This is a genomic window from Stenotrophomonas sp. YJH_SMC_14-1 (assembly GCF_059372275.1).
This window is the reverse complement of record NZ_JCAFVK010000009.1, coordinates 111,358-155,000: the sequence shown is the minus strand read 5'-3', so window position 1 is coordinate 155,000 and position 43,643 is coordinate 111,358. Positions and strand designations below refer to the sequence as shown.

At 67.4% G+C, this 43,643-nt stretch carries 38 protein-coding genes and 1 pseudogene (1 of these 39 running past the window's edge); 25 read left to right on the top strand and 14 right to left on the bottom strand.

All coding sequences use genetic code 11. The features are described 5' to 3' along the window. Positions 1–124: pseudogene (locus tag AC5P9P_RS17710) on the top strand (IS110 family transposase); the annotation flags it as partial. A 225-nt stretch (positions 125–349) separates the two neighbouring features. Here AC5P9P_RS17710 and AC5P9P_RS17705 read toward each other — a convergent pair. Both AC5P9P_RS17705 and AC5P9P_RS17700 read right to left on the bottom strand, forming a co-directional pair. Continuing rightward, entirely contained in the window at positions 350–829 is a 480-nt protein-coding gene (locus AC5P9P_RS17705) for a tRNA (cytidine(34)-2'-O)-methyltransferase (RefSeq protein WP_495232986.1), read from the bottom strand. A 69-nt stretch (positions 830–898) separates the two neighbouring features. Continuing rightward, positions 899–1,375 carry an XAC0231 family protein gene (locus tag AC5P9P_RS17700; RefSeq protein WP_049402662.1) on the bottom strand — a complete coding sequence of 159 codons (477 nt, stop codon included), beginning with the start codon at positions 1,373–1,375 and terminating at the stop codon, positions 899–901. Between the two features lie 415 nt (positions 1,376–1,790). On the opposite strand from AC5P9P_RS17700, the gene AC5P9P_RS17695 reads away from it, so the two are divergent. The 4 genes from AC5P9P_RS17695 (at position 1,791) to AC5P9P_RS17680 (ending at position 7,241) form a co-directional block, all read left to right on the top strand. After that, complete coding sequence (locus tag AC5P9P_RS17695) at positions 1,791–4,640, top strand: M16 family metallopeptidase (protein WP_495232985.1); 2,850 nt, start codon at positions 1,791–1,793, stop codon at positions 4,638–4,640. A gap of 178 nt (positions 4,641–4,818) precedes the next feature. After that, the gene (locus AC5P9P_RS17690) at positions 4,819–5,136 is read left to right on the top strand and encodes a DUF4156 domain-containing protein (RefSeq protein WP_005407628.1); all 318 of its coding nucleotides are present in this window, start codon (positions 4,819–4,821) and stop codon (positions 5,134–5,136) included. A 103-nt stretch (positions 5,137–5,239) separates the two neighbouring features. Beyond that, entirely contained in the window at positions 5,240–6,256 is a 1,017-nt protein-coding gene (locus tag AC5P9P_RS17685) for a 3-oxoacyl-ACP synthase III (RefSeq protein WP_004135358.1), read from the top strand. 94 nt (positions 6,257–6,350) lie between these two features. Then, positions 6,351–7,241: an alpha/beta fold hydrolase gene (locus tag AC5P9P_RS17680; RefSeq protein WP_033835519.1), complete on the top strand. Its 891-nt coding sequence runs from the start codon at positions 6,351–6,353 to the stop codon at positions 7,239–7,241. 114 nt (positions 7,242–7,355) lie between these two features. On the opposite strand, the gene AC5P9P_RS17675 is transcribed toward AC5P9P_RS17680, so the two are convergent. Continuing rightward, positions 7,356–7,787 carry a YkgJ family cysteine cluster protein gene (locus AC5P9P_RS17675; protein ID WP_005407630.1) on the bottom strand — a complete coding sequence of 144 codons (432 nt, stop codon included), beginning with the start codon at positions 7,785–7,787 and terminating at the stop codon, positions 7,356–7,358. Positions 7,788–7,891: 104 nt separating this feature from the next. Between AC5P9P_RS17675 and oleC the strand changes: the two genes are divergently transcribed. The 3 genes from oleC to AC5P9P_RS17660 all read left to right on the top strand — a co-directional run bounded on the left by oleC (position 7,892) and on the right by AC5P9P_RS17660 (position 10,776). Continuing rightward, positions 7,892–9,550 (top strand): olefin beta-lactone synthetase, encoded by a 1,659-nt coding sequence (gene oleC / locus AC5P9P_RS17670; RefSeq protein WP_005420778.1) that lies wholly within the window; start codon positions 7,892–7,894, stop codon positions 9,548–9,550. Beyond that, a complete protein-coding gene (gene oleD / locus AC5P9P_RS17665) occupies positions 9,547–10,539 on the top strand; it encodes a 2-alkyl-3-oxoalkanoate reductase (RefSeq protein WP_164133544.1) in 993 nt (330 codons plus the stop codon). The genes oleC and oleD overlap by 4 nt, the downstream gene beginning before the upstream one ends. 81 nt (positions 10,540–10,620) lie before the next feature. Next, positions 10,621–10,776, top strand: coding sequence for a DUF1328 domain-containing protein (locus AC5P9P_RS17660; RefSeq protein ID WP_005407633.1), 156 nt, complete (start codon positions 10,621–10,623; stop codon positions 10,774–10,776). 76 nt (positions 10,777–10,852) lie between these two features. Here AC5P9P_RS17660 and ddlA read toward each other — a convergent pair whose 3' ends face one another. Further along, a complete protein-coding gene (ddlA, locus tag AC5P9P_RS17655) occupies positions 10,853–11,947 on the bottom strand; it encodes a D-alanine--D-alanine ligase (protein WP_049402665.1) in 1,095 nt (364 codons plus the stop codon). 377 nt (positions 11,948–12,324) lie between these two features. On the opposite strand from ddlA, the gene AC5P9P_RS17650 reads away from it, so the two are divergent. From AC5P9P_RS17650 to AC5P9P_RS17635, 4 genes are all read left to right on the top strand, one after another. Beyond that, complete coding sequence (locus tag AC5P9P_RS17650) at positions 12,325–12,960, top strand: ubiquinone biosynthesis accessory factor UbiJ (RefSeq protein WP_495232984.1); 636 nt, start codon at positions 12,325–12,327, stop codon at positions 12,958–12,960. Further along, positions 12,957–14,612, top strand: coding sequence for a ubiquinone biosynthesis regulatory protein kinase UbiB (gene ubiB / locus AC5P9P_RS17645; RefSeq protein WP_049404805.1), 1,656 nt, complete (start codon positions 12,957–12,959; stop codon positions 14,610–14,612). Before AC5P9P_RS17650 ends, ubiB begins: the two co-directional genes overlap by 4 nt. Positions 14,613–14,617: 5 nt before the next feature. Then, positions 14,618–15,196 carry an O-methyltransferase gene (locus tag AC5P9P_RS17640; RefSeq protein ID WP_033835524.1) on the top strand — a complete coding sequence of 193 codons (579 nt, stop codon included), beginning with the start codon at positions 14,618–14,620 and terminating at the stop codon, positions 15,194–15,196. 154 nt (positions 15,197–15,350) lie between these two features. Continuing rightward, positions 15,351–16,091, top strand: a complete 741-nt coding sequence (locus AC5P9P_RS17635) for a pseudouridine synthase (protein WP_012478780.1) — start codon at positions 15,351–15,353, stop codon at positions 16,089–16,091. Between the two features lie 76 nt (positions 16,092–16,167). Here AC5P9P_RS17635 and AC5P9P_RS17630 read toward each other — a convergent pair whose 3' ends face one another. After that, positions 16,168–16,695, bottom strand: coding sequence for a DUF2059 domain-containing protein (locus AC5P9P_RS17630; RefSeq protein WP_005407643.1), 528 nt, complete (start codon positions 16,693–16,695; stop codon positions 16,168–16,170). Between the two features lie 133 nt (positions 16,696–16,828). Here AC5P9P_RS17630 and arfB point away from each other — a divergent pair, with 133 nt between their 5' ends. The 3 genes from arfB to dcp all read left to right on the top strand — a co-directional run bounded on the left by arfB (position 16,829) and on the right by dcp (position 20,135). Further along, the gene (arfB, locus tag AC5P9P_RS17625) at positions 16,829–17,260 is read left to right on the top strand and encodes an alternative ribosome rescue aminoacyl-tRNA hydrolase ArfB (RefSeq protein ID WP_005407644.1); all 432 of its coding nucleotides are present in this window, start codon (positions 16,829–16,831) and stop codon (positions 17,258–17,260) included. Positions 17,261–17,264: 4 nt separating this feature from the next. Further along, positions 17,265–17,867: a lysophospholipid acyltransferase family protein gene (locus tag AC5P9P_RS17620; RefSeq protein ID WP_033835525.1), complete on the top strand. Its 603-nt coding sequence runs from the start codon at positions 17,265–17,267 to the stop codon at positions 17,865–17,867. Between the two features lie 111 nt (positions 17,868–17,978). Next, on the top strand, positions 17,979–20,135 hold the full coding sequence (gene dcp / locus AC5P9P_RS17615) for a peptidyl-dipeptidase Dcp (RefSeq protein ID WP_033835526.1): 2,157 nt from the start codon (positions 17,979–17,981) through the stop codon (positions 20,133–20,135). 381 nt (positions 20,136–20,516) lie between these two features. Here dcp and AC5P9P_RS17610 read toward each other — a convergent pair whose 3' ends face one another. Together AC5P9P_RS17610 and AC5P9P_RS17605 are read right to left on the bottom strand one after the other, a co-directional pair. Continuing rightward, on the bottom strand, positions 20,517–20,963 hold the full coding sequence (locus AC5P9P_RS17610) for a 3-dehydroquinate dehydratase (protein WP_004153636.1): 447 nt from the start codon (positions 20,961–20,963) through the stop codon (positions 20,517–20,519). A gap of 3 nt (positions 20,964–20,966) precedes the next feature. Next, positions 20,967–21,368 carry a hypothetical protein gene (locus AC5P9P_RS17605; protein ID WP_033835527.1) on the bottom strand — a complete coding sequence of 134 codons (402 nt, stop codon included), beginning with the start codon at positions 21,366–21,368 and terminating at the stop codon, positions 20,967–20,969. Positions 21,369–21,543: 175 nt separating this feature from the next. Here AC5P9P_RS17605 and lepB point away from each other — a divergent pair, with 175 nt between their 5' ends. After that, the gene (gene lepB, locus AC5P9P_RS17600; protein WP_005407648.1) at positions 21,544–22,170 is read left to right on the top strand and encodes a signal peptidase I; all 627 of its coding nucleotides are present in this window, start codon (positions 21,544–21,546) and stop codon (positions 22,168–22,170) included. A 124-nt stretch (positions 22,171–22,294) separates the two neighbouring features. Then, positions 22,295–23,551, top strand: coding sequence for an MFS transporter (locus tag AC5P9P_RS17595; RefSeq protein ID WP_049404807.1), 1,257 nt, complete (start codon positions 22,295–22,297; stop codon positions 23,549–23,551). A 129-nt stretch (positions 23,552–23,680) separates the two neighbouring features. Here the strand turns inward: AC5P9P_RS17595 and AC5P9P_RS17590 are convergent, their stop codons facing one another. Together AC5P9P_RS17590 and AC5P9P_RS17585 are read right to left on the bottom strand one after the other, a co-directional pair. Next, complete coding sequence (locus AC5P9P_RS17590) at positions 23,681–24,598, bottom strand: LysR family transcriptional regulator (RefSeq protein ID WP_005407650.1); 918 nt, start codon at positions 24,596–24,598, stop codon at positions 23,681–23,683. 332 nt (positions 24,599–24,930) lie between these two features. Next, positions 24,931–25,899 carry a LysR family transcriptional regulator gene (locus tag AC5P9P_RS17585; RefSeq protein WP_005407651.1) on the bottom strand — a complete coding sequence of 323 codons (969 nt, stop codon included), beginning with the start codon at positions 25,897–25,899 and terminating at the stop codon, positions 24,931–24,933. A gap of 110 nt (positions 25,900–26,009) precedes the next feature. Here AC5P9P_RS17585 and aceB point away from each other — a divergent pair, with 110 nt between their 5' ends. From aceB to AC5P9P_RS17565, 4 genes are all read left to right on the top strand, one after another. Beyond that, positions 26,010–27,632: a malate synthase A gene (gene aceB / locus AC5P9P_RS17580; RefSeq protein ID WP_033833256.1), complete on the top strand. Its 1,623-nt coding sequence runs from the start codon at positions 26,010–26,012 to the stop codon at positions 27,630–27,632. Between the two features lie 64 nt (positions 27,633–27,696). Continuing rightward, positions 27,697–28,998 (top strand): isocitrate lyase, encoded by a 1,302-nt coding sequence (gene aceA / locus AC5P9P_RS17575; RefSeq protein WP_005407653.1) that lies wholly within the window; start codon positions 27,697–27,699, stop codon positions 28,996–28,998. A 417-nt stretch (positions 28,999–29,415) separates the two neighbouring features. After that, positions 29,416–30,456 carry a GGDEF domain-containing protein gene (locus tag AC5P9P_RS17570; RefSeq protein ID WP_024956231.1) on the top strand — a complete coding sequence of 347 codons (1,041 nt, stop codon included), beginning with the start codon at positions 29,416–29,418 and terminating at the stop codon, positions 30,454–30,456. A gap of 17 nt (positions 30,457–30,473) precedes the next feature. Continuing rightward, on the top strand, positions 30,474–33,011 hold the full coding sequence (locus AC5P9P_RS17565; RefSeq protein ID WP_033833257.1) for a putative peptide modification system cyclase: 2,538 nt from the start codon (positions 30,474–30,476) through the stop codon (positions 33,009–33,011). On the opposite strand, the gene AC5P9P_RS17560 is transcribed toward AC5P9P_RS17565, so the two are convergent. Next, positions 32,984–33,289 (bottom strand): NHLP-related RiPP peptide, encoded by a 306-nt coding sequence (locus tag AC5P9P_RS17560; protein ID WP_033833258.1) that lies wholly within the window; start codon positions 33,287–33,289, stop codon positions 32,984–32,986. The genes AC5P9P_RS17565 and AC5P9P_RS17560 overlap by 28 nt on opposite strands. A 143-nt stretch (positions 33,290–33,432) precedes the next feature. Between AC5P9P_RS17560 and AC5P9P_RS17555 the strand changes: the two genes are divergently transcribed. Continuing rightward, positions 33,433–34,602, top strand: coding sequence for a putative peptide maturation dehydrogenase (locus AC5P9P_RS17555; protein WP_495232983.1), 1,170 nt, complete (start codon positions 33,433–33,435; stop codon positions 34,600–34,602). Positions 34,603–34,623: 21 nt separating this feature from the next. On the opposite strand, the gene AC5P9P_RS17550 is transcribed toward AC5P9P_RS17555, so the two are convergent. From AC5P9P_RS17550 to AC5P9P_RS17540, 3 genes are read right to left on the bottom strand one after another with little or no spacing between them, the layout of a single operon-like run. Continuing rightward, positions 34,624–36,639: an acetyl-CoA carboxylase biotin carboxylase subunit gene (locus AC5P9P_RS17550; protein ID WP_414486770.1), complete on the bottom strand. Its 2,016-nt coding sequence runs from the start codon at positions 36,637–36,639 to the stop codon at positions 34,624–34,626. An 8-nt stretch (positions 36,640–36,647) separates the two neighbouring features. Then, positions 36,648–38,258 carry a carboxyl transferase domain-containing protein gene (locus tag AC5P9P_RS17545; RefSeq protein ID WP_322534891.1) on the bottom strand — a complete coding sequence of 537 codons (1,611 nt, stop codon included), beginning with the start codon at positions 38,256–38,258 and terminating at the stop codon, positions 36,648–36,650. 10 nt (positions 38,259–38,268) lie between these two features. Then, a complete protein-coding gene (locus tag AC5P9P_RS17540) occupies positions 38,269–39,432 on the bottom strand; it encodes an isovaleryl-CoA dehydrogenase (protein ID WP_005407660.1) in 1,164 nt (387 codons plus the stop codon). A gap of 160 nt (positions 39,433–39,592) precedes the next feature. On the opposite strand from AC5P9P_RS17540, the gene AC5P9P_RS17535 reads away from it, so the two are divergent. The 3 genes from AC5P9P_RS17535 to AC5P9P_RS17525 all read left to right on the top strand — a co-directional run bounded on the left by AC5P9P_RS17535 (position 39,593) and on the right by AC5P9P_RS17525 (position 42,690). Beyond that, entirely contained in the window at positions 39,593–40,201 is a 609-nt protein-coding gene (locus AC5P9P_RS17535; RefSeq protein WP_005407661.1) for a TetR/AcrR family transcriptional regulator, read from the top strand. A gap of 205 nt (positions 40,202–40,406) precedes the next feature. After that, positions 40,407–40,925 (top strand): c-type cytochrome, encoded by a 519-nt coding sequence (locus tag AC5P9P_RS17530; RefSeq protein WP_005407662.1) that lies wholly within the window; start codon positions 40,407–40,409, stop codon positions 40,923–40,925. A 319-nt stretch (positions 40,926–41,244) separates the two neighbouring features. Beyond that, on the top strand, positions 41,245–42,690 hold the full coding sequence (locus AC5P9P_RS17525) for an ExeM/NucH family extracellular endonuclease (RefSeq protein WP_049404814.1): 1,446 nt from the start codon (positions 41,245–41,247) through the stop codon (positions 42,688–42,690). 301 nt (positions 42,691–42,991) lie between these two features. On the opposite strand, the gene AC5P9P_RS17520 is transcribed toward AC5P9P_RS17525, so the two are convergent. Further along, positions 42,992–43,643, bottom strand: the 3' portion of a protein-coding gene (locus tag AC5P9P_RS17520) for an EamA family transporter (protein ID WP_049403806.1). It continues 206 nt past the right edge of the window; 652 of the gene's 858 nt are visible here — the last part of the coding sequence; its start codon lies off the right edge, out of view — the gene reads right to left on this strand; it ends in the stop codon at positions 42,992–42,994.

Here is a 43,643-nt window from a genome sequence, read left to right as displayed (position 1 = left end):
TTACGCTGGCCTGAAGGCCAAGGGCAAAGCGAGCAAGGTGGCGCTCGTGGCGGTCATGCGCAAAATGCTGGTGATCCTCAACGCCCGTAAGCGAGACGCCGAGGTGGCCCTCGGCTGCCCCTGACAAGACAGTTGCTACTGCGCGGCTGTTGGGTCCGCCTTGAAGCGAGCCGAGCACCGCAGGTCCGGCGGGGGCGAAGAGGCGCGGGTGTCTGAGCGCAGCGAGTTCCGCGCCGTCCCCCGGTGGACCGAGGAGCGCAGGGTACCGGTGCACAGCACCGGCTCGCGGGCGGCGGCGCGTTTCTTTGGTTACTTTCTTTGCGCGAGCAAAGAAAGTGACACACGTGAGCTACGCCCCACCGGCAAACCCGTGCTGCCGCCACGCCTCGTACATCACCACGGCAACGGTGTTGGAAAGATTGAGGCTGCGGTTGTCCGGCCGCATCGGCAGGCGCAGGCGGCGGCCATCCGGCAGTGCATCGAGCACGTCCTGCGGCAGGCCACGGCTTTCCGGGCCGGACAGGAAGGCATCGCCCTCTTCAAAGGCCACGCTGTCGTAGCGCACGCTGGCGCGGGTACTGAGTGCGAACAACCGATTCGGTGCGATCCGCGCCAGCGCGGTGTTCAGGTCGGGGTGCACCTGCAGGCGCGAGTACTCGTGGTAGTCCAGGCCGGCGCGCTTGAGCTGCTTGTCTTCCAGTGCGAAGCCGAGCGGCTCGACCAGGTGCAGCTGCGCGCCGGTGTTGGCACAGAGCCGGATCACATTGCCCGTGTTGGGCGGGATTTCCGGTTGGAACAGGATCACGTGGAACGGGGGCGCGGCATTCATCGGCGCAGTGTACCTGCGACGGCGGCCGGCTTTACGGCGCGCGCCCTGCGCTGGGCAGGGCGGCACCGCTTACGGGCGCAGCAGGACCTGGGCGGTTTCGGTGGCCAGTGCCTGCAGGTCGGCAGCGCTCGGGCGCACCTGCAGGGCCGGCAGGTTGACGATGACCGAGTTGGCGACGTTGGTGGCGGCGGCGGCCAGGGTGGCGGCGTAGCGCTGGGCTTCCAGTTCGGCGGCCAGGGCGACGCGCTGTTCCAGGCTCGGGCGCACTTCCACCGAGGCCAGGGTGGTGATGGGCATCGCGGCGGCGACCGGGGCGGCGACGTAGCCGCTGCGCTCGGCCAGCTGGTCGGCGCTTGGGCGCACTTCCACGGTGGCCAGGGTCGGGATGCCGCTGGCCTGTTCCCAGGCCTGCTGGGCCAGCTGGTCGGCGGCCGGACGAACCTGCACGGTGGACAGGGTCTTGATGGATTCGGAGGCCTGCACCGACGAAACAACCGCGGTGCCGGCGATCAGGGCGATGGCGATGGCAATGGTCTTGGCGTTCATGACGGGGCCTGTTTAGTGTTGGTGATCAGTGGTGTGGTAGTAAGGTAGTACACCAATTCTGGGCTTGCAAGGAAAATTTTCGATTTCCTGCGTTTGTTCATCCTTCAGTCAGCTTTTGTCTGAAGCCCTTCCTGGTGCAGAAACTACCAAGCAATCCCCGTGCCAACTTTTAATTATTGATTTGCAAGGGTTTTATGGTCATCGAAAAGTGTCCGGCGGGCGGACACCTGTCCATTCGATGTGCTGCGGACACTGTCCGGACGTCGCCGGCGGGTGCTTGTGACGGCCCGGACAGGGCAGATCGGCTCCGCGGATGGCGCACAGGGGCAAACACCCCCAGTGACTGGCGACCGATTCCTGCCGTTGCGCGCGCACGCTAGGATCGGGGTTCACCTATGTGACCAAGGATCCGGATATGTCTCTCGCCCTTCGCCCGCGCACTGCGCTGCTGGCCGTTGCCCTCAGCACCGCCCTGGGCACGCTTGTGCCTTCCCATGCGTTGGCGGCAAAGCCGGCCGCACCGGCCAAGGTCGATATCCCGTATGAGCAGTTCACCCTGCCCAACGGCCTGCGCGTGATCGTGCACACCGATCGCAAGGCGCCGATCGTCGCGGTTAACGTCTGGTATCACGTCGGCAGCAAGGACGAACCGGCCGGCCGCACCGGCTTCGCGCACCTGTTCGAACACCTGATGTTCCAGGGCAGCGAAAACCACGATGGCGAGTTCTTCGAGCCGTTCAAGCAGGTGGGTGCCACCAACCAGAACGGCACCACCAATACCGACCGCACCAACTACTTCGAGAACGTGCCCACCACTGCGCTGGACATGGCGCTGTGGATGGAATCGGACCGCATGGGCCATCTCGTCGGTGCGATCGACCAGGCGGCGCTGGACGAGCAGCGTGGCGTGGTGCAGAACGAGAAGCGCCAGGGCGAGAACCAGCCCTACGGCCAGGCCTGGGACCAGCTCAACAAGGCGCTGTATCCAGTTGGCCACCCGTACCACCACGGCGTGATCGGTTCGATGAACGATCTGAACGCGGCGTCGCTGGATGACGTGAAGACCTGGTTCCGCACCTGGTACGGCCCGAACAACGCCGTGCTGGTGCTGGCTGGCGACATCGACCTGGCCACCGCCAAGGAAAAGGTTGGCAAGTACTTCGGCAGCATCCCGGCCGGCCCGACCATGGCGCAGCCGGCGGTGAACGTGGCCAAGCGCAGCGCCGACACGCGCGAGACGATGACCGACAAGGTGCCGCAGGCGCGTATCTACCGCGCCTGGAACGTGCCGCAGGTCGGTACCACCGAGGTCGATCAGCTGCAGCTGTTCGCGCAGGTACTGGGCGGTGCCAAGTCCTCGCGGCTGAGCCAGCGCCTGCAGCACCAGGACAAGCTGGTGGACAGCATCGCGGCAGGCCTGTCGACGTCGCAGCTGGGTTCGAACTTCGTGATCATGGCGACGGTCAAGCAGGGCCAGGACCCTGCCAAGGTCGAGAAGATCATCGACGAGGAACTGGACCGGCTGATCAAGCAGGGCCCGACCGCGGCCGAGCTGGAACGCGCCAAGACCGGTGCCCGCGCCGGTTTCATCCGCGGCATCGAACGCATCGGCGGCTTCGGCGGCAAGGCCGACGCACTGGCCGAGTGCGCGGTGTTCACCGGCGACCCGGGCTGCTTCCGCACCTCGCTGGCCAACATCGAGAAGGCCAGTGCTGCTGATCTGAGCCGTCTGGGCGCGCAGTGGCTGGACAAGGGCAGCCACACCCTGGTGATTGCACCGGGTGAGCGCGTGGCGCTGAAGGAAGACCCGAGCCAAGCGCCGAAGCCCTTCAACGTGCCGGCGGTGGACCCGAAGTACAGCACCCTGCCCGAGCAGGTCGACCGCAAGGCCGGCGTGCCGCAGACCCGCGAGTTCCCGCAGCTGAAGTTCCCGGCGCTGCAGCGCGCCACGCTGAAGAACGGCACCCAGGTGATCCTGGCCGAGCGCCACGAGATTCCGGTGGTGCAGTTCAGCTACCAGTTCCCGGGTGGCTTCAGCGCCGACCAGGGCCGCAAGCCGGGCACCGCCAACTTCACCATGAGCCTGATGACCGAAGGCGCCGGCAAGCTCGGCTCGCTGGCCTTCGCCGATGCCGCAGACGCACTGGGCGCCAGCCTGGATGCCTCGGCCGGCCTGGACTCCATGAGCGTGGACCTGTCGGCGCTGAAGGAAAACCTGGCACCGTCGCTGGCGCTGTATCGGGACCTGCTGCGCGAACCGCGCTTCGAGCAGGGCGAGATCGACCGGGTCAAGGCGAGCTGGATTGCCGGCATCCAGCAGGAGAAGGTCAACCCGGGTGCGGTGGCGATGCGCGTGCTGCCGCCGCTGCTGTACGGCAAGGGCCACCCGTATGCCATTCCGTTCACCGGCAGCGGTGACGAAGCAGCGATCAACGGCCTGACCCGCGAAGACCTGGTCGACTTCCACCGCGACTGGCTGCGCCCGCAGAACGGCACCCTGATCGTGGTCGGTGACACCACCCTGGCCGAGATCGTGCCGCTGCTGGACAAGCAGCTGGGCGACTGGAAGGCGACCGGCGAGGCGCCGCAGGTGAAGGCGGCTACCGATGTCGCGCTGCCCAAGGGCCCGCGCGTGTTCCTGATCGACCAGCCGGGTGCGGTGCAGGCCAACCTGTTCGCGGGGCAGGTGGTGGCGCCGTCCAGCGCCACCAGCTCGACCCGCTTCGATATTGCCAACGGCGTGATCGGCGGCGACTTCACCTCGCGCCTGAACATGAACCTGCGTGAGGACAAGCACTGGTCGTACGGTGCGCGCAGCAGCGCGATCAACTCGGTGGGCCAGCGCCCGTGGATGGCCAGCGCGCCGGTGCAGATCGACAAGACCGGCCCGGCGATGGCGGAAATGCGCAAGGAAATCGCCGCGTTCGCCGATGGCAGCAAGCCGGCCACCGCCGCCGAGGTCAACCGCATCCGCAACATCCAGACCCTGAGCCTGCCCGGTGCCTACGAGACCGCCAGCGCGGTCGCCTCGACCATCGGTTCGATCGTGCAGTTCAAGCGTCCGGACGACTACGTGCTGCGTCGCAAGGCCGAGATCGAGGCGATGACCCCGGCGCAGGTGCAGCAGGCCGCCGCCGAGATCAAGCCACAGGCGCTGACCTGGGTGGTGGTGGGTGATCTCAAGCAGACCGAAGCGGCCGTGCGTGCGCTGAACCTGGGCGAGGTGACGGTGATCGACGCCGAAGGCAACCCGGTCAAGAAATAAGGGATGCGCCTGCCCGCCCCCGCGGGCAGGCCTCCCCAGGTAGTGCCGGCCGCTGGCCGGCAACGCCGTGACCCGAAGGCGGGGTCAGAGCCCGCTGCGGGGGATCCGTCCCCCCACCGGCTACCCCCGATTCAGGCGGTTCAGGCAGAATCCCTCCATACCCTTCCAGGATCTGCCCATGCGCGTTCTGCTGCTTTCCTCCCTGCTGCTCACCGTCACCGCCTGTACCTGGGTGCCGATCGAACCGGCCGGCAAGGCGACCCGCGTGCTGCCGGCAGGCCCGGTTCCCGCTGGCTGCATTGCCAAGGGCGAGGTGGTGGTGACCGTGAAGAGCAAGGTCGGCTTCTACAACCGCAACCCGCTGCGCGTGCAGGAAGAGCTGGAAACCCTGGCCCGCAACGAGGCCCCGAGCGCCGGCGCCAATGCCGTGCAGGCCGCCGCGGCCCCGGCCGATGGCAGCCAGCGCTTCGCCGCATTCCAGTGCCCGCCGCGCTGAACGCTTCACCATACGGCCAAGGCTGAATTCGTAAAGATGCGGTGAAGGCCCCGGGGGTTATAGAATAGCGCCCCCTTTTGCCTGAGCCTTGGCGCTAACCTCGATGCTCTTCAAGAATGTCTCGATCGCCGGCCTGGCACACGTCGACGCGCCGCATACGCTGACCACCAAGGAAATCAACGAACGCCTGCAGCCGACGTTGGATCGCCTGGGTATCCGCACCGACGTGCTCGGCGACATCGCCGGCATCCACGCGCGCCGCCTGTGGGACAACGGCGTGCTGGCGTCCGACGCTGCCACCATGGCAGGCCGCAAGGCACTGGAAGACGCAGGCATCAATGCGACGCAGGTTGGCCTGCTGGTCAACACCTCGGTCAGCCGCGACTACCTGGAGCCGTCCACGGCCTCCATCGTCTCGGGCAACCTCGGCGTCAGCGACGAGTGCATGACCTTCGACGTCGCCAATGCCTGCCTGGCCTTCATCAACGGCATGGACATCGCCGCGCGCATGATCGAGCGCGGTGACATCGACTACGCGCTGGTGGTGGACGGCGAGACCGCCAACCTGGTGTACGAGAAGACCCTGGAGCGCATGACCGCCCCGGACGTCACCGCCGACGATTTCCGCAACGAGCTGGCCGCCCTGACCACCGGTTCGGGTGCCGCGGCGATGGTGATGGCGCGCTCGGAGCTGGTGCCGGACGCGCCGCGCTACAAGGGCGGCGTGACGCGCTCGGCCACCGAGTGGAACCAGCTGTGCCTGGGCAACCTGGACCGCATGGTCACCGACACCCGCCTGCTGCTGATCGAAGGCATCAAGCTGGCACAGAAGACCTTCACCGCTGCCAAGATCGCCTTGGGCTGGGCCGTGGAAGAGCTGGACCAGTTCGTGATCCACCAGGTCAGCCAGCCGCACACCGCGGCGTTCATCAAGAACTTCGGCATCGACCCGAAGAAGGTGATGACCATCTTCGGCGAGCACGGCAACATCGGCCCGGCCTCGGTGCCGATCGTGCTGAGCAAGCTCAAGCAGCTGGGCAAGCTGAAGAAGGGCGATCGCATCGCGCTTCTGGGTATCGGCTCGGGCCTGAACTGCTCGATGGCTGAAGTGGTCTGGTAAAAGAGTCACCGCTGACCTGCTGCACGACGGGCAGCGATGATTTTTCCAAGTGTTCAAGGGCCGGTTTACCGGCCCTTTCTACAGGTGCGATCCGATGTCCCAGCTTCCCGGTTACCCCGCCCACCCGCAGCGCTTCGAGGTACGCCCCGGCCTGTCGATGAACTATCTCGACGAAGGCCCGCGCGACGGCGAGGTGGTGGTGATGGTGCATGGCAACCCGTCGTGGAGCTATTACTGGCGCACGCTGGTCGCCGGCCTGTCGGACACGTACCGCTGCATCGTGCCGGACCACATCGGCATGGGCCTGTCGGACAAGCCCGATGACAGCCGCTACGAGTACACGCTGCAGTCGCGCGTTGACGACCTCGATGCGCTGCTCAAGCACCTGGGCATCACCGGTCCGGTGACCCTGGCGGTGCACGACTGGGGCGGCATGATCGGTTTCGGCTGGGCGCTGTCGCATCACGACCAGGTGAAGCGCCTGGTGGTGCTCAACACCGCCGCGTTCCCGATGCCGGCGGCGAAGAAGATGCCGTGGCAGATCGCGCTGGGCCGCCACTGGAAGATCGGCGAGTGGATCATCCGCACCTTCAACGCGTTCTCGTCAGGTGCCTCGTGGCTGGGCGTGGAGCGGAAGATGCCGGCCGACGTGCGCCGCGCCTACGTGTCGCCGTACAACAGCTACGCCAACCGCATCAGCACCATCCGCTTCATGCAGGACATCCCGCTGTCGCCGGCCGACAAGGCGTGGTCGCTGCTGGAACGTGCCGGCAAGGCGCTGCCGTCGTTCGCCGACCGGCCGGCCTTCCTCGGCTGGGGCCTGCGCGACTTCGTGTTCGACCACCACTTCCTGAAGGGCTTCCAGGCCGCGCTGCCGCAGGCCCAGGTACATGCGTTCGAGGACGCCGGCCACTACGTGCTGGAAGACAAGCACGAAGTGCTGGTGCCGGAGATCCGCGCCTTTCTGGACAAGAACCCGATCTGATCGGTGTGCCGACCAACGGTCGGCATCCACCCCTTCCTCTTCCGGTGGGTGCCGACCGTTGGTCGGCACACCCGAAGGGTTGATGAGGTTGCCGGCCAGCGGCCGGCACTACCATTACGCGGCGACCGGCGCCTGCGGCGGCGAGGACGGGCTGTTGCCGTTGTCGTCCGGGTGATCGTCGTCATTGTCGGCGTCATCGCGCCAGCGCCAGTCGGCCGGCGTCAGCGGATCCAGGCCATAGGCAATGCGCGCCTTGTCGCACTGCGGGCTGGCCTTGCCGTATTCCCACGATGCATCCACCTCACGGCACACGCTGGGCCGGTTGGGGTGGATCGTGCAGCGTGAATACACGCCGATCTGCGCATCCAGCGCGACGCAGCGCACCGGCTTGGAATGGGTGCCGCGCATGCACAGGCGGTGCGGATCCAGCACCTCAGTGAGCTGATGCGGCACGCCGCCGGGGGTGACCTCGTCCGATTCCATCCAGTGGAAGGCCACGCGGTACTGGGTGCAGCAGGCGCCGCAGGTCATGCAGGGATGTTGCATGGGCAAGCCGCCTCGGGCGGCAGTCGGAATCGGGAACGAGGGTGCGGATTTTCCACGAAGTGGGCCGCCGCGCAAGAAATTCCGTAAGCGGCGACAATGAACGGATGAACCGACCCTGCAACATTGCGGCCCGTTTGCCTGAACTGGCGCGTGAACGCCCCGACCAGATCGCCATCCGCTGCCCGGGCCGCCGCGGCGCCGGCAACGGCATGGCCGCCTACGATGTCACCCTCGATTACCGTCAGCTGGACGCCCGCAGTGATGCCATGGCCGCCGGCCTGGCCGGCTACGGGATCGGCCGTGGCGTGCGCACGGTGGTGATGGTGCGGCCCTCTCCGGAGTTCTTCCTGCTGATGTTCGCGCTGTTCAAGCTGGGCGCAGTGCCGGTGCTGGTCGATCCGGGCATCGACCGGCGCGCGCTTAAGCAGTGCCTGGACGAGGCGCAGCCGCAGGCCTTCATCGGCATTCCGCTGGCGCATGTGGCGCGGCTGGTGCTGCGCTGGGCGCCGTCGGCCACCCGGCTGGTGACGGTCGGCCGCCGCCTCGGCTGGGGCGGTACCAGCCTGGCCGCGCTGGAACGTGCCGGTGCCAAGGGGGGGGCCATGCTGGCCGATACCGATGGCGAGGACATGGCGGCGATCCTGTTCACCAGCGGCTCCACCGGCGTGCCCAAGGGCGTGGTCTACCGCCACCGCCACTTCGTCGGCCAGATCCAGCTGCTGGGCAGTGCCTTCGGCATGGAAGCGGGTGGGGTGGACCTGCCGACCTTCCCACCGTTCGCGCTGTTCGACCCGGCGTTGGGCCTGACTTCGGTGATCCCGGACATGGACCCGACGCGGCCGGCGCAGGCCGACCCGGGACGCCTGCACGATGCCATCCAGCGCTTCGGCGTAACCCAGCTGTTCGGCTCGCCAGCGCTGATGCGGGTGCTGGCTCGGCACGGGCGGCCACTGCCGACGGTGACCCGGGTGACCTCGGCCGGGGCACCGGTGCCGCCGGACGTGGTCGCCACCATCCGCAGCCTGCTGCCGGCCGATGCGCAGTTCTGGACTCCCTATGGCGCCACTGAGTGCCTGCCGGTGGCGGTGGTCGAAGGCCGCGAACTGGAGCGCACCCGCGCGGCGACCGAGGCCGGTGCCGGCACCTGCGTGGGCAACGTGGTGGCCCCCAACGAGGTGCGCATCATCGCCATCGACGACGCACCGTTGGCTGACTGGTCGCAGGCACGTGTGCTGGCCACCGGCGAGGTGGGCGAGATCACCGTGGCCGGGCCGACCGCCACCGACAGCTACTTCAACCGCCCGCAGGCCACTGCGGCGGCGAAGATCCGCGAGACGCTGGCCGATGGCAGCACCCGCGTGGTGCATCGCATGGGCGACGTTGGTTATTTCGATGTGCAGGGCCGCCTGTGGTTCTGCGGGCGCAAGACGCAGCGCGTGGAAACCGCGCGCGGGCCGCTGTACACCGAGCAGGTCGAGCCGATGTTCAACACCGTGGCCGGCGTGGCGCGCACTGCGCTGGTTGGCGTGGGGGCCGCCGGTGCGCAGGTGCCGGTGCTGTGCGTGGAGCTGCAGCGTGGCCGGTCCGACAGCCCGGCACTGCAGGAAGCGCTGCGTGCCAAGGCCGCCGCATGCCTGGCCGGAGCCGGGCTGGAGCACTTCCTGGTACACCCTTCGTTCCCCGTCGATATCCGTCATAACGCCAAGATCGGCCGCGAGAAGCTCGCCGTCTGGGCCAGCGCCGAACTGGAGAAGCGCGCATGAAGATCCTGGTCACCGGTGGCGGTGGTTTCCTTGGGCAGGCGCTGTGCCGCGGGCTGGTCGAGCGTGGCCACCAGGTGCTGGCGTTCAACCGCAGTCATTACCCGGAACTGCAGGCGATGGGCGTGGGCCAGATCCGCGGTGATCTGGCCGATGCGCAGGCGGTCCTGCATGCGGTGGCCGGCGTCGATGCGGTGTTCCACAACGGCGCCAAGGCCGGCGCATGGGGCAGCTATGACAGCTACCACCAGGCCAACGTGGTCGGCACCGACAACGTCCTCGCGGCCTGCCGCGCGCATGGCATCAACCGGCTGGTCTACACCTCCACGCCCAGCGTGACGCACCGGGCCACGCACCCCGTAGAAGGCCTCGGCGCCGACGAAGTGCCGTACGGCGAAGATTTCCAGGCGCCCTATGCGGCCACCAAGGCGATTGCCGAACAGCGCGTGCTGGCAGCCAATGACGCCTCGCTGGCGACGGTGGCGCTGCGTCCGCGCCTGATCTGGGGCCCTGGCGACCAGCAGCTGGTACCGCGCCTGGCCGAACGTGCACGACAGGGCCGCCTGCGCCTGGTGGGCGATGGCAGCAACAAGGTCGATACCACCTACATCGACAACGCCGCGCTTGCCCACTTCCTCGCCTTCGAGGCACTGGCGCCCGGTGCCGCATGTGCAGGCAAGGCCTACTTCATTTCCAACGGCGAACCGCTGCCGATGCGCGAGCTGGTCAACAAGCTGCTGCAGGCGGCGGGTGCACCGACCGTGGACAAGGCGATCAGCTTCAAGACCGCGTACCGTGTCGGCGCCATCTGCGAGCGGCTGTGGCCGCTGCTGCGCCTGCGTGGCGAGCCGCCGCTGACCCGCTTCCTGGCCGAGCAGTTGTGCACGCCGCACTGGTACAGCATGGAACCGGCGCGCCGTGACTTCGGCTACGTGCCGCAGGTCAGCATCGAAGAAGGGCTGCGCAGGCTGAAGGCTTCATCTGCTGCATAGATCGCCATCACTGGTTGCACACCGCAGGATCGGGAGGATGGACCCACGCCATCCAAGGCTCGACCACCCGCGAGGAGCGCCATGCTGCACTACGCCATCATTTTCTTTGTCATCGCCATCATCGCCGCCGTTCTGGGTTTCTCCGGTATCGCCGGCGCCGCAACGAACATCGCCTGGATCCTGTTCGTGGTGTTCCTGATCCTTGCGGTGATCTCGATGTTCCGCAAGCGCGGCTAGCCGGTAGTGCCGGCCGCTGGCCGGCATCGCTTTCCGCAGAGTCGAGCCATGCTCGACTCTGCGGGCGATCACCACGTTACACAGCGCTCTGCAGCCCGCGATCAGCTTCGTGGCGTTCCAGCGCCAGCTCGATCAGGCGCGTGATCAGAGCGGTGTAGTCGACACCGCTGGCGCCCCACAACTTCGGGTACATGCTGATGCGGGTGAAGCCCGGCAGCGTGTTGACCTCGTTGATGACGATCTCGCCGTCTGCGGTGAGGAACACATCCACGCGCGCCATGCCCGCACACTCCAGCGCCAGGTAGGCCTGCCGCGCGATCTGCTGGATGCGCGCCTGGGTGGCGGCGTCGATGTCGGCCGGCACCACCACTTCAGCGCCATAGTCATTGATGTACTTGGTGTCGTAGGCGTAGAACTCGTCGTGCACCACCACCTCGCCGCATACGCTGGCCTGCGGGTGCTCGTTGCCCAGCACTGCGCATTCGATCTCGCGGCCGACCACCGCCGATTCCACCAGCACCTTGTGGTCGTAGCGCAGCGCCAATGCCAGTGCCTCGGCGAAGCCCGCCGCATCCTTGACCTTGCTCACACCCACCGACGAACCCTGGTTGGCCGGCTTCACGAACAGCGGCAGGCCGAGCTGGGCGATCACCGCGTCGGCATCGACCTCCGCGGCCTGATGGCGACGGATGCACAGCCACGGCGCCACCTGCAGCCCCGCGTCGCGCAGCAGGCGCTTGGTCACGTCCTTGTCCATCGCCACCGCCGAGCCCAGTACCGGCGAACCGACGAAGGGCAGATTGGCCATGCGCAGCAGCCCCTGCAGCGCACCGTCTTCGCCGAGTGGCCCATGCAGGATCGGCAACACCACATCGATCTGGCCCAGCGCGCTGGCCGCATCGCACGGCTGCAGCTGCGCCTGCTCGGCGCCCGGGCGCACCGCCAGCGACTGGCCCGAGCGATGCAGCGCGATGCGCGACGGATCATCGGCATTGATCAGGAACGTATCCGGCTGGCTCAGATGCCACTGGCCCTGCTTGTCGATGCCGACCAGCACCGGCTCGAAGCGCTCGCGATCAAGCGCATCGAGGATGTTCTTCGCCGACTGCAGCGAAACTTCGTGCTCGGAGGACTTGCCCCCGAAAATGATGCCGACCCGGGTCCGTGCCATGGGGAGTGCGATGTCCTGTGCGTTGCGTGGCCCCATAGCATGAACCTTCATCGGCCATCCGCGTGAGGCACAGGTGAACCAGAAATCCATCCACGCATGGCGTGGATCTACCGTGTCGACCAAGGTCGACACCCACCAAGAGCAGCAGGAACCTGTCGAAGGCGGGGTGGGCCGGTTGCGGGGGTGTCCGCGGCATGGATGCCGCGGCCAAGCCCCCACGGACGGGTTTACGGCGTCCCCCGCAACCGGCCCCGTCCCGCCAACCCACGGAATGCCCGCTGTTGCTGTTGCTTCGGCTATTGCCGTTGCCGTTGCATCTGCGGGTGCCGGGCGGCAGCCCGGCCCAAGCCCCCCACCCACGCAGGTAGAATGCGCACATGGCTCTCTCCCTGCTCAAGTCCCTCAAGCCGGTCGCTGGCCGCGCCCTGCAGATCGCCCTGAACCGCGCGCTGGCGCTGGATCCGGATACCCGCCATGCATTGGCCAGCCTCGACGGCCGGCATATCGACCTGACCCTGGAAGCGCCGTCGCTGGCCATGCGCATCCGCGTCGACGGCGACCAGCTGCGGGTCGGCCCGGTGGATGCGCAGGAAGCCGACCTGGCCGTGCGCAGCAGCCTGGCCGGCGTGCTGGCGCAGCTGCCGCTGCTGGCCAACGCGCGGCGCGGCGACAACAACGGCAAGGGCCGTGTGCGCGTGGCCGGCGATGCCGAGCTGGCGCGCCGCCTGCAGCAGCTGGCCAAGGGCTTCGATCCGGACTGGCAGCAGCCTTTCGTCAGCGTATTCGGCGAAGTACTGGGCGTGCAGGTCGCCAACACCCTGCGCAGCGCCCTGCAGCACGCGCGCCAGGGGGCGATCGACCTGGCCCACAGCGCCGCTGAGTTCATCACCGAGGAGTCGCGCGATGTGGTGCCGCGCGCCGAGCTGGATGCCTTCCACGACGACGTGGATGTGCTGCGCGATGACGTGGAGCGCCTTGGTGCACGCGTGCAGCGCCTGCGGGGTGCCGCATGAAGGCCGTGCTGCGGGCCAGCCGCATTGGCCGGGTGATCCTGCGTTACCGCCTCGACGACCTGCTGCAGGGCACGCCGGCCGAGCGCTGGCTGCGCCTGGCCAAGCCGTTCGTGCCGCGCGCCTCGGCCAGCATCGCCTCGCAGTCGCGCGGTGCGCGCCTGCGCCTGGCGCTGCAGGACCTCGGCCCGATCTTCGTCAAGTTTGGCCAGATCCTGTCCACCCGCCGCGACCTGGTGCCGCCGGACGTGGCCAACGAGCTGACCCTGCTGCAGGACCGGGTCAAGCCGTTCGATGGCGAGACCGCGCGCCGCATCGTCGAGGACGCGCTCGGCCTGCCGGTCAGCGAGGCCTTCGCCAGCTTCGACACCGAACCGCTGGCTTCGGCCTCGATCGCGCAGGTGCACGCGGCCACGCTGGCTGATGGTCGCCAGGTGGTGGTCAAGGTACTTCGACCGGGCATCGAGAAGCAGATCGACGCCGACATCGCCCTGCTCAATTCGCTGGCCGCCCTGGTCGAGCGCACCCACCCGCGCGCCGACAAGATCCGGCCGCGCGAAGTGGTGGCCGAGGTCGAGAACACCCTGGCCGCCGAGCTGGACCTGCAGCGCGAAGGCGCCAATGCCAGCGTGCTGCGCCGCTTCTGGGAAAACTCCGACGACCTGTACGTGCCGGAAGTGATCTGGAGCCACACCGCCGAGCGCGCGCTGACCCTGGAGCGGGTGTGGGGCATTCCGTCCGATGACATCGCTGCACTGGACAAGGCCGGCATCGACCGCAAGGCGCTGGCCGCCAAGGGCGTGCGGGTGTTCTATACCCAGGTATTCCGCGACAATTTCTTCCACGCCGATGCGCACGCCGGCAACATCTGGGTCGACACCGATCTGGCGCGCCGTGCCAATCCGCGCTTCATCGCGCTGGACTTCGGCATCATGGGCCAGCTCTCGCAGGAAGATCAGTACTACCTGGCCGAGAACTTCATGGCCATCTTCAACCGCGATTACCGTCGCATCGCCGAACTGCATGTACAGGCACGCTGGATGCCCGACCACGTACGCATCGACGATCTGGAAGCAGCCGTGCGTTCAGTGTGCGAGCCGTACTTCACCCGTCCGCTGTCGCAGATCTCGCTGGCCGAAGTGCTGATGAAGCTGTTCCGGGTGGCGCAGCGCTATCAGCTGACGCTGCAGCCGCAGCTGATCCTGCTGCAGAAGACCCTGCTGAACATCGAGGGCGTCGGCCGCCAGCTGGACCCGCAGATCGACATCTGGGCGGTGGCCAAGCCGGTGCTGGCGAAGATCCTGCGCGAGCGCTACAGCCCGCGCCGGGTGGTGCGCGAGCTGGGCAAGCGCCTGCCGGAAATCATGACCCATGCGCCGGACATGCCGCGGCTGGTGCACGCCTGGCTGACCCAGCAGGTGGAAGGCCGCCACGAACTGGCGATGCGTTCGCGCGATCTGGTCGCGCTCGACGCCAGCCTGCAGCGCCTGCAGAAGCGCGCCGTGGGCGCGATCACCGGCGTCGGCCTGCTCGCCATCGCTGCACTGATGTATGTGCTGCAGCCGCCGGGCTGGTACTGGGGCGACGTGCCGGCGTGGAGCTGGCTGTCCGGTGCGGTCGGTGCAGTGGCGCTGCTGCGCGCGTGGTGGAAGTAGGCCCCATGCTGCAGGCACTCAAGGACGAACTGGCCCGCTTCGGCGCCGACAACGACGCCCGCGAAAGCGCGCGTGGCCGCCGCATGCTCAACATCACGCCAGATACGGGCGAATTCCTCGCGGTGCTGGTCCGCTTCGGCACTGCGCGCCGCGTACTGGAGATCGGTACCTCCAACGGCTATTCGACGCTGTGGCTGGCCGAGGCTGCCGCCGCCATCGACGGCCACGTGACCACGCTGGAATACGCCGAGGACAAGGCGGCGATGGCGCGTGACACCTTCGCGCGCAGTGGCCTGGCCGATCGCATCACGCTGGTCCACGACGATGCCGGGCCGTGGCTGGCAGAGGCCGCCGATGCCAGCATTGACCTGCTGTTCCTCGATTCGGACCGCGGGCAATACGCCGGCTGGTGGCCGCAGCTGCGCCGCGTGCTGCGCCCGGGCGGCCTGCTGGTGGTGGACAACGCCACCTCGCATGCGGGAGAGATGGAACCGTTGCGCGTGCTGCTGGACGCTGATCCGGACTTCAGCACCAGCCTGGTGCCGGTGGGCAACGGCGAGCTGCTGGCCGTACGCAACGCCTGACCGCCGCGCTGCCCGCGCTGATCTGGTAGTGCCGGCCGCGCCTGATCTGGTAGTGCCGGCCGCTGGCCGGCAAGCCCAGCAGCCAGACGATCCGCAGGCAGCCGGCCAGCGGCCGGCTCTACCGCATTCAGTGCCCAGCCTCGATAATCCCGCCGTGAGCACCGAACCTGACACCCTCGCCGCGGTCGAGACTGAAACCGCGCCCCTGCAGCTGCTGCACCTGGATGAGCGCCTGGCCGTGGTCAACAAGCCTGCCGGGCTGATGGTCCACGACAGCAAGCTGGCCCGTGGCGAAGACGACTTCCTGGCCGACCGCCTGCGCGAGCAGCTGGGCCGCCCGATCTTCCTCGTGCATCGCCTGGACCGGGCCACCAGTGGCTGCCTGCTGCTGGCCTTTGACCGCGAGACCGCCAGTGCGCTGGGCAAGGCGCTGATGGGTGGCGAGGTGCTGAAGGACTACCTGACCGTCTGCCGGGGCTGGCCGGCCGAACTCGCTTGGCAGGTCGATCATGATCTGGACGGCGGCCCGGGCAAACCGGTGAAAAAGCCGGCGGTCACCGACTTCCAGCGCCTGGCCACCGGCGAGCTGTCGGTGCCGGTCGGCGAGTTCACCCGCTCGCGCTATGCGTTGCTGCGCTGCCAGCCACAGACCGGGCGCTTCCGGCAGATCCGCCGGCACCTCAAGCACCTGTCGCATCACATGATCGGCGACACCAGCCATGGTGATGGCCGCCACAACCGCATCTTCCGCATGCAGGGTGTGCACCGCATGCTGCTGCACGCCGAGCGCCTGCGCTTCCCGCATCCTGAGGGCGGCAACGTGGATGTCAGTGCGCCGCTGGATCGTGAGTTCCAGAAGGCGCTGGACCTGTTCGGCTGGCAGGTGGACCTATAGACGGTAGTGCCGGCCGCTGGCCGGCATCTGCCTGATCCCAACCGTACGAGGTTGCCGGCCAGCGGCCGGCACGACCTCACTTCTTTTCCGGCTCGTTGACGATCGCTTCCAGGTCCTTCTGCAGGTCCGCGAACAGCGGCTGCATGCGCGCCTGGATCGCCACCATCACGTTCTGCATCAGGGCCGGGGTCTTGTCCAGCAGGCTCTGGCCGGCCGCGCTCTCGTAGAACTCGGCCATCGCCAGCACGTCTTCCTTGCTGAAAGTCTTCTTGTACAGGTCCACGTACATCGGCCGCAGCTGCTGCCAGGACAGTGCCTGCCGCAGGGTCTGGCTGGTCCGCGCCTGGATCCGCTTCAGCTGCTCCTGCTGCTGGGCATTGAGCTGGCGCTGTGCGGCCACCTGCTGGAACTGCTGCTGCTGCATCGCCTCGATCTGCGGCAGCATGGTGTCGATCATGCTCTGCGCACGTGACGCGGACAGCAGACGGTTGATGTCGCCATCGGTCGGCGGCGCGGCCAGGGCGGGGACACTGGCCACGGCCAGCGCCAGCAGCAGGGCGGCGCGGCGCAGCAGGGAGGGCAGGGCGGGTGCGGAGCGGGTCATGCGAAGCTTCCTGCGGTACATGGGACGGCCAGCATACCCGCAGCCAAGGCGAAGGCGGCGTGTTCGGTACCTGATCGGCGGCATACGGCGCGCGATGCGCACTCCGACACGTGGCTGCCGCTACAATGCGCGGATGGGCAGTGGACCGGTCACCATCAACGCGCAGCTTGAAATCCCCGACGGCGAGATCGTCGAGCGGTTCGTGCGTGCCAGCGGTGCCGGTGGCCAGAACGTCAACAAGGTCTCCACTGCGGTGGAACTGCGTTTCGACGTGGCCAACTCGCCCTCGTTGCCCGAACCGTTGCGCACGCGCCTGCTGGCGCGGCGTGACCGGCGCATGACCGGCGAAGGCGTGCTGGTCATCGACGCGCAACGTTTCCGCACCCAGGATCGCAATCGCGAGGATGCGCGCGAGCGGCTGGCGGCCTTCATCCAGGCCGGGCTGAGCGTGCCCAAACCGCGCAAGGCCACCAAGCCGACCCTCGGGTCGAAACTGCGTCGTCTGGACGCCAAACGCGGGCGCGCGCAGATCAAGCGCGGGCGCTCATCACGTGACTGGGAGTGATTGCTTGAACAACCCGACTCCGCTGCTGCCGGCCGTGCCGCCGCAGATGCCACAGGTCAAACCCAACGCCTTCCTGCGCTGGCTGGCGCGCTGCACCCTGCGCATGGGCGGCTGGAAGGTGACCGGCACCCTGCCTGACATCCCGCGCCTGGTATTCATCATCGCGCCGCATTCGTCCAACTGGGACGGCCTGTGGGGCATGGCGGCCAAGATCGCGCTGGGCATGAAGGTGAAGGTGCTGGGCAAGGCCTCGCTGTTCTGGTGGCCGCTGGGGCCGCTGCTGCACAAGCTGGGCGTGATCCCGCTGGACCGCAGCTCGCCGCAGGGCACGGTGGGCCAGGCGGTGGACCTGCTGCGCAACAACGAGAAGATGTGGTTCGCCATCACGCCCGAGGGCACCCGCAAGGCGGTGAAGGAGTGGAAGGCCGGCTTCCTGAAGATCGCCCGGATGGCAGACGTGCCGATCCTGACCGCCTATTTCCACTATCCGGAAAAGACCATCGGCATCGGTCCGCTGTTCACCCCGAGTGGCGACGATGTGGCCGACATGGCTGCCATCCGCGAGTTCTACCGGCCGTGGATCGGCAAGACCCGCGGCACGGTCTGAGCCGGCCGCAGGCCGTCGCATAGACGCCACGTCCGGCACATGCCGGGCGAGCGCGACAGGAGTAGGGTGGAGGGCTGGTATTCCATACCGTCTGCCCAAGGAGCGTTTTACATGTCGCGTACCGTAGTCCTGGCCGCCGCCATCAGCCTGGCGCTGGCGGCCTGTTCCGGCAAGGAGTCCACCCCCGTGTCCGATGCCCAGAAAGCCCCGGCCCAGCAGCCGGCCGAAGCCTCCACCAATCCGCTGCTGAGCGCCAGCACGCTGCCGTTCCAGGCGCCGCAGTTCGACAAGATCAAGGACAGCGACTACCTGCCGGCCTTCGAAGAAGGCATGCGCCAGCACCTGGCCGACGTTCGCAAGATCGCCGACAGCAGCGAGCCGGCCACCTTCGACAACACCATCGTGGCGATGGAGCGCAGCGGCGAGACCCTGACCCGCGTGTCGCGCATCTTCTTCGGCCTGGTCCAGGCCGATACCAACGATGCGCGCCAGAAGATCCAGGAAGAAGTGGCGCCGAAGCTGGCCGCGCACCAGGACGAGATCAACCTCGACCCGAAGCTGTTCGCGCGCGTGAAGTCGATCTATGACCAGCGCGACACGCTTGAACTGGATCCGGTGCAGAAGCGCCTGGTCGAGCACTACTACGATGGCCTGGTGCGCGCCGGTGCACAGCTGTCCGACGCCGACAAGGCATCGCTGCGCAAGCTCAACGTGGAAGAGACCACGCTCTCCACCCAGTTCCATACCCGCCTGGTGGCTGCCACCGCCGCTGCGGCCGTTGTCGTTGACGACAAGGCCAAGCTGGCCGGCCTGGACGAGGATGCGATCAACAACGCCGCCAACGCAGCGAAGGAGCGCAAGCTGGATGGCAAGTTCCTGCTGCCGCTGCAGAACACCACCCAGCAGCCGGTGCTCGGTTCGCTGAGTGATCGTGACCAGCGTGCCGCCGTGCTGAAGGCTTCGGAAACCCGTGCCGAGCGTGGCGATGCCAACGACACCCGGCAGACCGTGCAGCGTCTGGCCCAGCTGCGCGCGCAGAAGGCCAAGCTGCTCGGCTTCGATACCTTCGCCGACTACCAGCTGGGCGACCAGATGGCCAAGACCCCGGCCGCCGCGCTCAAGCTGCTGACCGACACCGTGCCGGCCGCCACCGCCAAGGCCCGCGCAGAAGCCGGCGAGATCCAGAAGGTGATCGACGCGCAGAAGGGCGGTTTCCAGGTCGCCGCCTCGGACTGGGATTTCTACGCCGAGCAGGTGCGCAAGGCCAAGTACGATCTGGACGAGTCGCAGATCAAGCCGTACTTCGAACTGGACAACGTGCTGCAGAACGGCGTCTTCTACGCCGCCACCCAGCTGTACGGCATCACCTTCAAGCCGCGTACCGACATTCCGACCTACAACCCGGACATGAAGGTGTACGAAGTCTTCGACAAGGACGGCACCTCGCTGGCCCTGTTCTACACCGACTACTTCAAGCGTGACAGCAAGTCCGGCGGCGCCTGGATGGACGTGTTCGTCGAGCAGGACGGCCTGACCGGCGCCAAGCCGGTGGTCTACAACGTCTGCAACTTCACCAAGCCGGCCGCCGGCCAGCCTGCGCTGATCAGCTTCGACGACGTCACCACCATGTTCCATGAGTTCGGCCATGCACTGCATGGCATGTTCTCGAACGTGAAGTATCCGTCGATTGCCGGCACCGCCACCTCGCGCGACTTCGTCGAGTTCCCGTCGCAGTTCAACGAGCACTGGGCGCTGGACCCGAAGGTGTTCGCCAACTACGCCAAGCACTACAAGACCGGCGAGGCGATGCCGCAGGAGCTGGTCGACAAGATCCTCAAGGCACGCAGCTTCAACCAGGGCTATGCGACTACCGAGTACCTGTCGGCCGCACTGCTGGACCTGGCCTGGCACACGCAGAAGGCCGACGCGCCGCTGCAGGACGTCGGCGCCTTTGAAGCGAGCGCGCTGAAGAAGTTCAAGGTCGACCTGCTGCAGGTGCCGCCGCGTTACCGCACCACCTACTTCGACCACATCTGGGGTGGCGGTTACTCGGCCGGCTACTACGCCTACTTCTGGGCCGAAGTGCTGGATCATGACGCCTACCAGTGGTTCACCGAACACGGTGGCCTGACCGCCGCCAATGGCCAGGAATTCCGCGACAAGATCCTCTCGCGCGGCAACAGCGTGGAGCTGTCGACCCTGTACCGCGATTTCCGCGGCAAGGACCCGTCGGTGGAACCGCTGCTGAAGTTCCGCGGGCTGAAGTAAGCGCGACCTGAAGTACGAAAGAAATAACGGCGGGGGAAACCCCGCCGTTTTTCGTTGAATCGATGCCATCGACAGATTCCGCAGTGTGCCGCTCATCCACGCATGGCGTGGATCCATGTATCGACCAAGGTCGACACCCACCAGAAGCAGGCCATGCTGTTCCGACAGTTCGCGGAGATCTGTCGAAGGCGGGGTGGGTCCGGTTGCGGGGGTGTCCGCGGCATGGATGCCGCGGCCAAGCTTACAGGGACGTACTTGCAGCGTCCCCCGCAACCGGACCCACCCCGCCATCCCCCAGGAAACCGGCTTTGGCTGTTGCTGTTGCTGATGAGGTTGCCGGCCAGCGGCCGGCACTACCGGGTGCCGGGCACAGCCCGGCCATCACGTCCCCACGTGTACCCGGTTGGCTTGTTCGGCCAGCCCCAGGTGATCCAGCGCGATGTCCAGCGCCAGCACATAGCTCTGCGCACCGTAGCCGGCGGCGATGCCCAGGCGCTGGCCGACACCGGCCGGCAGGCACGGCTCGGCCACCGCGCCGTCGTCATGTACTTCCACGTAGGCGTTGTGCAGGTAGGGCAGCAGGCGCTGAAGACGCAGGCTGTTGGCACACGCACCCGGGTCCAGCAGCGTCACCTCGCCACGGCTGTGGTCGGCCACGCGCAGGGCGTCCAGCAGTTCCTGTTCCGAGCCGCAGGCGCGTATCGCCACGCTGGTGCCGGCGTCGATCGCCCGGTGCACCAGCGACTTCAGTACCGGTGCCGGCAGCGGCATGGCGGTACGGATCAGCGCACCGGCGGCTTCCGGGCCACGGATGATGAAGATCGACATGGCTCAGCCCTCCTGCGCCAGGCGGCGGCCGACGATGGCCAGCGACAACGGATAACCGGCCTGCTGGCTGCGCTGGTCGATGACCACCGCCGCGGGGCCATGCTGCAGTCGCAGGCGCGACTCCAGGCCGGGCTCGCTGGGTGCCTGCAACTCGATGTACTGCGCCGGCAGCCGTTCCAGCGCCGCCTGCAGCGCACCGCCCTCGGCCTGCCATTGCGCCTCGTCGGCCACGCCGACATCCAGCAGCACCCAGTCGGCCGAACGCGCCTGCGGCTGGCACAGGCACTGGCGCACTTCGGACAGGCTGGCGCAGTCGCTGCACAGTACGCGATGGCCGCTCAGCTGCGCCGGCAATTGCGGGCGCGGCGCGGACGAAGATGCGTGGCGGATCACCAGGAGGGTCATACAACACCTTGCGGAATGCGCCCTGTGGCGCGGTGGGCACACGATGCGCGCGCTGGCCGTAAAGGTGCGATGCCGGCGGCCGGTCCCGCGCGTAAAACCTGCGTAACCCGGCGCTACCGGGAACCTCTCCCCCCATGTGTGGTCTGATGCAGCTACCACCCACCCGGAGCCTGCCATGGACGCCGTTGCCCGCCCTCCCTTTTCCGATCGCGCGCTGGCCTGGCTGAAAAAGGAGGCGCTGCCGTTGCTGGTGATGCTCGGCCTGCTCGCCGCCGCCCGCGATACCCTCGCCAACCACTACGTGGTGCCCAGCGGTTCGATGCAGCCGACCCTGCAGCCCGGCGACCGGGTGGTGGTGGACATGCGCGCCTACGGCCTGCGCCTGCCATTCACCAGCAGGGAGCTGATGTCCACCGGCACGCCGCAGCGCGGCGAAGTGGCGGTATTCGATTCGCCAGCCGACGGCACCCGCCTGATCAAGCGCGTTGCCGCAGTGGCCGGTGACCATGTGCAGCTGCACGAAGGGCACCTGACCATCAACGGCCAGCCGCTGCAGACTGCGGACCTGCAGGATGTGGAAGCCTTCGGTGAACGCCGTGCCAGCCTCGATCTGGACATGGGGGGCGGCCCGGACATCGCCGACCTGGTGGTGCCGGACGGCAAGGTGCTGGTGTTGGGTGACCACCGTGGCAACAGCTTCGATGGCCGCTTCTTCGGCTTCGTCGATGCCGACAAGGTCTACGGCCGTGCGGTGGCGGTGTACTACCGCCGCGGCGACGGTTTCGAGTGGCAGCGCCTGTAAGCTGAATTGATACTTCTTGAGTATCAATCCTGACTTATCAGGTTATGGATCGACTGGATGGACGGGCCTAGTCTGAGGCCCGTTCCCTCCCACGCCCGGCCGTCCCCACCGGCCCTTCGATTCCATGACTGGCGAAACTGCGGCGGCCGTTGAAGGCCGTCCCTCCATTCTCGATACCGGCACCGACACCTGCATCCAGCAGGGCACCCCGGCCTTCCGCCGCACCGCGCTGGCGCTGTTCCTGGCCGGCTTCTCCACCTTCGGCCTGCTGTACACCGTGCAGCCGCTGCTGCCCGAGTTCAGCCGTCACTTCGGTGTGTCCGCCGCCGGCAGCGCGATGTCGCTGTCGTTGACCACCGGCATGCTGGCGGTGGCGATGCTGCTGGCCGGCCTGCTGTCCGACGCGGTCGGCCGTCGCCCGTTGATGATCGTTGCGCTGTTGGCGTCGGCCATGCTGTCGCTGTGCACCGCGCTGGTGGACGACTGGACCACGCTGCTGGTGCTGCGCACCCTGCTTGGCCTGGCGCTGAGCGGCGTGCCGGCGGTAGCGATGACCTACCTGGTCGAGGAAATGGACAGCCGCGCGCTGGGCCTGGCGATGGGCCTGTACATCGGCGGCAACGCCATCGGTGGCATGAGCGGGCGCCTGCTGGCCGGCATCATCGCCGACCATTGGGGCTGGCGCTGGGGCATCGGCGTGGTCTCGATCATCGCCGTGGCCAGCACCGTGCTGCTGTGGCTGCAGCTGCCACCGTCGCGGCACTTCCATGCACGTCGCGGCGGCCTGCGCCAATTGCCGTCGCGCTGGCGCACGCTGTTCGCTGACCCGGGCCTGCCGTGGCTGTTCGCCACCTCGTTCGTGCTGATGGGCGTGTTCGTCACCCTCTACAACTACCTGGGCTATCACCTGCTGGCGCCGCCCTACCATCTCAGCCAGACCGTGGTCGGGCTGATCTTCAGCGTCTATCTGGTGGGTACCTTCAGTTCGGCGTGGATGGGCCAGCAGGCCACGCGCTACGGACGCGGCCGCATTCTGTCGATCTCGTTCGCGCTGATCGGCGCCGGCATCGCGCTGCTGGCGATGCCGTGGCTGAGCACGATGGCGCTGGGTATCGCACTGGTGACCTTCGGCTTCTTCGGTGGTCATTCCGTGGCCAGCAGCTGGGTTGGAAGCCGCGCCGGTGCGATGCGTGCGGAAGCCTCGGCGCTGTACCTGTTCGCCTACTACCTGGGGTCCAGCGTGCTGGGCGGTGTGGGTGGCCTGGCCTATGCAGCCTGGGACTGGCTTGGCGTGTGTGCGTTCGCCGCCGCGCTGACCCTGATCGGCGGTGGCATCGTCTGGGCGCTGCAGCAGCGCGCGCCACAGCCGGTCACAGCGTGACCCAACGCACGGTAGTGCCGGCCGCTGGCCGGCAACCACGGTGTGGCGGGTTTGCCGAGGTAGAGTCGACTGTTAGTCGACTGCTCTTCCATCAGATCGCGAAAACCCCGCGCTGCGCGCGATAGTCGACTAACAGTCGGCTCTACCGGCGAATGCCCCGCGCAGCAGCGTGGCGAAATTGCGGATCAACGGGGTTACCCGTTCGCGATGCCACGCCAGCTGCACTTCCGAATGGGCACCGGCATCGGCCAGCGCCACGAAGCGCGATCCTTCCACCCGGATGTGATCGCACGAAGACGGCAGGATCGCGGCGCCCAGGCCCGCGGCGGCCAGGCTGATCAGCGTCGAGGCTTCACCCGCCTCCTGCACGATGCGCGGTGTGAATCCGGCAGCCGCGCACAACGCGATCATGTGGTCATGGATGCCCGCACCGGCACTGCGGCGGAACGCCACGAATGGCTCCTGCGCGAAGTCGCGCAGCGACAGCGTGCCCTGCTTCGACAGTCTGCGCAGGGCAGGATGGTCGGCATGCACGATCAACGCCAGCGGATCGACGAACAGGCTGTGCGCCACCAGTTCCGGCGGCAGCGCACGCTTGCGGATGATGCCCACGTCCAGTGAGCCGTCGAGCAGCGCGTCGATCTGCTGCAGGGTGTTCATCTCGCTCAGCTGCAGCCGCACCTGCGGATACTGCTGGCGGTAGTGCAGGATCGAACGCGGAATCTGCGGCGACAGCGGCGTGGCGCGGGTCAGGCCGATGTGCAGTTCACCCTGCTCACCGCGCTGCGCGCGCTGTACCTCGTCCACCGCCGCTTCCACCTGCTGCACGATGGCGCGTGCACGTTCCTGCAGCAGCTCGCCCGCAGGCGTCAGCTGCACACGACGATGGCTGCGCACGAACAGACGCGCACCGATCAGGTCCTCCAGCTGGCGGATCTGCTGGCTGAGCGGCGGCTGCGACATGCCCAGCCGCTCCGCCGCCTGGCCGAAGTGCAGCGTATCGGCAACGGCGAGGAAGTAACGCAGGTGGCGGAGTTCGATGGACATGGGGCCAGTCTAGCCAGACCGGGACCGTGCCTGGCGTCTTCTTTGATCGTTTTTCCGCCAGTCGAGCATGGCTCGACTCTACAAAAGCCCATTTCGATCATTGATGACGTGTCGACCAAGGTCGACACCTACCAACAGCCGCGGAGATCTGTCAGAGGCGGTGCGCTGTGGGTGGGCAGGACCGTTGGCGCCATGGATGGCGCCATCGAGCCCCCAGGGATGGGTTCACGGCGTGTCCTGCCCACCCACAGCGCACCGCCATCCCACGGATAGCCCGCTGTTGCCGTTGCTTCGGCCTCGGCAGGTGCAGGGCGCAGCCCTGCCGAACACCCCTACCGCTCGGAATGCCCGCTCTGGTCGTAATCGCGCGGACTGAACAACTCCGGCTGGATCAGCTCGATGAACGCCCGCGCCTGCGCCGACAGCGCCTTGCCCCGGCGCACGATCACCCCGTAACTGCGTTCCGGGAACCAGCGCTTCATCGACCGCGCCGCCAACCGCTCGCGGTCGGCCTCGTTCAGGCACAGCGCCGGCACGATCGAAATGCCCATGCCCATCGCCACGTACTGCTTGATCACCTCCCAGCCGCCGACCTCCAGTGCCACGGTGTAGGCGATGCGGTGGCGCTGGAACACCTGGTCCACCAGGCGATAGGTGATCTGCCGCTTCGGCGGCAGTACCAGCGGATAGCGCGCGATGTCGGCCAGCTCCAGCTCGCCGCCACTGGCCAGCGGATGATCGTGCGGTGCGATCAGCACCTGCTCGAAGCGATAGGCCGGGGCGTAGCTCAGGTCGGCCGGCACATCGGTCATCGAACCGATCGCCAGGTCGGCGGCATCCTCGCGCAGCAGGTCGGTGCCGTCGGCGCTGATCGCGTTGTGCAGGGTCAGGCGCACGTCCGGGTGATGCAGGCGGAAGCGTTCGACGATCTTCGGCAGCAGGTAGAGGATGGTGGAACTGTTGGCGGCGATGTTCAGTTCGCCCGCATCCAGTCCGCGCACCTTGTCGCGGAAGCGCGCCTCCAGCCCGTCCAGGTTTTCCACCAGTGGCTGCGCCATTTCATACAGCAGCTGGCCCTCGCGGCTGGGCACCAGGCGCCGCCCGCTGCGCTCGAACAGCGGCACCCCCAGCTCCCGTTCCAGCGCCTGCAACTGAAGGCTGATCGCCGGCTGGCTGACGAAAAGTGCCTCAGCCGCCCGTGAGACCGAACCCAGGCGCACGGTCTGGCAGAACGCGCGCAGCGGCTTCAGCCGGTCGGATTTGTAGGAAAAACGCGGACTTGGCGGGGTGCGTGTGCTCATCGTGTCACGAGTATTAGCATAACTTATGTAGAACATTGCAAAAACTGTTTTGCCAAATACTCGGGCCCAGCGGCACCGTGGAGTCGTTCCCCCACCGCTGGAGTCGCCCCATGTCCGCCGTCGCTTCCGCTGTTCCCACCCCTGCCAGCAAGGCCACCCCCGGTATCGCCCTGGCGACCCGCGTGGCCGGCCAGGACACCCTGCTGCCGGCGCCGTTGCTGGCCCTGCTGGTGTCGCTGCACCGCGCGGTGGAACCGGGCCGGCAGGCACGGCTGCAGGCCCGCCGCGAGCGCCAGGCGTTCTTCGACCAGGGCGGCCTGCCGGACTTCCGGGAAGACACCACCGCGATCCGCAACGGCGACTGGCGCGTTGCCCCGCTGCCGGCCGCGCTGCAGGACCGCCGCGTCGAGATCACCGGCCCGACCGACCCGAAGATGGTCATCAACGCGCTGAACTCCGGCGCCAAGGTGTTCATGGCCGACTTCGAGGATTCGACCTCGCCGACCTGGCGCAACCTGCTGGCCGGCCAGCAGTCGCTGGCGGCGGCGGTGCGCGGTGACCTGCAATTCACCGCTGCAAATGGCAAGCACTACAGCCTGCGCCCGTACGACGAGCAGGCGGTGCTGATCGTGCGCCCGCGCGGCTGGCACCTGGACGAAAAGCACGTGGCCATCGACGGCCAGCCGCTGGCCGGTGGCCTGTTCGACGCGGCGGTGTTCGCCTTCCACAACGCCCGCACCCTGCAGGCGAAGGACCGCGGCCCGTACTTCTACCTGCCCAAGCTGCAGAGCATGGAAGAGGCGGCGCTGTGGGAGACCGCGCTGTCGCACATCGAAGGCATGCTCGGCCTGCCGCATGGCCAGATCAAGGTGACGGTGCTGATCGAAACGCTGCCGGCGGTGTTCGAGATGGACGAGATCCTGCACGCGCTGCGTGACCGCATCGTCGGCCTGAACTGCGGGCGCTGGGACTACATCTTCTCGTACCTGAAGACCTTCCGCCGCCACGCCGACCGCGTGCTGCCCGAACGCGGCCAGGTGACCATGACCCAGCCGTTCCTGAAAGCGTATTCGGAGCTGCTGATCCAGACCTGCCACCGCCGCGGTGCGCATGCGATGGGCGGCATGGCCGCGCAGATTCCGATCAACAACGATGCCGCCGCCAACGAACAGGCGATGGCCCGTGTGCGCGCCGACAAGCTGCGCGAAGTCACCGCCGGCCATGACGGCACCTGGGTTGCACACCCGGCGCTGATTCCGGTGGCGATGGCGATCTTCGACGAACACATGCCCGGTGCGAACCAGCACAGCGTGCTGCGCCAGGACGTGCGCGTCGGCCGCGACGAACTGATCGCACGGCCGCCGGGCACCATCACCCGCGCCGGTTTCGAAGGCAACGTGGAAGTCTGCGTGCGCTACCTGGCCGCTTGGCTGGATGGCAACGGCTGCGTGCCGATCCACCACCTGATGGAGGATGCGGCCACCGCCGAGATCAGTCGCAGCCAGCTGTGGCAGTGGCTGCACACGCCGGGCCAGCAGCTGGACGACGGCACCGCGATCGACCTCGCGCTGCTGGATTCCACCCTCTCGCAGCTGCCGGCACGGCTGGGCGATACCGCCGCGCTGCCCGGTGGCGCACGCATCGGCGAGGCCATCGCCCTGCTCGGCGAACTGAGCCGCAGCGACGAACTGACCGATTTCCTGACCCTGCCGGCCTACGCGCGCATCGACTGACTGACTGCCCGCAAACCCGCCGTTTCCCTCCCCGTTGCACGCACGAACCGAACTGGAGAAAGACATGAGCAAGCTGCCCACTGCCGAACAGATCCAGCACGACTGGGATACCAACCCGCGTTGGGAAGGCATCCAGCGTAACTACAGCGCCGCCGACGTGGTCCGCCTGCGCGGCACCGTCCACATCGAGCATTCGCTGGCCCGCCTGGGTGCGGAGAAGCTGTGGGCATCGCTGCATGAGCGCGAGTTCGTCAACGCGTTGGGTGCACTGACCGGCAACCAGGCCATGCAGCAGGTCAAGGCCGGGCTGAAGGCGATCTACCTGTCCGGCTGGCAGGTGGCGGCCGACGCCAACCTGGCCGGCCAGATGTATCCGGACCAGTCGCTGTACCCGGCCGATTCGGTGCCGGCGGTGGTCAAGCGCATCAACAACACGCTGCTGCGTGCCGATCAGCTGCACCACGCCGAAGGCAAGGATGACATCGACTTCCTGCAGCCCATCGTGGCCGACGCAGAAGCCGGTTTCGGCGGCGTACTCAACGCCTTCGAACTGATGAAGGCGATGATCGAGGCCGGCGCCGCCGGCGTGCATTTCGAAGACCAGCTGGCGTCGGTGAAGAAGTGCGGCCACATGGGCGGCAAGGTGCTGGTGCCGACCCGCGAGGCCATCGAGAAGCTCAACGCCGCACGCCTGGCCGCCGACGTGCTGGGCGTGCCGACCCTGCTGGTCGCGCGCACCGATGCCGAGGCCGCGGATCTGCTGACCAGTGACATCGACGGCAACGACCGCCCGTTCACCACTGGCGAGCGCACCGTCGAGGGCTTCTACAAGACCCGCAATGGCCTGGACCAGGCGATCAGCCGTGGCCTGGCCTACGCGCCCTACGCCGACCTGGTGTGGTGCGAGACCGGCAAGCCGGACCTGGAATTCGCACGCAGGTTCGCCGAGGCGATCCATGCGAAGTTCCCGGGCAAGCTGCTGGCCTACAACTGCTCGCCCAGCTTCAACTGGAAGAAGAACCTGGACGACGCCACCATCGCCAAGTTCCAGCGTGAGCTGGGCAGCTATGGCTACAAGTTCCAGTTCATCACCCTGGCCGGCTTCCACGCGCTGAACTACGGCATGTTCAATCTGGCCCACGGCTACGCACGCCGCCAGATGAGCGCGTTCGTGGAACTGCAGGAAGCCGAGTTCGAAGCCGCCGAGCGTGGCTTCACCGCGGTCAAGCACCAGCGCGAGGTTGGCACCGGCTACTTCGATGCCGTGACCCAGGCGATCCAGCAGGGCCAGTCGTCGACCACCGCGTTGACCGGCTCGACCGAAGAAGAACAGTTCCACGGCGGGCGCAGCGAACGCGCTGCGTGATGCGGTAGTGCCGGCCGCTGGCCGACACCCACGTGCGCCTTCGGGCACTACGGAGAAGCCGGCCAGCGGCCGGCTCTACCGGGGTCGCGAATCCGATCAGGGTGGCCAGGGAAGGGCCAGGCAACGCCGGCCGGTCGGGGGACTTGCCGGCGTTGTTGTATCGATGGAAACTCGATGAACGCATGCAGCGTCAATCCAGCGCACCCCACAGTCCGGCAACTTGGCCGAAACCCTGTGAAGGTGGCCATCAGATTGATCCGGAACGACTTTTCCCTGGACCGTGGCGGGCAGAACGGCCACCGTGCGCCTTCACATCGGGAAAGCGGACCACACGGCTCAAAATGAGATAGGGCGCACATTTTAAAGCGGTGCTATGCTCCGCGGCTCACCAGGGGACGCTGGCGGCGGGTGCAGGGAATGACCGGCAGGGGTGCGGCCGAGAACAGTGATGTGACGTCAGGTATCGCCCGGGTGGCGATGGCCGAGATCGTGCATGCGCTGCTGTCCGATGCCGAGGTCGCATTGTTCGCCAGATTTGCCCGTCCACGCAAGCTTCATGCCGGGCAGTGGCTGTTCCAGCGTGGCCACCGTGGCGAGCGCATGTACGTGATCCTGGAAGGCCAGATCGAACTGGACTTCGGCGAGGACCTGGTGATCAAGACCCTCGGGCAGCAGGAGTTCTTCGGTGAGCTGGGCCTGCTGGTGGGTGATCACCCGCGCAGCGCCAGTGCGCGCGCTCTGGTGGACTGCGAGGTGCTTGAGCTGGGGCCCGCCGACTTCCATCGTCTGGTGGAATCCGATCCGGGCCTGGTCGCCTACTTCCTGCGCCGCACGATCATGCGCGTGCTGACCAACGAACAGGCGCTGATCAGCCAGCTGCGCCGGCGCAACCATGATCTGGAAACCGCGCTGGACAATCTGTACATCACTACCCACCAGCTGACCCACACCCGTGAACTGGTGCGTACCGATGAACTGACCGGGCTGCACAACCGCCGTGGCCTCACCCTGTACCTGCAGGAATGCCGCGCCGATGGCAGTGGGCTGCCGCAGGCGCTGCTGCTCATCGACTGCGACCGCTTCAAGCAGATCAATGACCGCCATGGCCACCAGGCCGGCGATCGCGTGCTGCAGAGCATGGGCAACATCCTGCGCTCGATGGCCGGTGAGCAGGACCTGGCCTGCCGGCTCGGCGGTGACGAGTTCTGCCTGATCCTGCGTCGTGGCAACCACGAGATCGTGCAGCACGCGGCAGAGTTCATCCTCAGCGCGGTACACGGCCTGCTCGAGCGCAGCCACGGCACGCCGCACGTCAGCCTGGTCAGCATCGGCGCCAGCCTGCTGGACCCGGATGCGGGCTGGAGCGAGTGGTACGCCAGCGCGGATCGTGCGCTGTACCAGGCCAAGCGTGATGGTGGCAACTGCCTGCGTTGGGCAGACGCAGTGGACTCACCCTAGATCGGGAGACAGAGGCGATGAATGGCGACAACGGAACGTCGGCGCCGCACAACCAGCAACTGCGCGCCCTGCTATTCACCGACCTGTGTGACTCGCTGCTGCTGGTCGAACGCATCGGCGATGTCGCTGCCGCCGAACTGTTCCAGGAACACGACCGGCTGGTGCTGGCGCTGCAGCAGCGCTGGAACGGCCAGCTGATCGATCGCTCCGACGGGCTGTTCATGCTGTTCGAGCGCCCGATCGACGCGCTTGGCTTCGCATTGGATTACCAGCGTGGGCTGCAACCGCTGGGGCAGAGACACGAGATCCATCTTCAGGCGCGGGCTGGTCTGCATGTGGGCGATGTGCTGACCTGGGAGAACAGCGCCGAGGCAGTGCGGGCTGGCGCCAAGGCGATTGAAGTCGAAGGCCTGGCCAAGCCGACGGCGGCGCGCCTGATGCAGTTGGCACGTCCGGGCCAGATCCTGCTTTCGGCGGTGGCCGAATCCATCGTGCGTCGCTCCAGTGGGTCGCTGGGCGCGATGGCTGAAGGCCTGCAATGGCGATCGTTCGGGCGATGGCGCTTCAAGGGCGTGAGCCAGCCAGCCGAAGTCTACGGCGTGCAGGCGGCGGGCATGCCCACCCCGGGGCGGCTGCGGCACACGGCCAAGGCCCGGCGTGATCTTCCGTTGTGGCGCCGTCCGCTGGCGATGGCGGCGCAGGCCGCCGTACTGCTGGCCGCAGTGCTTGGTGTCTGGTTGCTGACCCGGCCACAGCCGGCCATCGCGTTCGCCGAACGCGACTGGGTGGTGCTCGGCGGGCTGCATAACCTCACCGGCAATCGACTGCTCGATGACGCCCTGGACCAGGCGTTCCGGATCAGTCTCGAGCAGTCCCGCTACGTCAACGTCGTCAGTGACGACCGCGTCGGCCGCACCCTTGAGATGATGCGGAAACCGCCGGATCGCGGTGTCCGTGAACGTGGCGATGCCGCCGCTGTGGCGGTGCGCACGGGCGCCCGCCTGGTGTTCGTGCCATCGGCGACCGATGTCGGCGGCCGAACCCGCTTCAGCGTGGAGGTGGTCGAGCCGTCGACGCTGCGCACCCTGGCCGTGGTATCCGCCGATGCGAAGGCCGGTGCAGTACTGGCGGCGGTGGACGATGTTTCGCGCCAGCTGCGTGATCGCCTGGGCGAAGAGCCCGCATTGATCCAGCGCGACAGCCAATCCCTGCCGGAGGTGACCACGGGCAGCATGGATGCGTTGCGTGCGTTTGCCTTGGGCCAGAAGCGCTACAGCCGAGGAGATTTCAACGGCGCTATGGCGTTCTTCGGGCAGGCGATCGAGGTCGATCCTGAGTTCGCCCTGGCATGGCTGGGCCAAGCCCGCTGTCGCTTCGCCATGATGAATTACCGCGATGCCCGGCGTCTGCTGGCAGAGGCCGACCGTCGATCAGGGCACCTTACGCCACGCGAGCGCCTGTACGTGCAGAACTGGGCGCTGCAGATCAGTGATCCGGATCGCGCCACCGACGGCTGGGCGCGCATGGCGGAGCTGTATCCGGATTACATGCCTGCAAGCTACAACGCCGGTCTGAATCTTTTCCACGAGAACCGCGTTGCCGAGGCCCTGGCGCTTTCCCGGCGTGTTGCACAAAGCAGGGTCGAGCTGCCTGAGATCGCGCAGGACCAGTACGGCCGCGCCTTGCTGGCCAGCGAGCGCTACGCAGAGGCTGACATCGCGTTCAGCCGTGCCGCCGGCAATGGTTGGGAAGGTGCATTGATGCGCCAGGCGACGGTGGCGGCAGCGCGTTCCGAGTTCGAGAAGGCCAATGCGCTGCTTGGGCGGATCGATCCAGGCAACTTCCATGCTGGCAATTTCGCTACCACGATTGCGCTTGACCAAGGCGATGTCGAGGGCGCCATCAAGCTCGCCGAACAGGGAAGGATGCTTGCCGGACAGCGCCAGGGCATGGATCGGTACAACTTCGACATGCCCCTGGCCGTCGCCTACATGATGGCCGGCAGAAGGTCGAAGGCGCTGATGGTGGCGCGCGTGGCCGCGACCGCGCCGTTCGCAGAGCTGAGCGGCGAACCCGCGGTGGAGGTGGTGGATCGCCTGGTTGCAGCACACGCAGCAGCCTTGCTGGCACTGAGACTGGGCGATGCCGCACCGGCCAAGGCGGTCCAGGCCCGGATGAACGCGCTTCAGGATCTCCCTGACAGCAGCGTGTTGCGCCAGTACGTCACCCTGTTGGCCGGGCGGATGATGCAGCATGAGGGCCGGCCCCAGGCCGGGCTGGACCTGCTCGTACCGCTGCTGAAGAAGCAGCCACGCCTGCAGGTGCGGCTGGCAGTGCGTGACCTGGCGCTGGAGGCGGGCCTGAAGGATGTTGCCCAGGAGCAGACGCGTTGGCTGCGTGATCGCCCCGGATTTGCATATGCAGAAGCGCAATGCAGCTTCTGCCTGCAGGCGCTTAACGTAGTGGATGTGCGGAGGCTCATGGCGGCGCCGGCAATCGAGGCTGCCGACACCATGGCCTCGATGCCTCAGCGCAGCGTGCGCGGCGAGCCGTAACCGTCCTCAAGCATCGGCACGGAGTAGCCGGTACCACTGGTCAGCATGGCGATGATCTGGTCTTCGGCCTGTGCGATGACGTCTTTCTCCGCCAGGCAGATGTTCTTGCAGCAATCCTGGACGAACTGCTGAAGGTCAGCCGGGTTGGATGGAACGTGTCCAGCCAGCAGTATCGCGGCGGCCGTGTCGGTAGCGAAGAGCTGGCGGAAGGTGTCATCGGTGGCGAGGCGCTGAACCAGCGTCCTTGCGACCGGCAGCGAGAGCGTCAACGTGGGCATTGTGTCCTGCATCCATGGAGTGTCGAGGGGCAGTGGTGATGTCGGCTTGGCAAAGCGGTTCTTGAGAGGGTAGAGCGGGAGATGTAAAGGAATCGGGTCGCGGTTCGATAACGTGGATTCACGATGAAGGAAGGGCTGATCCGATGGATGTCAGGCGCTGCGCGATCGTAGTGGTACAGCCCACCGAGCAGATCCGGTTTGAGTTTGAGGGCCTGCTGCGCGGTGGTGATGGGCTGGTGCGCACGCTTGCCTGGAAGGCACTCGCCCCCCACCTGGATGGACCGGTGGTGCTGGACGCTGCGGCACAGGCACTGCTGGGAAGCCTGAGCCCAAGTGCATGGACCACGCTTGAGGCAGGGAAGGCCTGTTCACCTGCCATGGACCTGCTGATCGCCAGTGGCCTGGTGTTGACTCGCGGACAGGATGACGATGTTGCCGCTCGTGACGAGCGGCTGCGTGCAACGCATTGGCACCCCCTGGCTGCGGTCATGCATGCCTTCTCACGCTGGGAGGATGTTGACGCCGTTCGCAACATGCGTGAATCACAGATCGAAACGGCCTCGCAGATGCGCAGGACATTGGGACCGCCGCCACCGCACGCTGCCGCTGCCGACGCTGGGTTGGTACCACTGCCGCCTCAGCAGTCCACCGATTTCGACGCACTGCTGGCGCGGCGCGTCACCTGCCGGAACTTCGATGTCACCCGATCACTGCCGCTGCCCCTGCTGAGCCAGATGCTGCAACGGGCATTCGGCAGCAGCAGCTGCCAGCGCGAAGGCGATGATCTGGTGTTCCTGAAGAAGAACGTACCTTCGGGCGGCGGTCTGCATCCTGTGGAAGCCTACGTGCTGGTGCGCAATGTCGATGGACTTGCCGCGGGCATGTACCTCTATCGAGCGCAGGGCCACGGACTGATGCCGGTTGATTGCCCCGTGGCCATCGATCGCGACTTCGTGATGTCCATGGTCGGGCAGCAGCACTGGTTCGCGGATGCGCACGTGCTGGTGGTCCTGGCCCCACGTTTCAACAGGACGTACTGGAAGTATCGCCAGCATGGGAAAAGCTATCGGGTTGTCGCGATGGAGGCGGGACATCTATCCCAGACGCTGTACCTGGCGGCCACGGATGCCGGCCTGGGAGCATTCATTACTGCAGCGATCAACGAAAAGCCCATCGAACGTGCCCTGGGCCTGGACACGATCAATGAGGGGGTACTCGCGGTCTGCGGTTTCGGATGGCGTGCATCACGGATGACGACCAGCGAACTGGACCCGGCAGGCGTGATCTGGAACCTTGAAGACCGCGCGGGCTGACCCCGCGCGGCCTCTGCTGCATCACGCCGCGTCGAAGTCCACCAGCACCGCACCATCACCCACCTGGTCGCCGGCCTTGGCGCGATAGCCCTTCACCGTCCCATCCGCCGGTGCCTGCAGGGTGTGCTCCATCTTCATCGCTTCCAGCACCACCAGCGGCGTGCCGCGCTTGACCTCGGTACCGGCGGCGACCAGCGTGGCGACGATCCTGCCCGGCATCGGCGCCAGCAGGCTGCCGGCATCCGCCACGGCGTGGTCCGATTCGCCCACCGGATCGTGCAGGGTGAAGCGGTGCTGGCCGTCGGCGCCGAACAGGTACAGCTGGTCACCGTTGCGCAGCAGCTGCAGCGACCAGCGGCGTTCGCCCAGCTGCACGGTAAGATGCTGCGCATCGGCTGTGCCGATCACCTGAACCGGCGCGGCGTCATCGCGCTGCACGCGCCAGCCATCGGCCTGTGCCCACACTTTGAGCGTGTGCTTGCGTTCGCCCTGCTGCAGCGGCAGCACGCGCGGTGCCGATGCGCCGAGGCGCCAGCCATCCTGGGCCTGCCATGGCGAATGCGGGTCGCGCGCGTCGGTGCTGGCACCGGCAGTGCCAGCAACCGCGGCCACGGCGGCCAGCTGCCACAGGGCATCATCCGTTTCGCCCACTGCACTCAATGCCGCCTGTTCGCGTTCGATCAGCGCGGTATCCAGCCTGGCGTGCGCGAACGAATCGGTATTCACCAGCCGGCGCAGGAAGCCGGCATTGGTGGTCACGCCTACCACCTGGCAGTCGGCCAGCGCCTGGCTCATGCGGCGCAGCGCGGCATCGCGGTCCACGTCCCAGACGATCAGCTTGGCAATCATCGGGTCGTAGTACGGAGTGATGCTGTCGCCTTCCTCCACGCCGGTATCCACGCGCACATGGGCCGACGGGATTGGCAGGCGCAGGCGGCGCAGGGTGCCGGTGGAGGGCAGGAAGCCACGGTCGGCATCTTCGGCATACAGGCGCGCTTCGATCGCGTGGCCGTGGATGGCCAGCTGCTCCTGGCGCAGCGGCAGCGGCTGGCCCGAGGCCACGCGCAGCTGCCATTCCACCAGGTCGGTACCGGTGATGTACTCGGTGACCGGGTGCTCGACCTGCAGGCGGGTGTTCATTTCCATGAAGTAGAAATCGCCGTCCGGGCCGGCGATGAACTCCACCGTGCCCGCACCTTCATAGCCCACCGCGCGCGCGGCATCGACCGCCGCCTTGCCCATCGCCGCACGACGTTCCGCGCTCATGCCCGGGGCCGGCGCTTCTTCCAGCACCTTCTGGTGGCGGCGCTGCACCGAGCAGTCGCGCTCGAACAGGTACACCGCGTCACCGTGGCTGTCGCCGAATACCTGGATCTCGATATGACGCGGGCGCTCGACATACTTCTCGACCAGAACGTGGTCGTTGCCGAACGCCGAGGCCGCCTCGCGCTGGCAGCTGGCCAGCGCATCGACGAAGTCCTCGCTGCGCTCGACCTTGCGCATGCCCTTGCCACCGCCACCGGCGCTGGCCTTGATCAGTACCGGGTAGCCGATGGCGTCGGCCTGCGTGCGCAGGAAGTCCGGTGCCTGCTGATCGCCGTGGTAGCCCGGGGTCAGCGGTACGCCGGCCTTGGCCATCAGCGCCTTGGCCGCGCTCTTGTCGCCCATCGCGCGGATGGCGCTGGCCGGCGGCCCGATGAAGGTGATGCCGGCGGCGGTGCAGGCATCGGCGAAGTCGGCATTCTCGGACAGGAAGCCGTAGCCGGGGTGGATGGCCTGCGCGCCGGTCGCGCGTGCCGCGTCGAGCAGCGCATCGCCGCGCAGGTAGCTCTCACGCGCGGCGGCCGGACCAATGCGGATGGCTTCGTCGGCCAGGCGCACGTGGCGCGCGTTGCGGTCGGCATCGGAATACACCGCCACGGTGGCGATGCCGAGGCGGCGGCAGGTGGCGATGACGCGACAGGCGATTTCGCCACGGTTGGCGATCAGGACTTTGGTGAACATGGCAACGGGCTTCATGGGAGCGTGCTCGGTCATGGCATGGATTACATGCGGAACACGCCGAAGCGCGTCTGCTGCGGGGCGGCGTTGAGGCTGGCCGATAGCGCCAGGGCCAGCACCCGGCGGGTGTCGGCCGGATCGATCACGCCGTCGTCCCACAGGCGCGCGCTGGCGTAGTACGGGTGGCCCTGCTGCTCGAACTGGTCGCGGATCGGCGCCTTGAACGCGTCTTCCTCCGCAGCCGGCCACTGGCCGCCCTTGGCCTCGATGCCATCGCGCTTGACCGTGGCCAGCACGCTGGCGGCCTGCTCGCCGCCCATCACGCCGATGCGTGCGTTCGGCCACATCCACAGGAAGTTCGGCGAGTACGCGCGGCCGCACATGCCGTAGTTGCCGGCGCCGAACGAACCGCCGATCACCACGGTGAACTTGGGAACCCTGGCGCAGGCCACCGCCATCACCAGCTTGGCGCCGTCCTTGGCGATGCCGCCCTGTTCGTACTTGCGGCCGACCATGAAGCCGGTGATGTTCTGCAGGAACACCAGCGGAATGTTGCGCTGGGTGCACAGCTCGATGAAGTGCGCGCCCTTCAGCGCCGACTCGGAGAACAGGATGCCGTTGTTGGCGATGATGCCGATCGGGTAGCCGTTCAGATGGGCGAAGCCGGTCACCAGCGTCGCGCCATAGCGCGGCTTGAATTCGTCGAAGCGCGAGCCATCGACCAGGCGCGCGATCACCTCGCGTACGTCGTAGGGCTTGCGCGTATCGGCCGGGATCACACCGTACAGTTCGTGTGCCGGCAGCAGCGGTTCTTCGCTGGCCTGCACCGCCATCGCCGGTTCCGGCTTGCGCCAGTTCAGCTGCGCGATGATCGCACGCACCCGTGCCAGTGCCTGCAGATCGTTGTCAGCCATGTGGTCGGCCACGCCGGATATGCGCGTGTGCACGTCGGCGCCGCCCAGTTCCTCGGCGGTCACTACTTCACCGGTGGCCGCCTTCACCAGCGGCGGGCCGCCGAGGAAGATCGTGCCCTGCTCGCGCACGATCACCGTCTCGTCGCTCATCGCCGGCACGTAGGCGCCACCAGCGGTGCAGCTGCCCATCACGCAGGCGATCTGCGGAATGCCCTGCGCCGACAGGTTGGCCTGGTTGTAGAAGATGCGGCCGAAATGGTCACGGTCGGGGAAGACTTCGTCCTGCAGCGGCAGGAACGCGCCGCCGGAATCGACCAGGTAGATGCACGGCAGGTGGTTCTGTTCGGCAATCTCCTGCGCGCGCAGGTGCTTCTTCACCGTCATCGGGTAGTAGGTGCCGCCCTTGACCGTGGCATCGTTGGCCACGATCACGCACTCCACGCCGCTCACCCGGCCGATGCCGGCCACCACGCCGGCGGCCGGCACGGCGTCTTCGTACATGCCATGCGCGGCCAGCGGCGCGATTTCGAGGAAGGCGCTACCGGGGTCGAGCAGGGTGTCGATGCGGTCACGCACCAGCAGCTTGCCGCGTGCGGTGTGCTTGGCGCGCGCGGCCTCGCTGCCACCCAGCGCGGTGCGCGCCAGGGTGGCGTGCAGATCGTCAACCACGGCCTGCATGGCCGCGCGGTTGGCTTCAAAGGTATCGCTGCCCGGTTGCAGCTGGCTGTTCAGGACGGTCATCGCGGTGGCCTTACAGGGTGCGCTGGAACAGTTCGCGGCCGATCAGCATGCGGCGGATCTCCGAGGTGCCGGCGCCGATTTCATACAGCTTGGCGTCGCGCCACAAGCGGCCGGTCGGGTATTCGTTGATGTAGCCGTTGCCGCCCAGGATCTGGATCGCCTGGCCGGTCAGCCAGGTGGCCTTCTCGGCGGCGTACAGGATGGCACCGGCGGCGTCCTGGCGGGTGGTGCGGCCCTGGTCGCAGGCGCGCGCCACGGCATAGACATAGGCGCGGCAGGCGCCCAGGCCGACGTACATGTCGGCGATCTTGGCCTGGATCAGCTGGAAGCTGCCGATCGCCTCACCGAACTGGTGGCGCTCGTGCACGTACGGCATCACCACGTCCATCGCCGCGGCCATCAGGCCCAGCGGGCCGCCGGACAGCACCACGCGCTCGTAGTCCAGGCCGGACATCAGCACGCGCACGCCACCGCCAACCTGGCCCAGCACGTTTTCTTCCGGCACTTCGCAGTCCTGGAACACCAGCTCGCAGGTGGGCGAGGAGCGCATGCCCAGCTTGTCCAGCTTCTGCGCGGTGGAGAAGCCCTTCATGCCCTTCTCGACCAGGAACGCGGTGATGCCCTTGGCGCCGGCGTCCATGTCGGTCTTGGCATAGACCACCAGCACGTCGGCATCCGGGCCGTTGGTGATCCACATCTTGTTGCCGTTGAGCACGTAGCGGTCGCCGCGCTTGTCGGCGCGCAGCTTCATCGACACTACGTCCGAACCGGCACCCGGCTCGCTCATTGCCAGCGCGCCGACCAGGCTGCCGTCGCACAGGCCGGGCAGGAAGCGCTGCTTCTGTTCTTCGTTGCCGTTCTTGCGCAGCTGGTTCACGCACAGGTTGGAGTGCGCGCCATAGGACAGGCCGATGCCGCCGGAGGCACGCGAGATTTCTTCCATCGCCACCACGTGGGCCAGGTAGCCCATGCCGGTGCCGCCGTATGCTTCTTCCACGGTGAGGCCGAGCAGGCCCTGTTCGCCCAGCTTCGGCCACAGGGCCAGCGGGAACTGGTTGCTGGCATCGGCCTCGGCGGCCAGCGGTGCGACCTCGGCGGCGGCAAAATGGGCCACGCTCTGGCGCAGCAGGTCGATGTCTTCGCCAAGGTCGAAGTTCAGGGATGGCACGTGCATTGTGGTGGCTCCACGACGGGATGGCAGGAAATGGACGCACCCGGCGGGGGAGCGGGCGGCGGTCTGCAGGACCGCTGCCCGCACGGGCGATTGGACCCAGCGTAGCGGGGTTCGGATAAGAAGTGAATACAAATTCAAAAATTGAAACCAGAATCAAAACATGGCCTACAAACGCTCTGCACTGATGGAAGAACGCCTGGCCGGGGCCCGTGAACGGATCCTGCTGGCCACCCGTGAGCTGGTCGCCACCGGCGGCTGGCGCAACGCCCCGGTGACCGCCGTGGCGACCCAGGCGGGGGTATCCACCGGCCTGATCTATCGCCATTTCCCGTCCAAGGCCGAGCTGTTCGTGGAGGTGCTCAACGCCGCGGTGGCCCACGAGGTCGCGATCATGGAGCGCATCGCCAGTGGTCCGGAGGTGGCCAGCGAGCGCCTGCGGCTGGCGATCACCGCCTTCGTTCGCCGCGCCCTGGCCGGGCCGGGGCTGGCGCATGCCTTCATCGTCGAACCGGTCGATCCGGACGTGGAGGCTGAGCGCATGCGTGGTCGTCGCGCCTTCGGCGACGTGTTCCTGCGGCTGGTGGAGGAGGGCGTGGCCGCCGGTGAGCTGCCTGCGCAGGACGCGCATGTGGCCGCCGCCTGCCTGGTCGGCGCCTTCACCGAGGCGATGGTCGGCCCGACCGCACCCAGCCGCGAAGCGCACCGCGACGAAGACGCGCTGGTGGATGCGATCTGCAGCTTCTGCCTGCGCGCAATCGGCGCCCGGTAACGTGGTAGAGCCGGCCGCTGGCCGGTTTCTGCACGATCCATCCGGCGGGATGGCGATGCCGGCCAGCGGCCGGCACTACCGGGCCGGCATGTTGCGCCGCACCAGCAGTGACGCCTGTTGTCGCACGCAAAGCGCGTTCTATACTCGGTCCATCACGCAGTCGCTCAGCCGTGGTCCAACGACTATCAGCCAGGGGTAACGAAGAGTGCGGAATTACGATCTGGAGTTCCTGAAACGCTTCTCCATGGTGATCGCGCTGCTGGCGACCATCACCCTCGGCCTCATCCTCCTTGCCGCCTACATCCACACCCGGATTCCGCCCGAGGTGTCGCCGACGGCGGCCAAGCGCACCGAACAGCGCATTTCGCCCACCGGCGCGGTCTATGCCGGCAGCACCGGCGCCGCCGCGCAGGCAGCGGCCAAGGCCGCCGCGCTGGCCAAGGCCGCCTCGCAGGTGGCCTACGGTGGCACCAAGGACGGCAAGGTCATCTTCGACAACCTGTGCACGGCCTGCCACACCACCGGCGTGGGCATGGCGCCGACGCTGGACCATTCGCACTGGGACAAGCGCATCGCGCAGGGCAAGGACACCCTCTACAAGCACGCCATCGAGGGCTACACCGGCCCGGATGGCGGCATCATGCCGCCCAAGGGTGGCAACCCGGCGCTGACCGAGGAACAGATCCACGCCACCGTGGACTGGATGCTGGGCAACCTGAAGTAGGCGCCGGGACGGCCAAACCGCGAAACGGCGGAAACGTCGGAAACGTCGGAACATGGAACCGCCGAACGGGATGGCGGAACCGCGGAACGGGGGTAGAGTCGACTGTTGGTCGACTGCTCTTCCCAACGCCACCGAAAAAGCCCGCGCTGCGCGCGATAGTCGATTAACAGTCGACTCTACCCGCCGGTCGCCCCAATCGCCGCGGTCGTTCTCCGTCTGCCACCGGCGGCTTTGCCGGCCAAGGCCAAAACCGCGCGCGTCGCTGGGGTTTCGCATTTCAAGGTTAGTCTGTGCGCCTCTTCCATGGAGTCGCCCGCCGATGCGCCGCCGTTCCCTCGCCCTTGCCCTGTCCCTGCTGCTGCCGGCCGGCGCCTTTGCCCAGGCCCAGCCGCAGGCCGCACCGGCCGCGGCGCCCTCCGCTGCGCGCAGCAGCGCCACCGTGGTGCTGACCGCCGCGCCGGCCGACTGGCGTGCACTGGATGGCCAGCGCGTGCGCATCGCCGCACCGCTGACCCTGGCCGGTACCGACGGCCTGGAGCGCTTCGGCCAGCTCACCGTGGCCTTCGATGGCCGCCTCTGGCAGCCGACCGAAGTGGCCACGCCGGGCACTGCCGGCTATGAGCAGGTGATGGCCGACAACCAGCGCCGCCGCCTGGTGCTGGAAGATGGCAGCGATGCCCGCGACCCGGCCAGCGTGGCTTACCTGCCGGGCAACCCGGTGCTGCGCACCGGCATGCAGCTGCGCGATGTGCAGGGCATCGTGCGCATGGATGCGCATGGCCATCCGCGCCTGCAGGTCGAAGGCGCGCTGAAGCTGCCGGAGCTGAAGCGCCCGGCGGTGCCGACCGTGCCGGGCAACCTGCATGTGGCGGCCTTCAACCTGGAGAACTTCTTCAACGGCGACGGCCAGGGCGGTGGCTTCCCGACCCTGCGCGGCGCACGCACGCTGGAGGAACACAAGGCGCAGATGGCCAAGCTGGTCACCACGGTCAACGCGCTGGGCGCCGATGTCGCCGCGCTGATGGAGCTGGAGAACGACGGCTACGGCCCGCAGTCGGCCATCGCCGAACTGGTCGATGCGCTCAACCGCGACCGTGGCGCGCAGGGCGACTGGCGCTTTGTCGACGCGGGCAACGGCCCCGGTGACAACCCGATCCGGGTCGGCATCATCTACCGCAGCGCGCGCCTGCAGCCGGTGGGCAAGCCGGCCACGCTGACCGGTGGCCCCTTCGTCGAGCACAGCCGCGTGCCGCTGGCGCAGGCCTTCCAGGGCAAGCAGGGCGCGCCGTTCGTGGTGGTGGCCAACCACTTCAAGTCAAAGGGCTGCCGCGACGCCGCCGGTGCCGACGCCGACCAAAACGACAACCAGGGCTGCTGGAACGCCACCCGCGTGACCTCGGCGCAGCAGCTGCACGCCTGGCTGCAGACCGACCCGACCGGTACCGGTGCAAAGGACGCGGTGCTGCTCGGCGATTTCAATGCCTACGCGATGGAAGACCCGATCCGCACCCTGCATGACCTGGGCTGGCAGGACGCGTTCAAGGTCGCCAAGATCGAGCATCCCTACAGCTACGTCTACAACGGCTATACCGGCCGCCTCGACCACGCGCTGCTGAGCCCGGGCATGGCCAAGCGCCTGCGCGGTGCCGCCGAGTGGCACAGCAACGCCGACGAGCAGGATGCCAGCGGCTACCAGGGCCGCAACGTGCAGGGCCCGTGGCGCAGCTCCGACCACGACCCGCTGTTGTTGGGTTTCGACAGATAAGGTTCGGCGGGGACCTGCTCTGGGCGGGACCTTGATCGGCACGGATCCTGCCGTTGCTTTTGATCTTCCACTCCGTCTTCAAGCGAGCCGAGCATCGCAGGTGAATCAGGGGCGAAGAGGCGCCGATGTTTGAGCGCAGCGAGTTCGGCGCCGTCCCCTGATTCACCGAGAAGCGCAGGGAACCGGTGCACAGCACCGGCTCGCGGCTGGCGGCGCGTTTCTTTTGGTTACTTTTCTTTTCGCGCGAAAAGAAAAGTGACATCCCACCGCGGGCGCGGAAATGGCCCGCCGCAACCAACGCTCACCCCCAGGCGATCAACCCGATCGCCAGCACCGCCAGCGCCAGGCCGGCGCGGTTCCACCGGGTGGTCGCCTCGCCGAAGGCGAACACGCCCACCAGCGCGCCCAGCACCACCACGCCGATGTTCATGCCGGCGAACACGGTGGCCGGGCTGTCCGGCATCGACTGGTGCGCGTGCACATAGAAGAGAATGTTGCCGCCATTGAGCAGGCCCAGCAGCGCGCCCGCGCCCAGGTTGCGCCAGGCCAGCCGGCTGCGGCCACGCGCATGCCGCCACAGCTGCAGCGCCAGCATCAGCACGAAGGCCACGCTGAAGCTGGCCAGCACCGCCGCCATCGACGGCGTGCCGGACAGCGCCACCTGCTTGAGCAGCACGTCCACCACCGCAAACCCAGCCCATACCCCCAGCAGCCAGCCCCAGCCGCCGGGCGAGGACGCGACCACCGGCCCGCGTGGGCGCAGGCTGATCGCCACCATCGCCAGCAGGCCCAGGCCGAGCCCGGCCAGCTTCCACGGCGTGGCAGTCTGGCCGAAGAACAGGAAGGCGGCGGCCAATGACAGCAGCAGCGACAGCCGCTGCGCCACGTCGCTGCGGACGATGCCGGCCACCGCCACCGCGCGGCCCAGCACCAGGAAAATCGAGGGCAGCACC

Bases quoted from the DNA above. Each gene is read 5' to 3' on its own strand.
- AC5P9P_RS17590 (WP_005407650.1), bottom strand. From the start codon at position 24,598: ATGTCCATCGAACTCCGCCACCTGCGTTACTTCCTCGCCGTTGCCGAT.
- dcp (WP_033835526.1), top strand. From the start codon at position 17,979: ATGTCGCGTACCGTAGTCCTGGCCGCCGCCATCAGCCTGGCGCTGGCG.
- AC5P9P_RS17650 (WP_495232984.1), top strand. From the start codon at position 12,325: ATGGCTCTCTCCCTGCTCAAGTCCCTCAAGCCGGTCGCTGGCCGCGCC.
- lepB (WP_005407648.1), top strand. From the start codon at position 21,544: ATGGACGCCGTTGCCCGCCCTCCCTTTTCCGATCGCGCGCTGGCCTGG.
- AC5P9P_RS17675 (WP_005407630.1), bottom strand. From the start codon at position 7,787: ATGCAACATCCCTGCATGACCTGCGGCGCCTGCTGCACCCAGTACCGC.
- AC5P9P_RS17555 (WP_495232983.1), top strand. From the start codon at position 33,433: ATGGATGTCAGGCGCTGCGCGATCGTAGTGGTACAGCCCACCGAGCAG.
- aceB (WP_033833256.1), top strand. From the start codon at position 26,010: ATGTCCGCCGTCGCTTCCGCTGTTCCCACCCCTGCCAGCAAGGCCACC.
- AC5P9P_RS17560 (WP_033833258.1), bottom strand. From the start codon at position 33,289: ATGCCCACGTTGACGCTCTCGCTGCCGGTCGCAAGGACGCTGGTTCAG.
- AC5P9P_RS17680 (WP_033835519.1), top strand. From the start codon at position 6,351: ATGTCCCAGCTTCCCGGTTACCCCGCCCACCCGCAGCGCTTCGAGGTA.
- AC5P9P_RS17535 (WP_005407661.1), top strand. From the start codon at position 39,593: ATGGCCTACAAACGCTCTGCACTGATGGAAGAACGCCTGGCCGGGGCC.
- AC5P9P_RS17705 (WP_495232986.1), bottom strand. From the start codon at position 829: ATGAATGCCGCGCCCCCGTTCCACGTGATCCTGTTCCAACCGGAAATC.
- arfB (WP_005407644.1), top strand. From the start codon at position 16,829: ATGGGCAGTGGACCGGTCACCATCAACGCGCAGCTTGAAATCCCCGAC.
- AC5P9P_RS17695 (WP_495232985.1), top strand. From the start codon at position 1,791: ATGTCTCTCGCCCTTCGCCCGCGCACTGCGCTGCTGGCCGTTGCCCTC.
- ubiB (WP_049404805.1), top strand. From the start codon at position 12,957: ATGAAGGCCGTGCTGCGGGCCAGCCGCATTGGCCGGGTGATCCTGCGT.
- AC5P9P_RS17540 (WP_005407660.1), bottom strand. From the start codon at position 39,432: ATGCACGTGCCATCCCTGAACTTCGACCTTGGCGAAGACATCGACCTG.
- AC5P9P_RS17690 (WP_005407628.1), top strand. From the start codon at position 4,819: ATGCGCGTTCTGCTGCTTTCCTCCCTGCTGCTCACCGTCACCGCCTGT.
- AC5P9P_RS17525 (WP_049404814.1), top strand. From the start codon at position 41,245: ATGCGCCGCCGTTCCCTCGCCCTTGCCCTGTCCCTGCTGCTGCCGGCC.
- AC5P9P_RS17605 (WP_033835527.1), bottom strand. From the start codon at position 21,368: ATGACCCTCCTGGTGATCCGCCACGCATCTTCGTCCGCGCCGCGCCCG.
- AC5P9P_RS17640 (WP_033835524.1), top strand. From the start codon at position 14,618: ATGCTGCAGGCACTCAAGGACGAACTGGCCCGCTTCGGCGCCGACAAC.
- aceA (WP_005407653.1), top strand. From the start codon at position 27,697: ATGAGCAAGCTGCCCACTGCCGAACAGATCCAGCACGACTGGGATACC.
- AC5P9P_RS17565 (WP_033833257.1), top strand. From the start codon at position 30,474: ATGAATGGCGACAACGGAACGTCGGCGCCGCACAACCAGCAACTGCGC.
- AC5P9P_RS17660 (WP_005407633.1), top strand. From the start codon at position 10,621: ATGCTGCACTACGCCATCATTTTCTTTGTCATCGCCATCATCGCCGCC.
- oleD (WP_164133544.1), top strand. From the start codon at position 9,547: ATGAAGATCCTGGTCACCGGTGGCGGTGGTTTCCTTGGGCAGGCGCTG.
- AC5P9P_RS17630 (WP_005407643.1), bottom strand. From the start codon at position 16,695: ATGACCCGCTCCGCACCCGCCCTGCCCTCCCTGCTGCGCCGCGCCGCC.
- oleC (WP_005420778.1), top strand. From the start codon at position 7,892: ATGAACCGACCCTGCAACATTGCGGCCCGTTTGCCTGAACTGGCGCGT.
- ddlA (WP_049402665.1), bottom strand. From the start codon at position 11,947: ATGGCACGGACCCGGGTCGGCATCATTTTCGGGGGCAAGTCCTCCGAG.
- AC5P9P_RS17685 (WP_004135358.1), top strand. From the start codon at position 5,240: ATGCTCTTCAAGAATGTCTCGATCGCCGGCCTGGCACACGTCGACGCG.
- AC5P9P_RS17550 (WP_414486770.1), bottom strand. From the start codon at position 36,639: ATGACCGAGCACGCTCCCATGAAGCCCGTTGCCATGTTCACCAAAGTC.
- AC5P9P_RS17570 (WP_024956231.1), top strand. From the start codon at position 29,416: ATGACCGGCAGGGGTGCGGCCGAGAACAGTGATGTGACGTCAGGTATC.
- AC5P9P_RS17545 (WP_322534891.1), bottom strand. From the start codon at position 38,258: ATGACCGTCCTGAACAGCCAGCTGCAACCGGGCAGCGATACCTTTGAA.
- AC5P9P_RS17700 (WP_049402662.1), bottom strand. From the start codon at position 1,375: ATGAACGCCAAGACCATTGCCATCGCCATCGCCCTGATCGCCGGCACC.
- AC5P9P_RS17585 (WP_005407651.1), bottom strand. From the start codon at position 25,899: ATGAGCACACGCACCCCGCCAAGTCCGCGTTTTTCCTACAAATCCGAC.
- AC5P9P_RS17595 (WP_049404807.1), top strand. From the start codon at position 22,295: ATGACTGGCGAAACTGCGGCGGCCGTTGAAGGCCGTCCCTCCATTCTC.
- AC5P9P_RS17610 (WP_004153636.1), bottom strand. From the start codon at position 20,963: ATGTCGATCTTCATCATCCGTGGCCCGGAAGCCGCCGGTGCGCTGATC.